Below are 40,981 nucleotides of genomic sequence, written 5' to 3'. Positions count from 1 at the left end.
CTTCGTTCGCTGTGATCAACTTACGGCGGGACTTCCACCCGCAGGAGGGCGCCCATGCTGGGCGCACAAGGAAAAAGCCGCCCGGAGGCGGCTTTGGCAAACGCTGAAAACCCGGGAATTACAGGTTTTCCAGGCGCAGGCGGATCACCTGGCTGGTCACCGAGTCGAGGCTCTCGATCTTGGCGATGGCGGTGTCCACGTTCTTCTCGATGGTCAGGTGGGTCAGGATGATGATGTCGGTCTGGGACTCACCCTCTTCCGGCTCACGCTGCAGCATGGCGTCGATGGAGATGGACTGGTCGGCCAGGATGCGGGTCACGTCGGCCAGCACGCCCGGCTTGTCGAGCACGCGCAGGCGCAGGTAGTAGCTGGTCTCCACCTCTTCGATGGGCAACACCGGCACGTCGGTGATCTGGTCGGGCTGGAAGGCCAGGTGGGGCACGCGGTGCTCGGGGTCGGCGGTGTGCAGGCGGGTCACGTCCACCAGGTCGGCGATCACGGCACTGGCGGTGGGCTCGGCGCCGGCGCCCTTGCCGTAGTAGAGGGTGGAGCCCACGGCGTCGCCCTGCACCAGCACGGCGTTCATGGCGCCTTCCACGTTGGCGATGAGACGCTTTTCGGGGATCAGGGTGGGGTGCACGCGCAGCTCGATGCCCTGCTGACGGCGGCGGGCGATGCCCAGCAGCTTGATGCGGTAGCCCAGTTGCTCGGCGTACTTGATGTCGGCAGCGTCGAGCTTGGTGATGCCCTCCACGTAGGCCTTGTCGAACTGCACGGGCACACCGAAGGCGATGGAGGCCATCAGGGTGGCCTTGTGGGCGGCGTCCACACCTTCGATGTCGAAGGTCGGGTCGGCTTCGGCATAGCCGAGGCGCTGGGCTTCCTTGAGCACTTCGGCGAAGGGCAGGCCCTTGTCACGCATCTCGGACAGGATGAAGTTGGTGGTGCCGTTGATGATGCCGGCGATCCACTGGATGCGGTTGGCGGAAAGGCCTTCGCGCAGGGCCTTGATGATGGGGATGCCACCGGCCACGGCGGCCTCGAAGGCCACCATCACGCCCTTCTTCTGGGCGGCGGCGAAGATCTCGTTGCCGTGCACGGCGAGCAGGGCCTTGTTGGCGGTGACCACGTGCTTGCCGTTCTCGATGGCCTTCAGCACCAGCTCCTTGGCCACACCATAGCCGCCGATCAGTTCGACGACGATGTCGATCTCGGGGTCGGTCACCACCGAGAAGGCGTCATCGGTCAGGCGCACGCCGCTGCCGGTCACGCTCTTCGCCAGTTCCAGGTTCTTGTCGGCCACCGCGGTGATGCGGATCGGCCGGCCGGCACGGCGGGTGATTTCTTCTTCGTTGCGCTTGAGGACGGTAAAGGTGCCACCGCCGACGGTGCCGATGCCCAGGAGGCCAACATTGATGGGTTTCATGGTCTTTTGGGAAATGAAAGGTTCAGGTGAGTGGTTCGGTGTTGAAAACGGAAAGGGCGCGACAACAGCCGCGCCCCCGGTATGCTCAGGTGCCGTGACGTTTGCGGTAGTTGGCCAGGAAGCGGGCGATGCGGCCGATGGCGTCACGCAGGTCGTCCTCGTGGGGCAGGAAGACCAGGCGGAAGTGATCGGGGCTGTGCCAGTTGAAGCCCGTGCCCTGCACCAGCAGCACCCGCTCCTCTTCCAACAGCTCGGCGATGAACTGCTGGTCGTCCTGGATGGGATAGATCTTGGGATCGAGCCGCGGGAACATGTACAGGGTGGCCTTGGGCTTGACGCAGCTGACACCGGGGATGGCGTTGATCAGCTCGTGGGCCAGATCGCGCTGGCGGCGCATGCGCCCGCCCGGCGCCACCAGATCGTCGATGCTCTGGTAGCCGCCGAGAGCGGTCTGGATGGCGTACTGGCCGGGTACGTTGGCGCACAGGCGCATGGAGGCCAGCATGTTGAGGCCTTCGATGTAGTCGGCCGCCGGGCGCTTGTCACCGGACACCACCATCCAGCCGGCGCGGTAGCCGCAGGAACGGTAGTTCTTGGACAGGCCGTTGAAGGTGATGGTGAGCACGTCTTCCGACAGGGAGCCGATGGAGGTGTGCACGACGCCGTCGTAGAGCACCTTGTCGTAGACCTCGTCGGCGTAGATGATCAGGCCGTGCTCGCGGGCGATCTGGACGATGGCCTTGAGGGTCTCGTCGGGGTAGAGGGCGCCGGTGGGGTTGTTGGGGTTGATGATGACGATGGCCCGGGTGCGCGGGCTGATCTTGGCGCGGATGTCGTCAAGGTCGGGCAGCCATTCGTTGGCTTCGTCACAGATGTAATGCCGCGGGGTGCCGCCGGACAGGCTCACGGCGGCGGTCCACAGGGGGTAGTCGGGGGCCGGCACCAGCACTTCGTCGCCGGTGTTGAGCAGCGCGTTCATGGCCATCACGATCAGCTCGGACACGCCGTTGCCCACGTAGATGTCTTCCAGCGTGACACCCTTGATGTGCTTCTGCTGGGTGTAGTGCATGATCGCCTTGCGGGCCGAGAAGATCCCCTTGGAGTCCGAGTAGCCGGCCGCATTGGGCAGGTTGCGGATCATGTCGAGCTGGATTTCTTCGGGCGAGTCGAAGCCGAACGCGGCCAGGTTGCCGATGTTCAGCTTGATGATCTTGTGGCCCTCGTCCTCCATCTGCTTCGCCTTTTGCAGCACGGGGCCACGGATGTCGTAACAGACGTTGGCGAGCTTGTCGGACTTGCGAATGGGTTGCACGGTACTTTCCGTTTCCTTGCTGGTGGGCGCGGGCTTCTCGGCGGCGGGCTTCGAAACGACGCGCAGTTTGGCGTGGCGGCTCATGATCGGGGCCTCAACCCCCTGCTGCCGGCAAAGACACGACCGGCAGGTGCGTGAAGACGCAAAGCTATAATGTTACCCAAGCCACCCGGACCGGGCAAATCAGCGTCCCGCCACCACAGAGATCCGCCCATGAAACTCCACCTCGACAAGAGCGACCAGTACAACACCATCGCCCGCTACGACGCCACCCACGTGATGGTCGGCGCCACCCGCCACGAATCCAGCGTCATCGTGATGCCTGACCGCATCGAACCCGACTGGCACCAGGGCGGCTTCGCCACCCTCGACGAGGCCGCCTTCGAGCACCTGGCCGGCCTCGGCTGCGAGATCCTGATCCTCGGCACCGGCATGAAGCAGCGCTTTCCCCACCCCAGGCTGCTGAAGAGCCTGATGGCCGCCCGGATCGGCCTGGAGGTGATGGACCTGGGCTCCGCCTGCCGCACCTACAACATCCTCGTCGCCGAGCACCGCACCGTGGCCGCCGCACTGCTCTTCGACCCGGCCTGAGCCAGCGGGGCGGCCATTCTTCACGCGGGACGGATTGCCAGCCCTGCGTCATCGGATTAGGCTGATGCCGGAACACTTTTCCGGAGACACCATGCTCGACCAGGCCGCCCCCGATTTCAGCCTCCCCGCCACCGGCAACCAGACGATCACCCTCTCCGCCCTTCAGGGCCACAAGGTGGTGCTGTACTTCTACCCCAAGGACAGCACCCCCGGCTGCACCACCGAAAGCCAGCAGTTCCGCGACCTGCACCCCGAGTTCCTCGCCGCCGGCACCATCGTGCTGGGCATCTCCCGCGACAGCCTCAAGTCCCACGACAACTTCCGCGCCAAGCAGGCCCTGCCTTTCGACCTGGTCTCCGACCCGGACGAAACCGCCTGCACCCTGTTCGGCGTGATGAAGATGAAGAACATGTACGGCAAGCAGGTTCGCGGCATCGAACGCAGCACCTTCGTCATCGACGCCGCCGGCGTCCTGCGCCGCGAATGGCGCGGCGTGAAGGTGCCCGGCCACGCCCAGGAAGTACTGGACTACATCAGGACCTTGTAACCCCCCTCCCACGACAGCCGAGAAGACCGACGACCATGGCCACCCGACGCCCCGCGAAGTCCAAGATTGCCTCCACCAAGCTGTTCGTCCTCGACACCAACGTGCTGATGCACGATCCGACGAGCCTTTTCCGCTTCGAAGAGCACGACATCTTCGTGCCGATGATGACCCTGGAGGAGCTCGACTCCAACAAGAAAGGCATGTCGGAAGTCGCCCGCAACGCCCGCCAGGCCAGCCGTACCCTGGACGAGATCGTGGGCACCTGCCCCGACGGCATCGACGACGGCATCAGCCTTGTCGGCCCTTCCAGCGAGCTGGCCAGCGGCCGCCTGTTCCTGCAGACCGAGGCCATCAACATCCAGCTGCCTGCCGCGCTGCCCACCGCCAAGGGTGACAACCAGATCCTCGCGGTGGTGATGCACCTGTTCGAGAAGTTCGACCGCAAGCGCTCGGTGATCCTGGTGTCGAAAGACATCAACATGCGCATCAAGGCCCGCGCCCTGGGCCTGGCCGCGCAGGACTACTTCAACGACAAGGTCCTCGAAGACACCGACCTGCTGTACACCGGCACCAAGGAGATCGACGCCGCCTTCTGGGAAGCCAATGGCAAGGACATCGAATCCTGGAAGCAGGACACCCACACCTATTACAAGCTCAAGGGCCCGGACACCGCCGACCTGCTGATCAACGAGTTCGTCTACCAGGAGGGCGAACAGCCCCTGCAGGCCTGGGTCAAGGAGAAAGCCGGGCGGGCGGTCACCCTCGAAACGCTGATCGACTACTCCCACCAGAAGAACAACGTGTGGGGCATCACCGCCCGCAACCGGGAGCAGAACTTCGCCCTCAACCTGCTGATGAACCCGGAGATCGACTTCGTCACCCTGCTCGGCCAGGCCGGCACCGGCAAGACCCTGCTGACCCTGGCCGCCAGCCTGACCCAGGTGCTCGAAGCCAAGCGCTACTCCGAGATCATCATGACCCGGGTCACCGTACCGGTGGGTGAGGACATCGGCTTCCTGCCCGGCACCGAAGAGGAAAAGATGGCCCCCTGGATGGGCGCCCTCGAAGACAACCTGGACGTGCTCAACGGCACCACCGGCGAGGGCGGCGAGTGGGGCCGCGCCGCCACCCGCGACCTGATCCGCAGCCGCATCAAGATCAAGTCCCTCAACTTCATGCGCGGGCGCACCTTCATCAACAAGTTCCTGATCATCGACGAAGCCCAGAACCTCACCCCCAAGCAGATGAAGACCCTCATCACCCGCGCCGGGCCGGGCACCAAGGTGGTGTGCATGGGCAACATCGCCCAGATCGACACGCCCTACCTCACCGAGGGTTCATCGGGTCTCACCTACGTGGTCGACCGCTTCAAGGGCTGGCCGCATTCGGGCCACATCACCCTGCAGCGGGGCGAGCGCTCGCGCCTCGCCGACCACGCGGCGGAAGTGCTGTGAGCGTGCTTAACCGCGGGTCGGAGGCGGCCCCCCGATGATCCGCCACGACGAACTGGCCGCCCGCTATGCCGGGCGGGCGGCCTTCATCGACAAGCTGCTGCGGATCTTCGAGAGCACCCAGGCCCCGGTATCGATCGAGCTCCGAAGAGCCGCGGAAGCCGGCGACACCGCGAGCGTGGCGCGCCTTGCCCATTCCCTGAAGAGTTCGGCGGGCAACATCATGGATCACGAGCTGATGGCCCTGGCTCAGGCCGCCGAGCAGTCGGCACGGGAAGGCCGGGCCGACTGCATGCCCCTGGCGGTGGACCTGTCCGATGCCCTCGAACAGACCCTGGCGTTGATCGCCGCAAGCCGGCCGAAGCCCTGATCAGATCGGCAGCGTTTCCACCGCCCGCGCCAGCATGAGCTCGTCCAGCGCTTCCAGCGGCAGCCGGCGGGCCGTGGCGAGCTGGCGATACAACCCTTCTCCCCCCTTGCGATAAGCCGGATCGTAATGATCGTTCACCAGTTCGGTCGCCAGCTGGTGCCACGCACCCGCCATCACCAGCGCTTTCCAGGCCTGGACACGCTCGTGCCCGTGCTGGGAGACAAGACGTTCGATCCGCGCACAGAAGGAGGCCGGGTCGGCAATCAGGTCGGAATAGCGCTCCAGCAGATGTGCCACCCGGGCCGCCACCGGCGCCTCCACCCGCGTACACGCCCCGTTGCGCAGGGCCTCGAAGAGCGCCCCCGGAACATGCAGACGCCCGATCCGCCGGCTTTCGGATTCCGACCACACCGGCCGGGCGGGGTCGAGCTGCCGCAGAGCCGCCCAGAGGGCCGTTTCAAAGGCTTTCTGCCCGGGCTGCAGGCCATCCGCTTCGCCCCCCAGCACCGAGCCGCGGTGGCGCGCCAGCCCCTCCAGGTCAAGCACCTGCCCGCCACGTGCAGCCAGCGCGGCCAGCAGGGCCGTCTTGGCGCTCCCGGTGGGGCCGCACAGGATGTTCAGCTGCAGGGCCGCGGGCAGCGCGTCCAGGTCGTCCATGACCCGCTGGCGGAAGGCCTTGTAGCCCCCCTCCAGACGCCGGGCCGCCCAGCCCACCTGGCCCAGGACGAGGGTCATCGCACCGCTGCGCTGCCCTCCGCGCCAACAATAGATCAGGGGTTTCCAGGACTTCGGCTTGCTGAAAAACGGGTTCTCGATATGCTTGGCAATGTTGCGGGACACCAGTGCCGCACCCACCTTGCGCGCCTCGAAGGGCGACACCTGCTTGTAGAGGGTCCCCACCCGGGCCCGCTCCTCGTCATCGAGGACGGGACAGTTGATGGCACCGGGCACATGATCTTCTGCGTATTCCGAGGGCGAACGCACATCGATGATGGTGTCGAAGTCGCCAAGCTGGTCGACGGAGGCAGAAAAGGGGGCAGGATGACTGGACACCTGAAGCACGGAAAAATTGACAGGAAAAAAAGATGACTGAAGCACCTTTGCGACTGACCGAATTGTCTCATGGTGGCGGATGCGGCTGCAAAATCGCCCCCGCCGTCCTCAGCGAGATGCTGGCCCACATGCCCGCGGCGCGGCCCTTTGCCGATCTGCTGGTGGGCACCGAGACCGCCGACGATGCCGCCGTGTGGCGCCTCAACGACCAGCAGGCCCTGATCGCCACCACCGACTTCTTCATGCCCATCGTCGACGACCCCTTCGACTTCGGGCGCATCGCCGCCACCAACGCCCTCTCCGACGTCTATGCCATGGGCGGCACCCCCATCATGGCCCTGGCCATTGTCGGCATGCCGATCAACACCCTGCCGGTGGCCACCATCGGGCGCATTCTCGAAGGCGGCGCCAGCATCTGCGCCGAGGCCGGCATCCCGGTGGCTGGCGGGCACAGCATCGACTCGCCGGAGCCGATCTACGGCCTTGTCGCCCTGGGGCTGGCCCATCCGGACGTGATCAAGCGCAACCGCGATGCCCGCGACGGCGACGTGCTGATCCTGGGCAAGCCCCTGGGGGTAGGGATTCTCGGCTCTGCCATGAAGAAAGGGCTGCTCGACGCCGATGGCTATGCCCAGATGATTGCCACCACCACCCGCCTCAACAAGGTAGGCCCCACTCTGGCGGTGCTGCCCGGGGTACATGCCCTCACCGACGTCACCGGCTTCGGCCTGCTCGGGCACCTGCTCGAGCTGTGCCGCGGCGCAGGCCTGGGCGCGACGATCCAGACCGGCGCCCTGCCGATCATGCCGGCAGCGATCCCGTTTGCGAAGCTGGGCATCGGCCCGGGCGCCATTGGACGAAACCTGGCAAGCTGCGGAGACGCCGTGCAGTTCGACGCCGACGTGGAAGAATGGCAACGCAGCCTGACGGCCGATGCCCAGACCAGCGGCGGCCTGCTGGTAGCCTGCGATTCCGGCAGCGTGGACGAGGTGCTGGCGTGTTTCCGGGCCGGTGGTTTTGGTGATGCCGCGGTGGTCGGCCGGATGCAACGGGGAGATGCACAGGTCAGGGTCTGCGCCTGAGGCCGGGACGGGACAGAGAAAACCAGCACCGCGCTCCGCCAAAACAGCAGGCGGAGCGCGGGTGGCCTCTTGGGAGAGAAGTGCAGGCGGTCTTGCAGGGCTCCGGATCGAAGGGCATTTCGACTGTCGCCGGGAGCGCGGCCTGCACGCGCTCCGTTCTTGATGGAGAGAGAGCCAGGCTCAGGCCGGCTCGAGCTGCTTCTCCGGTTGGTTTTCCAGCATCGATCCGTTCTGGGCATAACGCAGGTGCCAGGCAAAGGCCTCCTGCAGCAGGTGCGGGGTATGTCCGCCGCGGCGGCAGGCGCGCCGGAAGTAGTCCTTCAGAATGTCCCGATACAGCGGGTCAGTGCAGTTGTCGATGATCTGCAGCGCCCGCTCCCGGGGCGCCAGGCCACGCAGGTCAGCCAGCCCGTGCTCGGTGACGATGATGTCCGTGTCGTGCTCGGTGTGGTCCACGTGGGACACCATGGGCACGATGCTGGAGATGGCACCGCCCTTGGCGATCGACTTGGTGACGAACACCGACAGATGGGCATTGCGGGCAAAATCGCCCGAGCCGCCGATGCCGTTCATCATGTGGGTACCGCCCACGTGGGTGGAGTTCACGTTGCCGTAGATGTCACACTCCAGCGCCGTGTTGATGGTGATCAGGCCCAGGCGGCGGATCACCTCCGGGTGATTGCTGATCTCCTGCGGGCGCAGCACCAGGCGGTTTTTGTAGCGGGAGAGCTGGCTCAGCACCCGTTCGCTGGCGCTTTTCGACAGGGTGATGGACGAAGCCGAGGCGAAGCTCAGGCGCCCATCGTCGAGCAGCTCCACGGTGCTGTCCTGCAGCACCTCGGAGTACATCTTCAGGTCACGGAAGGGCGAGTCCAGCATGCCATGGAGCACCGCGTTGGCGATGGTGCCGATGCCGGCCTGAAGGGGCTGGAGCGATGCGGACAGACGCCCGGCCTTGACCTCGTGGTAGAGGAATTCGTTGAGATGGCCCGCAATCGCCTGGGTCTCCACGTCCGGCGGCAGCACGTTGGACGGGCTGTCGGACTTGGACGTAATGACGATGGCGACGATCTTCTCCGGGTCCACCGGGATGTAGGGCAGGCCGATGCGCTGCTCCGGCGCCATCAACGGGATGGGCAGGCGGTGCGGCCGGTAGGTCGGGATGTAGATGTCGTGCAGCCCCTCCAGCTCGGTGGGCATGCTCAGGTTGATCTCGACGATGATCTTCTTCGCCAGCACGGCGAAGCTCGCCGAGTTGCCCACCGAGGTGGTCGGCACAATGCCGCCGTTCTCGGTGATCGCCGTCGCCTCGACCACGGCAATGTCCACCGGCGCAATCTGGCCGGAGCGGAGCTGCTCGACGGTCTCGGACAGATGCTGATCGATGAACATCACCTCCCCGGCGTTGATCTTGCGGCGCAGGGTCGGGTCGGATTGGAAGGGGATGCGGCGGCTGATCACATTGGCGTCGGTCAGCACCTTGTCGATGTCGTTGCCCAGGGACGCGCCGGTCATCAGGGTGATGTGCAGGGGCTCGCGGGCGGCACGCTCGGCCAGCGCAAAGGGCACCGCCTTGCAATCACCGGCGCGGGTGAAGCCGCTCATGCCGACGGTCATGCCATCGGTGAAGAGCTCGGCGGCGGCCTCGGGGGACATGATGCGGTCCCGCAGGCGGGCCAGGCGGATGCGTTCCATGGGCATTGAAGTGTTCTCCGATTTTCAGATCGGGGAAAAGTATAGGGACACGCGAACAGTCACCGGATGACTTAATATCCTTTCATCCAGTCGTTTTATTCATGCACTCATGGACCTTCGCGCCCTCCGCTACTTCGTCGAGACCGTCCGCCACAACAGCTTCACCCTGGCCGCCGACAGCCTGTGCGTGACCCAATCCACCGTCAGCAAGATGATCCGCCAGCTGGAGGACGAAGTCGGGCAGCCCCTGCTGCTGCGTCATGGCCGCCAGCTGCAGCTGACCGATGCCGGCCGGATTGTGTTCGAGCGGGGCCAGCAGGCGCTGGGGCTGATGCGCGAGCTGACCCGCGAACTGGGTGACCTGACCACCCTGGCCCGCGGTGAGCTGACCATCGGCCTGCCGCCCATGGCCAACCTGCTGTTCTCGCCGGTGGTGAAGGCCTTCCGCGAACGCCACCCGGGCATCAGCCTGAGCCTGAAGGAAAGCGGCGGGCAGGTGATCGAACAGCAGGTGGCCAGTGGTGAACTGGAGATCGGCGTCACCTTGCTCCCTGCCGATCCCGCCCTGGGGCTTGCCGCGCGCAGCTTCGGGCGCTTTCCGATCCACGCCGTGGGCGCCCGTCAGGCCGCCTGGGCGGCCAGCCCGGCCGTCGAACTGGCGGCCCTGCAGGCTGAACCCCTGGTGTTGCTGCCAGACGACTTCTCCCTGACACGGCAACTGCGCGGCGCATTCAGAGCCATCGGGGTGGAGCCGCGCATCGTCGCCCAGAGCAGCCAGTGGGACTTTCTCGTGACGATGGCCGTTGCCGGCCTCGGCACCACCTTCATGCCGGCCCCGCTGCTGGCCCGCCTCCGGCTCGGCAGCGAACTGGCCGCGCGGCCGCTGGCCGATACCGGGATCGACTGGAACGTGGCCCTGATCCACATGCCCGGTCGCTACCTGTCCCATGCCGCCCGGGCCTGGCTGCAAGTCTGCGAGGACGTCCTCGGCCCGCCACCCGTGGGCTAAGATCGCCCCTCACACCACCCCACAGGAGACAACAACATGGATACCCGCTACCTGGACGACCTGATCGTCGGCGACCGTTTCACCAGCGGGGGCCTGACCCTCACTGAAGCGGAGATCATCGACTTCGCCTTCCGCTACGACCCCCAGCCCTTTCACCTGGATGTGAACGCCGCCGCCGAGTCGCCCTACGGCGGGCTGATCGCCAGTGGCTTCCAGTCCATCGCCATCTGCTTCCGGCTGTTCATCCAGACAGGCATCTTCAGCCAGTCGAGCATCGGCTCGCCGGGCCTGGACGAACTGCGCTGGCTGGCGCCGGTACGCCCCGGCGACACGCTGCGCAGCGTGGTCGAGGTGCTGGAAGTGCGCCCCTCCGCATCCAAACCGGACCGGGGAATCGCCCGCCTCCTCTACAAGGCCGTCAATCAGCGGGACGAGACGGTACTGAGCTTCATCGGCAACAACCTGCTCAAGCGCCGCCCGTCCTGATGTGCACGCCGTGATGTCAGCGTGACATCACGTGGGCCAGCCAGAGCTCGAGGTCCTGCACCTCCTCGAGACACAGGGAATGGTCCATCGGGTAGGTGCGCCACTCCAGCGGATAGCCGGCGGCTTTCAGGAGGTCGGCAGAGGCTTTGCCGAAATCGCAGGGAATCACCGGGTCCCCCAGGCCGTGGGCCATGAAGATGGGGGTCTTGGCGTTGGCGGCGGAAGCCTCCCCGGCCAGGGTGTCCGCCAGGGGCAGATAGGTGGACAGGGCCAGCACTCCGGCCAGCCGGTTCGGATGACGCAGCGCCGTGTGCAGCGCAATCGCCCCACCCTGGGAGAAGCCGGCCAGCACGATGCGGTTGTCGGGAATGCCGCGGGCGTTCTCCCGGGCGATGAGGGCCTCGATCAGCTCAGCCGACTCGCGCACGCCGGCCGGATCTTCCCGGCGGGTCGAGAAATCCGACGACACGATGTCGTACCACGCGCGCATCACGTAACCCCCGTTGATGGTCACCGGGCGGGTGGGCGCATGGGGAAACACGAAACGGGTGAAAGGGAGCCGGTCCTCCTCGAACTCGTCGATCACGGGCTCGAAATCATGGCCATCGGCCCCCAGGCCATGCATCCAGATCACGGCATGGGTGGGTGACGGGCCGGTCTCGATTTCGACGGCGGGCAGAATGGTTGCGGTCATGGCAATGGTCCAGTTAGGGGTCCGGACGATTGTAACGGAGCCGGCCCCGCGCACTACGCATCGGAAGAGTGTTGATTTCTTGCGCAAGATCATGACACCAGGGCAGCGCGGGAGTAGATTCGAAGGTTTGATCCAAGCCAATCGGTCTGCTTATGGACACCACCGCCTCCGACACCCTGATCCGTACCAATCTGGACTTCCTGCGGCGCCACGCCCCCTTCGACAGGATGGAGGCGGAAGCCCTGCGTTTTCTGGGCGAGCGCCTGGCAACGGCCTTCTATCCCGCCGAGTCCGAGATCCTGATGCCCGAAGACGGCCCGCCGCGCTTCTTCTACATCGTGTACCGCGGCAAGGTGCAGGCCCGTCAGGTGGGCGGTGTTGCAGTCACCGAATACTCCACCCTCACCCTGGGGCCGAGTGAAGGCTTCCCCATCGGCGCAATCTCCGCCGGGCGCCCTTCCACCAACGGCTACATCGCCGTCGAAGACAGCTACTGTTTCCAGCTACCCGCGGCAGATTTTCTCAAGCTGCAGGAACTGAGCCCGACCTTCCAGCTGTTCTGCACCCGCTACATCGCCAGCCTGCTCAACCAGTCACGGGAGCAGCTGCAGGTCCAGTTTTCCCAGCGGGCCGCCGAGCAGCAGACGATGACGACCTCCCTGTCGAACCTGGTCAAGAAAGACCCGGTCTTCGTGGCGCCGGGCATCGCCACCCGCGCGGCCCTCGAAAAGATGGTGGAAGCCGGTGTCGGCTGCCTGGCCGTGGCGGGGGACGATGAAAAGCCGGTGGGCGTGCTCACCCAGAGCGACATCCTCAAGCGCATCGTGCTACCGGGCTTCGACCTCACCCGGCCCATCGCCGACGTGATGACCACCCCGCCGCACACCCTCCACGCCAGCGCCAGCGCCTACGACGCCGCCCTCGAGATGGCCACCCACGGCGTGCGCCACATCCTGGTGGTGGACACTGAAGACAAGCTCAAGGGCGTGATCTCCGAACGCGACCTGTTCGCCCTGCAGCGCATCGGCCTGCGCCAGATCCGCTCGGGCATCGAGAGTGCCGCCGACGTCCAGGCCCTGCAGCGGGCCAGCCGCGACATCCGCCAACTGGCCCTCAACCTGCTGGCCCAGGGCATCGGCGCCGAGCAACTGACCCAGTTCATCTCGGCCCTCAACGACGCCCTGACCCGCCGCATCATCGAACTCAACCTCGATCGCCACGATCTCTACGGTGTCGAGTACGCCTGGCTGGCCTTCGGCTCCGAGGGCCGCCACGAACAGACCCTGTCCACCGACCAGGACAACGGGATCCTCTACGTGCTCCCCGAATGGGCCGACAAGGAACCCCTCAAGCTGCGCCTGCTGGCGTTTGCCAAAGACGTGAACAACGACCTGGCCGCCTGTGGCTTCCCCCTGTGCACCGGCAACATCATGGCCAGCAACCCCGACTTGTGCCTGACCTTCGAAGAATGGCGCGAGAAGTTCGGCACCTGGATCCGCGAACCACACCCGGAAGCCCTGCTCAACGCCACCATCTTCTTCGACTACCGGGTGCTCTACGGCGACGAAAAACTCGCCCACAAGCTGCGCCACTGGCTGCTGTCGATGACCGGCGGCAACCCGGCCTTCCTGAAGGCCATGGCCACCAACGCCCTCGACGTGTCGCCACCCCTGGGCAAGATCCGCGACTTCGTCACCGACGACGACCCCCGCCACCCCGGCACCATCGACCTGAAGAAATTCGGCGCCCGCCTGTTCGTGGACGCCGCCCGGGTCCTGTCCCTGCGCACCGGGGTGGACGCCACCAGCACGGTGCAGCGCCTGCGCCAGGGCGGCTCACGCATCGGCATGCCGGCCGAGGAGCTGTCCGCCATGGCCGACGGCTTTCACTTCATCCAGCTGCTGCGCCTGCGCCATCAACACCTGGATACGGACCACGGCTCATCGGGCGATAACCGAGTCAAACCCGACGACCTCAACGAGCTGGACCGGCGCATCCTCAAGGAAGCCTTCCGCCAGGCCCGCAAGATTCAACTGCGACTCAAGCTCGATTATCAAATATGAATTGGCTCTCCCGACTCCTGCCCGGCAGTGCGCCGGCCCTCACCCCCGAGCAGCAGAACGCAGTGGACAGCCTTGCCACCCTGCCGCCGCCCGACCCGGGCCGCTCCCACTACGAAACCCGCTACGTGGTGGTCAATACCGAAACCGGCCCCATGGAAGGCGGCGGTCAGCGGCTGCTGGCCGTCGGCGCCGTGGCCCTCAACCAGGGGCTGCTCCACCCCGGCGACGCCTATCGGGCCAGACTTGGCAGCGCGCCGGCAGATGCCCTGATCGGCCTGGTCCGGTTCATTGCCCGCGCCCCGGTCATCGTCTTCAATGCGCCCTTCAACCAGGGCACCCTCCAGCGCGCCTTCGAGCACAACCTGGGCTCCCTGCCCGAGCTCGACTGGATCGATCTGATGGTGCTGATGCCCAGCCTCTATCCGGAGCGGATTTCCGGCCAGGCGCGCATGGATGCCTGGCTGGGCGCCTTCGGCATTGACCGTCTGGATCGTCAGGACGCACTGCTCGAAGCCCTGAGCGTGGCCCAGTTGCTGCAGGTTGCCCTGGCGCGTGCCAATGCCCAGGGCCTTGCCACCCCGCGGGAGCTGCTCGACACCCAGAGCAGCCGCAAGTGGCTGCGGGGCAGCTGAACAGGTAAACGCAAGAGGGCGCCCAGGCGCCCTCTTCAATCATTGTGACCAGTCCTTGCAGACCGGCACCGGGAAGGCTCAGACCTTCAGGAAGTTGTCCCGGTAGTAACGCAGCTCGGCGATCGACTCATGGATGTCCGCCAGTGCCTGATGCGCCCCCTTCTTTTCCAGGCCCTTGTAGACATCCGGACGCCAGCGCCGGACCAGCTCCTTGAGGGTGGACACGTCCAGGTTGCGATAGTGGAACCAGTCTTCCAGCGCCGGCATATAGCGGGCCATGAAGCGGCGATCCTGGCCGATGGAGTTGCCGCACATGGGCGAGGTGCGCGACGGGATGTACTGCTTCATGAAGTCCAGGTAGAGCTGCTCCGCCTCAGCCTCGCCGATGGTGGATGCCTTGACCCGGTCGATCAGGCCGGAGCGGCCATGGGTGTTCTTGTTCCACTCGTCCATGGCGTCGAGCACGGCATCAGGCTGATGCACGGCGACCACCGGCCCCTCGGCCACCACATCCAGGTTGCTGTTGGTGACGACCATGGCGATCTCGATGATGCGGTCGCTGTCGGGATTGAGGCCGGTCATTTCCATGTCCAGCCAGATGAGGTGATTCTGGTCCTGTGCCATAATCGGTCCGCTTTTTGGTAAAGGCGCGATTCTACGCCCATGCCCGGCGCCGTGCCCGGCTCAAGCCACCCCTGCCCTGCCCCTCGCCGATGACCTCCAGCCAACTCTCCGCCGTTTTCCTGCTCGCCCTGTTTGCCGGCCTGATGGTCCGCTTCTGGCTGGCCATGCGCCAGATGCTGCACGTACGCCACCACCGGGGTGCCGTACCCGCCGCCTTTGCCGACAACATCTCCCTCGATGCCCACCAGAAGGCCGCCGACTACACCGTGGCACGGGTGCGGCTGGGCATGATCGACCTGTTCATCTCGGCCTGCCTGTTGCTGATCCTGACCCTGGGCGGTGGCCTGCAGGCCCTCCATGAACTGGCGAGCCGCTTCCTCGATACCGGCAGCCTGGCCCAGGGGGTGGCTTTCATCGCCCTGGTGGCCAGTGTTTCGTGGCTCGTGGATCTCCCCCTCGGCCTCTACCGCAGCTTCAACCTGGAAGCCCGCTTCGGCTTCAACCGCCTGACGCCGGGCCTGTTCATCGCCGACACCCTGAAAGGTATCGCCCTGGCCGCCCTCATCGGCCTGCCGCTGATCGCTTTCGTGCTGTGGCTGATGGGCGCCATGGGAGAACGCTGGTGGCTGTATGTGTGGGCCTTCTGGCTGACCTTTAACCTGCTGGTGCTGCTGGTCTATCCGACCTTCATCGCCCCGCTGTTCAACAAGTTCAAACCCCTCGAGGACGGCCCCCTCAAGGCCCGCATCGAAGGCCTGATGACCCGCTGCGGCTTTCGACTGTCGGGTCTGTTCGTAATGGATGGCTCGAAACGTTCCGCCCACGGCAACGCCTACTTCACCGGTTTTGGCGCCGCCAAGCGCATCGTGTTTTTTGACACCCTGCTCGACAAGCTGGCCCCCACCGAAGTCGAGGCCGTGCTGGCCCATGAACTGGGCCACTACCACCATCACCATCTCTGGAAACGCCTGGCCGTGATCGGCGCCGGCAGCCTGGCCTTCTTTGCCCTGCTGGGGCATCTGTCCAGCCAGCCATGGTTTTTTGAAGGGCTGGGCATGCAGGCCACCGGCACGGCACCCACGCTGGTGCTGTTCGCCCTGGTGTTACCGGTGTTCACTTTCCCCCTGACTCCCCTGATGAGCATGTGGTCGCGCAAGCACGAATTCCAGGCGGATGCCTATGCCGCCAGCCAGGCACCGGCCACCGAGCTGGTCAACGCCCTGGTCAAGCTGTACCGGGACAACGCCTCCACCCTCACCCCCGACCCGCTCTACTCCAGCGTCTACGACTCCCATCCCCCGGCGGCGATCCGCATCGCCCGACTGCAGGCGGCCCGCCAGTGAAGACCTTCGGTACCCTGATCGCCGCCTTTGGCCGGCAGTATGAAGTCCGCAGCGACGCCGGCGAGATCCTGCTGTGCGTCCCCCGTGGCAAGAAAAGCCTGTTTGCCTGCGGCGACCGGGTGCAGATCGCGCCTACCGGCCCCGGCCAGGGCGTCATCGACAAGCTGGTGGAACGCAGCAGCCTGCTATACCGCTCCGATGCTTGGCGCCAGAAGCTGATCGCCGCCAACGCCACCCAGGTGGTGATGGTGGTGGCCACCGAACCGAGCTTCAGCGACGAGTTCATCTCCCGCTGTCTGTGTGCGGCCGAGGATCAGAAGCTCAAGGTGCTGATCGTGTTGAACAAGACCGACATCGTGGCCGGCCTGGCCGATGCCCGCAGCCGCCTCGCAGCCTTTGCGGCCCTCGGCTACCCGGTGCTCGAAATGTCAGCCCTGGATAATGTGGACACCCTGCGGGCACGCCTGATCGGCGAAACCAGCCTGCTCGTCGGGCAATCAGGGATGGGGAAATCGACGCTGACCAACGCGCTGATTCCGGAGGCGCGGGCCGAGACCCGCGAGATTTCCGAGGTGCTGGACACCGGCAAGCACACCACGACCTTCGCCCGACTCTACCCCCTGCCGGAGGGCGGCGGCATCATCGACAGCCCGGGCATGCAGACCTTCGGGCTGGTGCACCTGGATGGAGAGGATCTGGAAGCGAGCTTCCGGGAATTTCGCCCCTACGCCGGCCAGTGTCGTTTCCGCGACTGCCGGCACGACTCGGAACCCGGCTGCGCCCTGCGGGAAGCCGCCGAGCGTGGCGAGATCGAAATGAAGCGCCTGCGCCAGTTCCTGCAGTTTCGCGCCGAATGCGAGCAGGGACGACGGCAGGCCCAGGGCTGGTAAGGCCCCGCCGGGCCTTCAGGCTCAGGGCAGCTCGTCGCCCCTGCCCAACCAGTCCGGATTGGGCAGCTCGTCGAAAGCGTGGCCCAGGGCCTCGCTCCAGCGATTGCGGATCATCGCGAAGTATTCGTTCTTGGCATCAATGCTGAGGTGCGACGAGATCTGCAGCTCATTGGTCTTGATGATGGCCAGATCCAGGGGTACGCCCACCGACAGATTGGAACGGATGGTCGAGTCCATGGAGATCAGGGCCAACTTGGCCGCCTCATCCAGGCTGGTATGACGCTTCACCACCCGGTCGATGATCGGCTTGCCATACTTCGACTCGCCGATCTGAAAGTACGGCGTATCGGGCGTGGCCTCGATGAAATTGCCGGCAGCGTAAATATGGAACAGGCGAGACTGCTCCTTGCCGATCTGACCTCCGAGAATCAGCGCGGCGGTGAAATCGATGCCGAAATTCTGCAGCGCCTCCGCATCCCGGCGGAACACCTCCCGCAGAGTCTCCCCCACGTGGCGGGCCGCCTCGAACATGTTGGGTACCGACCACAGGCTTTCCCGCCCATCCTGGGCCGCCATGGCCTCCCGCAGCATCGATACGAGTTGCTGGGTGATCGCCAGGTTGCCGGAGCTCATCAACACCAGCACACGCTCTCCCGGGCGCTGGAAGATGCTCATCTTACGGAAGGTGTTGATATGGTCGACACCGGCATTGGTACGGGAGTCCGACAGGAACACCATACCGGCATCAAGCAGCATGCTCACACAATAGGTCATGGGAAAGGGCTCGAAGAAAAGGGGCGGCGCCAGACCAGCGTCGCCCCGGATTGGGGAAAGTACAGCCCGCCGGGCTGCACTGTTCAGCTTTGCAGCTCGTTAAGCAGAGACTTGATCTCGGCCCGGATGGATGCGAGCTGCTCACGCAGGCCCACCGACTCTTCCGCATCCTCGCGCTTGCGGGAAGCCATCTCGTCGAGCCGATTGCGTGCGCCGGAAATGGTGAAACCGTCCTGATACAGCAACTCGCGGATACGACGGATCAACAGCACCTCATGGTGCTGGTAGTAGCGTCGGTTCCCTCCCCGCTTGACCGGCCGCAGCTGGGTGAACTCCTGCTCCCAATAGCGCAGCACGTGGGGTTTGACCCCACACAATTCACTTACTTCACCGATGGTGAAATACCGTTTGAGGGGGATCGGCGGCAGGTCGGCTGCCGCCGGAAGGTCACTTTGCGACATCGCTCAGTTGCTCCACATTGGCCTTGAGCTTCTGGCTGGCGTGGAAAGTCACCACACGCCGGGCAGTAATTGGAATTTCCTCACCGGTCTTGGGGTTGCGACCGGGACGCTGGGGTTTCTCACGCAGCTGGAAATTGCCGAAGCCAGACAGCTTGACGCAGTCGCCCCGTTCAAGAGCCATGCGGATTTCCTCAAAAAAACACTCCACCATGTCCTTGGCTTCACGCTTGTTGAGGCCGACCTGCTCAAAGAGCATGTCGGCGAGCTCCGCCTTCGTCAAAGTCATGCTCATGTGATCAGGCCCTCAACTTCGCGCCGAGATTTTCTTCGGCGTGGCGGGTCAGGGCAGTCATCACGGCATCCACTTCGGCATCCTCCAGAGTTTTCTGAGTTTCTTGCATAACTACGCGGAAAGCAAGGCTTTTCCGGTTTTGCTCGATACCCTTGCCCTGATACTGATCGAACAGCTCGATGCGCTGAACAATGCCTGGAGCCACACTCTGCAGGCCCTTCAGGAGCTGTGCCGCCGCTGCATCCTGATCCACCACGAGAGCCAGATCACGGGTCACCGCGGGGAAGCGGGACACCTCCCGGTAAGCCGGCGTTACGGTCTCCAGCAGGGCGTCGAGTTCAATCTCGAAGACCACCGGCGCATTGCCAAGCTCATAACGCTGCACCCAGACCGGATGCAGCTCACCGATGAAGCCGATGCACTTGCCGTCGAGGATGACCCGGGCGGAACGCCCCGGGTGCAGCGCCGGATGCACCACCCGCTCGAACTCGGCAACCCGCGGGAACAGCAGCGCCTCGAGATCGGCCTTCAGATCGAAGAAATCCACATTCCGGCCAGCCTCACCCCACTGCTCGGGGCGGGCCAGACCACCGGCCAGGGCGGCCAGGCGGATCGGCTGATGGAAACCATCGACGGGCTGCCCCGAGACGCTGCGAGTGAAACAGCGCCCAATCTCGAAGACACGCACCCGGTTGGTCTGACGCTTGCGGTTGGCGGCCAGGTTGGCGACGAGACCACCGATCAGCGTCGAACGCATCACGCTCATCTGACTGGCAATCGGGTTGGCCAGGCGCACCGGGTCGGTGTTGCCGGCAAAGTCCTTTTCCCAGGCTTCCTCGACGAAGGCGAAGTTGATGACCTCCTGGAATTCACGACCGGCAACCAGACGGCGGACGAACATGGCGTCCCGCCGGGCTTCCGGTCGGGGCAGCATGCTGATCGGCCCCCGCGGCGCCAGCACCGGGATGTTGTCGTAGCCATGGAGACGGGCGATCTCTTCGATGAGATCTTCCTCAATCTCCAGGTCGAAACGATAAGAGGGCGGCGTGACGACGAAGTCTTCACCATCCCTGACCACGTCCAGGTTGAGGCGCACGAACATCTCGGCCACGGCATCAGCGCTCAGCGCAATCCCGAGCACACGACGCACACGGGCCGCACGCAGGCGGATCGGTGCGCGGGCCGGCAGCTTGGCTGGCTCCACGGACTCCACAACAGGGCCAGGCTGGCCGCCGCAGATGTCGAGGATCAGGCGCGTGGCACGCTCGATGGCCTGACCAGCCAGGGCGAAGTCCACCCCGCGCTCGAAGCGGTAGGAGGCGTCGGAGGAGAAACCATGGGCCCGGGCGCGTCCGGCAATCGCATCGGGTGCGAAGAAGGCGCTCTCCAGGAACAGGTCTGTGGTGTCGAGGGTGATCCCGCTGTCTTCACCGCCCATCACACCCGCCATGGCGAGGGCGCGGGACTCATCAGCGATCAGGAGGGTGTCGGCTGCCGGTGTCACAGTCTGGCCATTGAGGAGCAGAACCTGCTCGCCCGCCGCCGGAAAGCGGACATGGATGGCGCCGTTCAGTTTGGCCTCGTCAAAGGCGTGGAGGGGCTGCCCCAGCTCCAGCATGACGTAGTTGGTCACATCCACCAGGGCGCTGATGGAGCGGATGCCGCTGCGCGCGAGGCGCTGCTTCATCCATTCCGGCGTCGCCGCCCTGGCGTCCACACCCCGGACGATCCGACCGCAATAGCGCGGGCAGGCTTCCGGTGCATCGAGCACGATGGCCCGGGTCGCGTCATGGGTCGCAGCCACCGGATCACAGGCCGGCAGACTCAGGGGGCTGCCGGTCAGCGCGGCAACTTCCCGTGCGATGCCGGTCAGGCTGAGGCAATCGGCGCGGTTGGGCGTGAGCTTGATGGTGAACAGCGTGTCATTGAGCGCCAGGTACTCGCGCAGATCGGTGCCGATCGGAGCGTCTTCCGGCAGGATCAGCAGGCCACTGCTTTCCTCGGAGATGCCCAGCTCCTTGGCCGAGCACAGCATGCCAAAGGATTCCACGCCACGCAGTTTGGCCGCCTTGATGCCGAAACCGGCCAGATCGGCGCCGACGAGGGCGCAGGGGATCCGGATTCCGACCGCCGCGTTGGGGGCGCCACAGACGATCTGCAGCAACTCGCCCTGCCCGGCGTCCACCTTGCAGACACGCAACTTGTCGGCATTCGGGTGCTTCTCTGCCTCGACGATCTGCGCGACGACAACCTTGGAGAACACGGCGGCCACGCCGTCCTGCTCTTCCACTTCCAGCCCCGCCATGGTGAGCAAATGGCCCAGCGCGTCCGAATCGAGATCCGGGCTGACGAAACTGCGCAACCAGAGTTCTGAGAATTGCATGGCTTACCTGAATTGACCGAGGAAACGAAGATCGCCTTCAAAGAAAAGGCGCAGGTCGTTGACGCCATAGCGCAACATGGTGAGGCGGTCCGGCCCCATGCCGAAGGCAAAACCGGTGTAACGCTCGGGGTCGATGCCGCCAAAACGCAGCACATTGGGATGCACCATCCCGCAACCGGCGATTTCCAGCCAGCGGCCCTTCAGGGCGCCGCTCATGAAGGCCACATCGATCTCGGCCGACGGCTCGGTGAACGGGAAGAAGGACGGACGGAAGCGCACCTGCAGATCGTTGCTCTCGAAGAAGCTGCGCAGAAAATCGGCGACAACGCCCTTCAGGTCGGCAAAGCTGACCGACTCGCCCACCCACAGGCCTTCGACCTGATGGAACATGGGAGAGTGGGTGGCATCGGAGTCCACCCGATACACCCGCCCCGGCGCGATTACGCGCAGCTCGGGCATGGTGTCGCAGTCCTTGTAGGCCTCCACGTGGGCCTGCATGGCACGGATCTGGACCGGGCTGGTGTGGGTGCGCAGCATCACCCCCTCGCCGTTCTCCAGATAGAAGGTGTCGTGCATCGAACGGGCCGGGTGATTGGCCGGCGTGTTCAATGCCGTGAAATTGTAGAAATCGGTCTCGATCTCGGGGCCTTCGGCCACATCGAAGCCGATGGAGCGGAACAATTGTTCGACACGCTCCAGGGTACGCACCACCGGGTGCAGGCCACCGACACCGGCGCCACGGCCCGGCAGGGTCACGTCCAGCGCTTCGGCGGCCAGCTGGGCTTCGAGCGCAGCCTGCTGCAGGGCATCGCGCCGCGCATTGAGCAGGGCTTCGATGGCAGCTTTGGCCTTGTTGATCTCCGCACCGGCGCTCTTGCGGGCCTCCGGATCGAGCTTGCCAAGGCCCTTCAACAGTTCAGTGAGAGAGCCCGCCTTGCCCAGGTAACGGGCCTTGGCCGTTTCAAGGGCGGCACCGTCGACTGCAGCGGCAAAATCGGTTTCAGCCTGCGCGACGAGTTGATCGAGTTGATCCATTTTTCTGTCTTATCCCGGGTTCAGGACAAAAAAAAGGAGGCCAGGCCTCCTTTTTTCGTGCTGCGTTGGATTACGCAGCGAGCTGGGCCTTGGCTTGTTCGGCGAGCGCCGCAAAAGCGGGCTTGTCGAAAACGGCCAGATCAGCCAGCACCTTGCGGTCCACTTCGATGGAAGCCTTCTTCAGGCCATTCATGAAGCGGCTGTAGGTCAGACCGACTTCACGCGCAGCGGCGTTGATACGGGCGATCCACAGGGCGCGGAACTGACGCTTGCGTTGACGACGGTCGCGGTAGGCATATTGCCCCGCCTTCATCACCGCCTGCTTGGCGATCCGGTATACGTTCTTGCGACGGCCACGGTAACCCTTGGCTTGGTCGAGGACTTTCTTGTGACGTGCACGTGCGGTTACACCGCGCTTAACTCTGGGCATTGCGTTCTCCTAAATCAGGCGTAGGGCATCATGGCGCGGATGGACTTTTCGTCCGCAGCATGCACGGCAGTCATGCCGCGAAGCTGGCGCTTGCTCTTGGTCGTCTTCTTGGTCAGGATGTGGCGCTTGAACGCCTGCGAACGCTTGATGCTACCGCTAGCGCGGACCTTGAACCGTTTGGCGGCCCCGCTCTTGGTCTTCATCTTGGGCATGAAGTACTCCAGCTTATGACATGGCCCCGGGTGGCTTCCGACTTCCGGAAACGCTTCAACAACCCGTCACCACTTGTTTCCGGCGCGCTATGCTGCGCGCCGTGCCCCGGCACCTTGCGGTGCCGGAATTTTCTTAATGCTTTTTCTTCGGCGCGATGACCATGATCATCTGGCGCCCTTCCATCTTCGGCATCTGTTCGACCTGGCCGATCTCTTCCAGGTCGGCCTTGACGCGCTCCAGCTGGCGCATGCCGAATTCCTGGTGGGCCATTTCACGACCACGAAAACGGAGGGTCACCTTCGCCTTGTCACCTTCGTTCAGGAATTTGATCAGGTTGCGCAGCTTGATCTGGTAGTCGTTCTCGTCCGTACCCGGACGGAGCTTGACTTCCTTGACCTGAATCTGCTTCTGCTTCTGCTTGGCTTCGTGGGCCCGCTTGGCTTCTTCGTACTTGTACTTGCCGAAGTCCATCAGGCGGCACACGGGGGGCTTGGCCATGGGCGCGATCTCGACGAGATCCACACCAGCTTCTTCCGCCGCTTCCAATGCAGCACGCAGAGTGACGATGCCGATCTGCTCACCGTCCTCACCCGTCAAGCGCACTTCCGGCACACTGATTTCGCCGTTTATGCGCAGCTTCTTATCCTGAGCGATGGTTCAATTCTCCATGAAAACAAAAATATCAGGCCGTGCCGGCAAACGAAGTCACTTCGCTTTGCCAACGCTCGACAATCTCATCGAGGGACATTTGACCGAGGTCTTGATTACCCCGGGCGCGGACGGCCACTACATTTGCTGCCTTTTCCTTGTCGCCGACAACCAGCAGATAAGGCAGCTTACGAACGCTATGTTCGCGTATTTTATAAGTAATCTTCTCGTTGCGCAAATCGGCCTCGACCCGGAATCCGCGCGAACGCAAGGTTTTGACGACTTCCGTGACGTAATCCGCCTGCGCTTCAGAGATGTTCAGCACCACTGCCTGCACCGGCGCCAGCCACAGGGGCAATGCACCGGCGTGGTTTTCGATCAGGATACCGATGAAGCGCTCCAGCGAACCGAGGATTGCCCGGTGCAACATCACGGGCGTGTGGCGGCCGTTGTCCTCGCCAACATATTCGGCCCCAAGGCGAGCCGGCATGGAGAAATCCACCTGAACGGTGCCGCACTGCCAGGACCGGCCAATCGCATCCTTGATGTGGAATTCGATCTTCGGGCCATAGAAGGCGCCTTCACCGGGCAACTCGGTCCACTCCAGACCACTGGCCCGCAGCGCAGCGCGCAGCGCGCCCTCCGCCTTGTCCCATACATCATCCGACCCCACCCGGCTATCCGGGCGCAAGGCCAGCTTGACCGCCACATCCCTGAAACCGAAGTCCGCATACACCTTGCGCACCAAGGCATTGAAGGCGGTCACCTCGGCCTCGATCTGATCTTCCGTGCAGAACACATGACCGTCGTCCTGAGTAAACCCGCGCACCCGCATGATGCCGTGCAGCGCCCCGGACGGTTCATTGCGGTGACAGGCACCAAACTCGCCATAGCGCAGAGGCAACTCACGGTAGGAGCGCAGATCGGAATTGAAGATCTGGATATGGCCCGGACAGTTCATGGGCTTCACCGCATAGTCGCGACTTTCCGACTCAGTGGTGAACATGTTGGCCTTGTAGTGCTCCCAGTGCCCGGATTTCTCCCACAGGGAACGATCCAGGATCTGCGGGCAGCGCACTTCCTGGTAGCCGTTGTCGCGATAGACAGCACGCATGTACTGCTCAACGGCCTGCCAGACCGTCCACCCGTTGGGATGCCAGAACACCAAGCCCGGCGCCTCTTCCTGCAGATGAAAGAGGCCCAGCTGCTTGCCAAGACGGCGATGGTCGCGCTTCTCGGCTTCCTCCAGCATGTGCAGATAGGCTTCCTGCTCTTCCTTTTTGGCCCAGGCCGTGCCGTAGATGCGCTGCAGCATCTCGTTCTTCGAGTCGCCACGCCAGTAGGCGCCCGCCACCTTCATGAGCTTGAAGACCTTCAGCTTGCCGGTGGAAGGCACATGAGGGCCGCGACACAGATCGGTGAAATCCCCCTCCCGATACAGGGACACATCCTCCCCCTGGGGGATGGAGGCGATGATCTCCGCCTTGTAATGCTCACCGATCGACTTGAAGTAGGCCACGGCCTCGTCCCGCGGCAGCACACGGCGCTCAACGGGCACATCGCGCTTGGCCAGTTCGGTCATGCGCGCTTCAATCTTCTCAAGATCTTCGGGCGTAAACGGGCGCTTGTATGCGAAGTCGTAGTAAAAGCCGTTCTCGATCACCGGCCCGATGGTGACCTGGGCCTCGGGAAACAGCTCCTTCACCGCATAGGCCAGCAGGTGGGCCGTCGAGTGGCGAATGACTTCTAGACCATCAGCATCCTTGTCGGTCACGATAGCCAGCGCCACATCACGCTCGATGAGGAAAGAGGTATCGACCAGCTTGCCATCAACCTTGCCGGCCAGCGCAGCCTTTGCCAGGCCGGCACCGATGGACGCGGCGACCTGGGCGATCGTCACGGGTTGCTCGAAACTGCGCACGGAACCGTCGGGCAAGGTGATATTGGGCATGATGACTCGCTCGGGAAAATTTTGGGCAAAAAAAAAGCGCGGACGAGCCGCACTTTTTCTTTTTCTGGAAAACGCCTTACAGCAGACTCATCAAAGCTTGTCTTGGCTGCTGCAAGTTCGAGACATTCGTTTTCCTTCTTAGGTGTTTGGTAGGCGCGATTGGACTCGAACCAACGACCCCCACCATGTCAAGGTGGTGCTCTAACCAGCTGAGCTACGCGCCTAAGAAGCCCGCATTATAGACGAGCCTTGAAAGTTGTCAACGATTACTTGGATTTATTTTACTGGGGGTCCGCAGGCCACGCGGACAGGAAACGCTTCCAGTGAGGCGCCTCAAGCCGGCCCAGGGCTTCACGGACAAAACGGACCTCAGCCTGATACGCTGCCTTGTCGAGCGCACCCCGCATGCACTGGAAGCGCAGGAACACCAGATAAGTGTTCACGACGTCCGTTTCACAGTAATCGCGGATCTCGTCGATTCGCCCCTCGCAGTAACCCTTCCAGACCGCCGAACCATCCATGCCCAACTTGCCGGGGAAACCCATCAGTTTGGCCAGATCATCGAGCGGTGCGTTGGCACGGGGTTGATAGAGGGCCAGCAGATCCATCAGATCCAGATGTCGAGTGTGATAGCGCCCGATGTAGTTGTTCCACTTGAAATCGCGGGAGTCGTGGTAATCCCCATCTCCCAGATCCCAGTAGCGCGGGGCCGAGACGCCGTGCAGCATGCCCCGATAGTGCAGGACCGGCAGATCGAAACCACCCCCGTTCCAGGAAATCAGCTGGGGCGTAAAGCGCTCGATGCCGTCAAAGAAACGCTGGATGATCTCCCCTTCGGCACAGTCAGGCTCCGACAGGGAGAAGACCCGAAACTGGCTCGCGTCCCGCAGCACACAGGAAATCGTCACCACCTTCTGGAGATGATGAGGCAGGAAATCGCTCCCGTTTGATGCCCGCCGCAGCTGGAAGGCGTACTCAGCCACCTCCTCCGCACCAAGTTCGTCAGGCAGTCCGTGCAGGGAACGAATGCCCTGCACATCGGGGATCGTCTCGATATCGAAGACGAGGGTGGTGGCCATCGTCATGCTCAGGCAGGAAAAACGCCGGTGGACAGGTAGCGGTCACCCCGGTCGCACACAATGGAAACGATCACGGCATTCTCGACCGTCTCGGCCAGACGCAGGGCCACATGCAGGGCGCCACCCGACGAGATCCCCGCGAAAATCCCCTCCTCCCGGGCCAGGCGGCGGGTCATTTCTTCGGCATCGGCCTGGGCGACATACTCCAGTTGGTCAACCCGGGCCTTGTCGTAGATCCGCGGTAGGTAGGCCTCCGGCCATTTGCGGATACCGGGAATCTGCGCCCCCTCAGTGGGCTGGCAGCCAATGATGCAGATGCCGGGATTCTTCTCCTTCAGGTAGCGGGACACCCCCATGATGGTGCCGGTCGTGCCCATGCTGCTGATGAAGTGGGTGATGGTGCCGCCGGTCTGCTCCCAGATCTCGGGGCCGGTGCCGTCCACGTGAGCCTGCGGATTATCCGGATTGGCGAACTGGTCGAGGATGACGCCGCGACCCTCGTCGCGCATGCGCTCAGCCACATCGCGGGCCAGCTCCATACCCCCTTCCTTGGGCGTCAGCACCAGCTCGGCACCGAAGGCCCGCATGGTCTGCCGGCGTTCGATGCTCTGGTTCTCGGGCATCACCAGGATCATCCCGTAACCGCGTATCGCCGCGGCCATGGCGAGTGCGATCCCCGTATTGCCACTGGTCGCCTCGATCAAGGTCTGTCCGGGCTGGATGTCTCCTCGCGCTTCACCGCGCAGGATCATGGACATGGCCGGACGGTCCTTCACCGACCCCGCCGGGTTGTTGCCTTCGAGTTTGGCCAGGATTACGTTGTTGTGACCTGCCGTGATGCGCTTCAGCCTGACCAGAGGGGTCTGGCCCACGTAGTCTTCGAGAGTCTTGAATTCCATGTTTCGGTCCACCGGATATCGGATTGGAGAATGGTTCGATCATACCGAATGCGGCGATCGAGGGTTGGGGCCACGGGCGGCGCCCCGCAAGATCGGATTGAGGCTGCACAAGGCCGAAAAAAGGGGCTTCCACCGGAAGCCCCTCTTCCACACCTGATGCGACGCCGTCTCAGGGTCGGCCGATGCTCAGGTAGGTCAGACCAGCCTCCCGGGGAAGCTGCGGATCAAACACGTTGCGGCCATCAAAGATGACCGGGCTCTTGAGCTTGGCCTTGATGACCCCGAAATCCGGGCTGCGGAACTCCTTCCACTCGGTCACGATGAGCAGGGCATCGGCACCATCGAGGGCCTGCATGGGGCGTTCAGCGTAGCGCAGACGCGGTTCATCACCAAAAATCCGCCGGGTTTCATCCATGGCCACCGGATCATAGGCTGTCACCGTGGCGCCACGCCGGAACAGCTCGGCGATGATCACCCGGCTCGGCGCTTCACGCATGTCATCGGTGTTCGGCTTGAAGGCCAGCCCCCAAAGAGCGAAATGCTTGCCGCTGAGGTCTTCGCCAAAGTGCGCCACGACCTTATCCACCAGCACCAGCTTCTGGGCATCGTTGGCATCCTCGACAGCGTTGAGCACACGCAGGGCATGCCCCGCATCGGCCCCGGTCTTGATCAGCGCCTTGACGTCCTTCGGGAAGCACGAGCCGCCGTAACCACAGCCCGCATACAGGAAGTGGTAGCCGATGCGCGGATCGCTGCCGATCCCCTGACGCACCAGTTCGATGTCGGCCCCCAGGGATTCCGACAGCAAGGCCAGTTCGTTCATGAAACTGATCCGCGTGGCCAGCATGGCATTGGCCGCATACTTGGTGAGCTCGGCGCTGCGCAGGTCCATGATCAGCAGCTTTTCGTGATTACGCTGGAAGGGCGCGTAGAGGGCCTTCATGAGGAAAATGGCCTGATCGTCCTCCGCCCCCACCACGATCCGGTCGGGGCGCATGAAGTCGTCCACCGCGGCGCCTTCCTTGAGGAACTCCGGATTGGACACCACGCTGTAGGGAATCGCCTCGCCGCGGGCATCAAGCTCGGCCTGAACAGCGGCCTTGACCTTGTCGGCCGTTCCAACAGGCACGGTACTCTTGTCAACGACCACCTTGTAGTCAGTCATGTGACGACCAATCGCCCGCGCAGCCGACAGCACATACTGGAGATCGGCAGACCCATCCTCATCCGGCGGCGTACCCACGGCGATGAACTGGATGGTTCCGAACTGGACCGCCTCCTGAACATTGGTGGTGAAGTGCAGGCGTCCTGCTGCCACGTTGCGGGCAACGACCTGATCGAGCCCCGGCTCATGGATGGGAATGCCACCCTCCTTGAGCACCCGGATCTTCTCGGGGTCCAGGTCCAGGCACAACACGTCATTGCCCATTTCGGCAAGACAGGCGCCGGACACCAGCCCCACATAGCCCGTACCAACCACCGTAATTTTCATATGCCAGCTCCCGAGACCAATCCTGATAATGTGTTCACAAACCCGGCGGGCGTCGCCCAAGCCGGAAAGCCATGACCGCCAGGTCAGACTAAGGCGTCAGATCGAACTCTTCGGTGCGCTTGGGCGGATAGGTCTCCCACCCACCACAGGCCGGGCAGCGCCAGTAAAACTGACGTGCCTTGAAACCACAGGCATCGCAGCGGTAGCGGGCCACCCGACGGGTATGGCCGTGCACCAGCCCCTTGACCAGTTCGATATCCGTGCGCTGCTCGACGGGGGCCGTCAACAAGGCCGCCTCGAGGAGCTTGTCCAGCCCGAGCAAAGTCGGATTGCGCCTCAGCTCGTCGCGCACCAGCTGGTAGGCGGCAGCCGGCCCTTCCTTCTGCAGCTCCCACTGGAACAGGGCATCCAGCAGATCCAGGGATGCATACTGCTCGAGATAACTGCGCAGCAACTGCATGCCCTGCTCAAGCTCTCCGAGCCGGCGATAAGCATCCATCAGGCGCTCCGCCACCAGGGCCAGGTAGACCGGATTCTGGCTTTCAACCCGCTTCCAGGCCTCGAGCGCCGCCCGGTCGTCGCCCTGGGCAACATGCAGATCCCCCAGCAGCATGCTCGCACGCACACATTTCCGGTTTGTCTCCAGGGCGCGCAGCAAGGCGCTCCGGGCCTCATCAAAGCGGGAGTTGGCCATGTCGGCGGAAGCCAGCTCGCAGTGGAAATTGGCCATTTCCTTTTCCCAGAGGGCACTCTCATGCCCCGGAAGCGCATCCGCCGTTTCGATGGCCTTACGCCAATCCTTTTCCTGCTGGTAGATGTCGAGCAGGTTCTTGAGCGCAAAATCATTCAGGCGGCTACCGCGCAACTGGACGAAAACCGCTTCTGCACGATCCAGCAGACCGGCCTTCAGGAAATCCAGCCCCAGCTCAGACAGGGCCTGCAGCCTCTGATCGTTGGACAGATCGTCCCGATCAATCAGGTTCTGGTGCATGCGGATCGCACGATCCGTCTCGCCCCTTCGCCGGAAGAGGCTCCCCAGAGCGAAGTGCAGTTCGACCGTCTGGTTGTCGATCTTCACCGCCTCGATGAAGGCATCGATGGCCTTGTCTGGCTGTTCGTTGAGGAGGAAGTTCAGACCTGTCAGGTAGGTCCGCGGCAAGGCCCGCGATTCCTTGACCAGGTGTTTGATGTCAATTCGGGCCGCCAGCCAGCCCAGCACGAAAAACAGGGGGAAGGCCAGCAACCACCACAGCTCGAATTCCATGGATTCAGTAGGTCTCAGGCAGGTCGGGGCCGTGGGCGATCGGAGCTCTTCCCCGCCCATCGACAGGAGCGGCGGCCCCCTGATCGCGGAGATGACCGATCTCGCGATGCTGACGGTAAAGCGTGGTGAGCGTCGCGGTGACTCCAATCAACACGCCGATGGTGACGAACAGCAGGATGACCAGCACCAGCGGCACCTGCCACTGGGCACCAAAGAAGAAACGCAGGACGACAACATCGTCATTCTTGACGGCGAAGCCGAAAAGCAGCAGAAACAGGAAGAGCCTGAAGACCCAGATGAGAGCGCGCATGCGCGAAATTATCCCCGACGCGGACAAAAAAAAGAAGGCGGCTTTCGCCGCCTTCAGGATCGAGCCTTCGGCCTCCGGATGGGGAAGCGTCAACCATGGGTCACCCCATCATGTCGACACGTTCCCTCAACTCCTTGCCAGCCTTGAAGTGCGGAACATACTTTTCCGGCACCTGCACCTTCTCCCCCGACTTGGGATTTCTACCGACACGGGGAGGACGGTAATTCAAGGCAAAGCTGCCAAAGCCGCGGATCTCGATGCGATCACCCCGCGACAGGGCATCGGTCATCGCATCGAGGATCATCTTTACCGCGAACTCGGCGTCCTTCGCGACCAGCTGGGGAAAACGCTCCGCCAGCCGGGCGATGAGCTCCGACTTGGTCATGCCCGAACCGCTTACTTCTGCTCGTTGAGCTTGGCCTTCAGCAGCGCACCGAGGTTGGTGGTGCCGCTGGCAGCAGACGCGCTGTCAGACGCCAGCTTGCTCATTGCTTCAGTTTGTTCAACTTGATCCTTGGCACGGATGGACAGGTTGATGCCACGGGTCTTGCGATCAACGTTAACGATCATCGCTTCGACGGTGTCGCCAACCTTCAGCAGCAGGGACAGATCATCAACGCGATCACGGGAGAACTCGGACGCACGCAGGTAACCTTCGACGTCATTGTTCAGGCCGATCACCGCACCACGGGCATCCACGCTGCGAACGGTACCGTTCACCAGAGTGTTCTTGTCGTGGGTGGCGATGAAGTTGGTGAAGGGGTCGCCATCGAGCTGCTTGATGCCGAGGGAGATACGCTCCTTCTCGACGTCGATGTTCAGCACCACGGCCTCGACCTCGTCGCCCTTCTTGTACTGGCGCACAGCCTCTTCGCCGGTCAGGGACCAGGACAGGTCGGACAGGTGAACCAGGCCGTCGATGCCGCCTTCCAGGCCGATGAACACGCCGAAGTCGGTCAGGGACTTGATCTGGCCACGGACCTTGTCGCCCTTCTTGTGGTTGATGGCGAAATCGTCCCACGGGTTGGACATGCACTGCTTCATGCCCAGGGAGATGCGGCGACGGTCTTCGTCGATCTCGAGAATCATCACTTCGACTTCGTCGCCCAGTTGGACAACCTTGGTCGGGTGGATGTTCTTGTTGGTCCAGTCCATTTCGGACACGTGGACCAGACCTTCGATACCCTGCTCGACTTCAACGAATGCGCCGTAGTCGGTGATGTTGGTCACCTTGCCGAACAGGCGGGTGCCCTGCGGGTAGCGGCGGGAGATGCCGACCCACGGATCTTCGCCCAGCTGCTTGAGCCCCAGGGAGACGCGGTTCTTCTCCTGGTCGAACTTGAGGACCTTGGCTTCCAGCTCGTCGCCCACGGCCAGAACTTCGGACGGGTGACGGACGCGGCGCCATGCCAGGTCGGTGATGTGCAGCAGGCCGTCGATACCACCCAGATCCACGAATGCGCCGTAGTCGGTGATGTTCTTGACGATACCCTTGACGACGGTGCCTTCCTTGAGGGTTTCGAGGAGCTTCTGACGCTCTTCACCCATGGAGGCCTCAAGCACGGCGCGGCGGGAAACCACCACGTTGTTGCGCTTGCGGTCGAGCTTGATGACGCGGAATTCGAATTCCTTGCCTTCGAAGGGGGTGGTGTCCTTGACAGGACGCATATCCACCAGGGAACCCGGCAGGAACGCACGGATGCCGTTGACCATGACGGTCAGGCCGCCCTTCACCTTGCCGGTGATCATGCCCTTGACGAGGATGGCGTCGTTGAGCGCCTTGTCGAGGTCGTTCCAGGCAGCGATGCGCTTGGCCTTGTCGCGGGACAGGCGGGTTTCACCGTAGCCGTCTTCGAGCTGCTCGATGGCGACTTGAACGTAATCACCGATTTCGGTGGTCAGTTCGCCGCGATCGCTGCGGAATTCCTCGATGGGAATGTAACTCTCGGACTTGAGGCCGGCGTTGACGACCACAAAGTTCTGGTCGATCCGCACGACTTCGGCGGTGATGACTTCACCGGCGCGCATTTCCTGGCGATTGAGGGACTCCTCAAACAGGGCGGCAAAGCTTTCCTCGAGGGAAATAGGGGTGGCAGTGGACATATGTGAAAAAGAACCTTACAACCGTCGTGAGACGGCTCCTGGTTAAACAACCTTCCGCGCCCGGGCGGGCACGGAAGACCTCAAGTGCGAAGCACCGCGGCCCGTTCGACCACGAAATCAACCGCCTGCTGGACGGTCATTCCGGAGGTATCGAGCAGCACGGCATCCTCGCTTCTCTTCAGAGGCGCCACGGTGCGCTGGGAATCCCGCGCATCCCGTTCATGCAGGTCTCTGAGGAGATCGTCCATACTAGCAGCCATTCCTTTACCGATCAACTGCTTATACCGACGCTCCCCCCGTGCCTCGACGGACGCGGTGAGGAATATCTTGAGAGCGGCATCCGGAAACACCACGGAGCCCATGTCCCGGCCTTCGGCTACCAGGCCCGCGCCGCGCCGATAGGCACGCTGCCGGGCAAACAGCGCATCGCGGACAGCCGGAAGGGCCGCCACGCGGGAAGCCCCAGCCGAACAGGCTTCACTACGGATCTCGTCAGTGACGTCATCACCGGCCAGGAAGACACGCTCATCCTCGAAACGCGCGGGAAGCCCGGCCGCCAGCGTCGCCAGCTCAGCCTCCGCATCCAGCGCCAGCCCCTGACGCAGGGCCGCCAGGGCAACGATCCGGTACAGCGCGCCGCTATCGAGGTGATCGAAGCCGAGCACCCGGGCCACCTGGGCCGCGACGGTTCCCTTGCCCGATGCCGAAGGCCCGTCGATGGCCAGCACCGGAACGGGCGTGGCAATGCCGGAAAAGGTCTGGAAGTACTCCGGGAAAGTCTTGTTCACGCACTTCGGATCATTGATGCGCACATAAGGCCCACCCAGGGTCGCCAGGGAGAAGCACATGGCAACGCGGTGATCGTCGTAGGTATCGATGACGGCCGGCTGCAGACAGGCAGGCGGCGTGACACGGAGGCTTTCAGGAAACTCCTCGACCGTCGCTCCCAGCTTGCGCAACTCGGCCGCCATGGCGGCAATGCGATCAGTCTCCTTGACCCGCCAGCTGCCGATATTGCGCAGGGTGCTCGGACCGTCGGCAAACAGCGCAGCCACCGACAGGGTCATGGCCGCATCGGGAATGTGGTTGAGATCCAGGTCGAAAGCCTTGAGGCGCCCGGACGCCGGGGCCCGGGCTTCGATCCAGTCCTCGCCCCAGGTGATTTCCGCCCCCATCGTGGCCAGGGCATCGGCAAACTTCACGTCCCCCTGGATGCTGCGCCGCCCGGCACCGACGACGCGCACCGGCCCACCGCCGAGTGCCCCTGCAGCCAGGAAATAGCTGGCGGTGGACGCATCCCCTTCCACGGAGATCCGGCCTGGCGAAACATAGCGCTGACCGGCCGGCACCACGAAGCGGCTCCAGCCATCACGCTGCACCACCACGCCAAACCGCTCCATGAGGTTGAGGGTGATCTCGACGTAGGGGCGGCTGATCAGCTCCCCCTCCACATCGATGGTGAGGGGCTTGTCCCGGGCCACCAGCGGCGCGGCCTGCAGCAGGCCGGTGAGAAACTGGCTGGACACATTGCCGCGCACGCTGACCCGCTCGGCAGCCAGCTCGGCCGGCTGGAGCGCCAGGGGCGGATAGCCCTCCTGCCCCAGCCAGGCGACCTGAGCACCGAGCTGCTTGAGCCCGTCCACCAGGTCGCCGATGGGGCGCTCGTGCATGCGCGGCACGCCGGACAACCGCACCTCGGCCTGAGCATCACCGCAACCGGAGAGCGACGTGACGATGGCCGGCACCAGGGTGCGGATGCTGAGCCCGGAATTACCCACGAAAAGATCAGCCTGGAGCTGGGGGAAGCGTCCGTTACAGCCCACCACGCGCAGGGCGGCGCCCTCCTCCCTCACGTCCACGCCCAGGGCGACGATGGCGTTGCGCATCACCCGGGTATCGTCGGAGTCCAGCAGATCTTCGACCAAGGTTTCGCCCTCGGCCAGGGCAGCAAGCAGCAGCACACGATTGGAAATGCTCTTGGAGCCGGGCAGACGTACGGTGCCGGCAGCCCTGCGCATCGGCGGCAGATCGATGAATTCCATGGAAAATCCTTGTATCACTCGCCCGAAGGCGTCGCTGGGAAAGCCTTGTCGGCCCATTCGTTGCGAGCCCGGCTGGCATCGTCGAAGACAGCTTCGAGCGCCGGCCCGTCGCCGGCCAGAAGCAGCGCGCGCAGATAGGCCAGCTCGGACAGGTAGGCATCGAGCTCGGCGAGCAGGGAGTGGCGATTGGCCACGCAGATGTCACGCCACATCTCCGGGTGACTCCCGGCCACCCGGGTAAAATCCCGGAAGCCGCTTGCCGCATAGCTGAATAATTGCTCAGCATTGGCCCGCCCGGCCAGATCGTGCACCAGGCCAAAGGCCAGCAGATGAGGCAGATGACTGACCGCGGCGAACACGCGGTCATGCTCCTGCGGACTCATTTCGTGCAACACCGCCCCACAGGCAGCCCACAGCTCGCGTACCCGCAGCACGGCGTCGGGTGCATTTTCGGGCAGCGGGGTCACCACCACCTTGCGCCCGCGATACAAATCGGCACGGGCGGCGGAAGGGCCGCTCTTTTCGGCACCGGCGATCGGATGCGCAGGTACGACGTGGGCCAGGTGGGCGCCCAGATGACGATAGATCGCCTCAATCACATCCCGCTTGGTACTGCCCGCATCGGTGACGATGGTGTCCGGCCCCAAGTGGGGCGCCATGGCCTGCGCGACCGCCTCCATCTGGCCGACGGGCATGGCCAGCAGCACCATGTCCGCCCCGTCCAGGGCCTCGGCCCAGTCGGTGGATATCTCGTCGATCACACCCAGCTGCCGCGCCTGGGCGAGAGGCTCCGGCCGTCGGCCGACCCCCACCACGCGCTCAACCAGCCTGGCCTGACGCAGGGCCAGCGCCACCGACCCGCCGATCAGGCCGACGCCGCACACCACAAGCTTCTCGATCTTGCGCACGGCGGGCCTCACTCAGCCAAGGGCTGCGGGCAGGGCCTCGAGGAAGCGGGCATTCTCGCTCTCCAGGCCGATGGACACACGCAGCCATTCGGGCATGCCGTAACCGCCGATGGGACGCACGATGACCCCCTGACGCAGCAAGCCCTGATTGACCCTGGCTCCGTCACCCACCTTGAAGGTGACAAAATTGCCCGCGGAGGGAATCCACTCCAGGCCAAGGGCCGCAAAACCCGCGGTCAGCTGCGCCATGCCGGCCCGGTTCAACTCAAAGCTGCGCGCCAGGAAATCGTCGTCGAACAGCGCCGCCGCCGCCGCCGCGAGGCCGACGCTGGTGACATTGAAGGGCTGCCGGACACGGTTCAGCAGATCGATGACTGCCGCATTGCCCAGACCGTAACCCACGCGCAGCCCCGCCAGGCCGTAGGCCTTGGAGAAGGTGCGGCTGATAAGCAGATTGGGGAAGCGTGACAGCCAGGCGATGGCGTCGTAACGCTGCTCCGGGCCGAGATATTCGGTATACGCCTCATCCAGCACCACCAGCACCTCGCCGGGAACCTTCGCCAGGAAGGCTTCGATCCGGTCTCCGGGCAGGAAAGTACCGGTCGGGTTGTTGGGGTTGGCAATGAAGATCACCCGGGTGGCGGGGGTGATCGCCGCCAGCATGGCATCCAGGTCGTGGCCGAAGTCCTGCGCCGGCACCTCGACACCCCGGGCACCGGTCGCCTGGGTGGCCAGGGGATAGACGGCAAAGGCGTGGCGGGCATAGATGGCCTCGCGATCCGGACCGAGAAAGGCCCGGGCAGCCAGTTCGAGGATGTCGTTGGAACCATTGCCCAGAACGATCTGTTCCATGGCCACGCCGTAGCGCCGGCGCAAGGCGTCCTTCAGCTCGAAGCCATTCCCGTCGGGGTAGCGGGCGATGTCAGCCAGCGCCGCCTCGATGGCCGCCCGGGTCTTCTCGCCAATCCCGAGGGGATTCTCGTTGGACGCCAGCTTGACGATGGAGGCCTCCGCCAGCCCCATCTCCCGGGCCAGTTCGGAAATCGGCTTGCCGGGCTGATAGGGAGAGATCGCCCGGATGTAGGCGGGCGCCAGATCACACAAACTCATGGACAACTCCAGAGGGATATCAGTACACAGCCTGGGGGTAGGAGCCCAGGATCTTGAGGTAGGCCGCCCGGCTGGTCAGTGCGTCCAGCGCGACCTTGACGGCCGGATCATCCCGGTGGCCTTCGATATCCACGTAGAAGACGTATTCCCACAGCGCTGCACGCGCAGGCCGGGATTCGAGACGATTCATGGACACGCCGGCCTCGGCCAACGGGGCAAGGAGTTCGTGCACGGCACCAGGACGATTGGTGGCGGACATGATCAGGGAAGTCTTGTCCGCGCCGGTCCGGCCCGCATCATGGCGCCCCAGCACCAGGAAGCGAGTGGTGTTGTTGGGTTCGTCTTCGATGCTCTCCACCAGGCGGGGCAAATCGTATCGGGCCGATGCGGCCTCGCCGGCGATGGCAGCCGCGCCCGGCTCCAGGGAGGCCAGGCGTGCCGCCTCGGCGTTGCTGCCCACGGAGATGCGCGGCACACCGGGGAGCGAGCGGTTCAGCCACTCATGGCACTGGGCCAGGGATTGGGCGTGGGAGTACACCTTGGTGATCCGGCCCAGCTCGGTCTCGCGGGTCATGAGGTGCTGATGGATGCGCAGCACGACTTCGCCACAGATCTTGAGGGACGAGCCCAGCAGCAGATCGAGGGTACGGCCGACCGCGCCTTCCGTGGAGTTCTCGACCGGTGCCACGCCGTAGTGGGCATGACCGGCTTCCACCTCCCGAAAGACATCATCGATAGTGCCCTGCGGCGCCAGGCGGGCCGCATGGCCGAAATGCTTGACCGCGGCACTTTCGGAGAAGGTGCCCAACGGGCCGAGGAAGGCGATGCCGAGCGGCGTTTCGAGAGACAGGCAGGCCGACATCACCTCCCGGAAGAAGAAGGTGACGCTCTCGTTGGGCAGCGGACCGGCGTTGAGATCCTGGATCCGACGCAGTACTTGCGCCTCCCTCTCGGGGCGATAGATATAACCCGCATCGCCGTACTTCGCCTTGATCTCGCCGACGTGCTGGGCACAGCGGGCACGCTGGTTGAGCAGCGCCAGCATCTGCGCGTCGATGGCGTCGATCTGTTCGCGGACGACGCCAAGTTCCTGCAGCATCCCTTCGTTCATGCCTTCTCCTGAAACCGCTGAAAACTGCGCCACTTAGGCCTTGCGTGCTGCGAAATCCTGCATCAGATCCACCAGCGCACCCACGCCGTCGAGGGACATGGCGTTGTATATGGAGGCCCGCATCCCGCCCACCGACTTGTGCCCCTTGAGGCCGGCCAGCCTGCGCTCGGCGGCCTCCGCCAGAAACTCGGCATCGAGGGCCGGATTGGACAGCGTGAACGGAACGTTCATGCGCGAACGGCAATCCGCTGCCACCGGGTTGCGATAGAAGCCGCCACTGCCTTCGATGGCGTCGTAGACGCGCTTTGCCTTGGCGATGTTGGCCTGTTCGACCACCGCCAGACCACCCTGGGCCTTCAGGTTCTTGAAGATCAGGCCGGCAAGGTAGATACCGAAAGTGGGTGGCGTGTTGAGCATGGAACCGTTGTCGGCCATGGTGGCGTAATTCATCACGCTGGGCGTGCTCGCCGAGGCCTTGCCCAGCAGATCCTCACGGACGATCACCAGCACCAGACCCGCCGGCCCGATGTTCTTCTGGGCTCCGGCATAGATCAGCCCGTAACGCGACACATCCATCGGGCGCGACAGGATATGGGAGCTCATGTCCGCCACCAGGGGAACGCCCGCCGGCACCTCGGGCAGATCGAACATCTCGACGCCGTGGATGGTCTCGTTGGTGCAGATGTGCAGGTAAGCCGCCGTGGGATCGAGCTTCAGCTCAGCCGCGCCCGGCAGGCGGGTGAAGCCGTCGCCCTCGGTGGAGCCGGCCAGTCGGACGGAACCGGTGTGCTGCGCTTCCTTATAGGCTTTCTTTGACCAGGAGCCGGTGACGATGTAATCGGCAGAACGCCCGTCGAGCAGATTCATGGGGATCTGGGCGAACTGCTGGGTAGCACCACCTTGCAGGAACAGCACCCGGTAGTTGGACGGGATGCCCATCAGCTCCCGCAGATCGGCTTCGGCCTCGTTGATGACCCCGGTGAAGTCCTTGCCCCGGTGGCTCATCTCCATGATGCCCATGCCGGTACCGTGCCAGTCGAGCAGCTCGTCACGCACCTGCTCCAGAACAGCCGTCGGCAATGCCGCCGGCCCCGCCGAGAAATTGAAAATCCGCATCGTCTGAATCCTTGCTCTGTCAGTCCGCTCAGGCCTCGGGCTGGGCGCTTTCGTCACCCGCATCACCCAGGACATCCTGCTCTTCCTCTTCCCCTTCGAGAATCTTCTGCACGCCGGACAGGACACTGCCCTCATCCACGGCAATGAGCGTCACACCCTGAGTGGCACGCCCCATCTCCCGGATCTCGGCCACACGGGTACGCACCAGCACCCCACCGGTAGTGATGAGCATGATCTGATCCTTCTCGGTGACCAGCGTCGCCGCCACCACGCGACCGTTCCGGTCGGAGGTCTGGATGGCGATCATGCCCTTGGTGCCACGACCGTGGCGAGTGTACTCACCGATCGGGGTGCGCTTGCCGAAACCGTTCTCGGTGGCAGTGAGCACGCTCTGCTCCTCGTCACCCGCCACCAGCATGGCGATCACGGTCTGGCCATCTTCGAGCATCATGCCGCGGACACCGCGCGCCTGGCGCCCCATCGGGCGGACATCGTTCTCGCTGAAGCGCACAGCCTTACCGGCGTCAGAGAACATCATCACGTCATGCTGACCATCAGTGATGGCCACGCCCACCAGGTAATCGCCTTCATCCAGACCCACCGCGATGATGCCGGCCTTGCGCGGGTTGGAGAAGTCGGTAAGCGGCGTCTTCTTGACTGTACCCTGGGCGGTGGCCATGAAGATGAAATGACCTTCGTCGAACTCCTTGACCGGCAGCACGGCAGTGATCTTCTCTCCCTCAAGCAGCGGGAAGAGATTGACGATGGGTTTGCCGCGGGAGTTGCGGGTCCCTTCGGGCACCTCGTAGACCTTGAGCCAATAGAGACGACCACGGTTGGAGAAGCACAGGATGTGGTCGTGGGTATTGGCCACGAAGAGCTGGTCGACAAAGTCGTCGTCCTTGACCGCCGCCGCCTGCTTGCCCCGGCCACCGCGCTTCTGGGCCCGGTAGTCGGTGAGCGGCTGACGCTTGAAGTAGCCGGTGTGGGACAGGGTCACGACCATGTCCTGGGGCGCGATCAGGTCTTCTATATTGATGTCGGCGGTATTCATCACCAGTTCGGAGCGACGCGGGTCGCCGAACTGCTGTTTGATGAGGTTCAGCTCATCCACGATGATCGCGGTGATGCGCTCCGGGCGTGCCAGGATGTCGAGCAGATCGGCGATGGTCGCCATCACATCCCGGTATTCGGCAACGATCTTGTCCTGCTCGAGGCCGGTGAGGCGCTGCAGGCGCAATTCCAGGATGGCCTGGGCCTGGGCATCGGACAGGCGATAGCCCTGGGCCGACAGGCCGAACTCGGCGGCCAGGCCCTCCGGACGGTAGCTGTCGGACGCCGCCCGGGAGAGCATCTCCTCCACCAGAGCCGAACGCCACTGACGCGCCATCAGGGCCTTCTTGGCCTCGGGCGGCGTCGGTGCCGCCTTGATCAGGGCGATGATCTCGTCCACGTTGGACAGGGCCACCGCCAGGCCTTCAAGAATGTGGCCACGCTCGCGGGCCTTGCGCAGTTCGAAGATGGTGCGGCGGGTGACCACCTCGCGCCGGTGGGCGAGGAAGCAGTCCAGCATCTGATAAAGATTGAGCAGGCGTGGCTTGCCATCCACCAGCGCCACCATGTTCATGCCGAAGGTGTCCTGCAGCTGGGTCTGCTTGAACAGGTTGTTCAGCACCACGTCCGGCATCTCGTTGCGCTTCAGCTCCACCACCACGCGCATGCCCGACTTGTCGGATTCGTCGCGGATCTCGCTGATGCCTTCGATTTTCTTGTCGTTGACCAGCTCGGCAATCTTCTCGAGCAGGGTCTTCTTGTTAACCTGGTAGGGCAGCTCATCGACGATGATCGCCTGACGGTCACCCTTGCCGATGTCCTCAAAGTGGGTGCGGGCCCGCATCACCACCCGGCCACGGCCGGTGCGATAGCCCTCGTGGACGCCGGCAAGGCCATAGATCAGGCCGGCGGTCGGGAAGTCGGGAGCGGGGATGATCTTGATCAGATCCTCGATCGTGGTCTCGGGCTCCTGCAGCAGCTTGAGGCAGCCATCGACGATTTCGGTCAGGTTGTGGGGCGGGATGTTGGTCGCCATACC

The 40,981-nt window shown here is 63.9% G+C and carries 39 protein-coding genes and 1 tRNA gene (1 of these 40 running past the window's edge); 11 read left to right on the top strand and 29 right to left on the bottom strand.

Translation table 11 applies throughout. The features are described from left to right. Window positions 1–118: 118 nt before the first annotated feature. Both L6Q67_RS12600 and L6Q67_RS12595 read right to left on the bottom strand, forming a co-directional pair. A complete protein-coding gene (locus tag L6Q67_RS12600) occupies window positions 119–1,426 on the bottom strand; it encodes a homoserine dehydrogenase (RefSeq protein ID WP_296569800.1) in 1,308 nt (435 codons plus the stop codon). Window positions 1,427–1,511: 85 nt separating this feature from the next. Further along, the gene (locus L6Q67_RS12595; RefSeq protein ID WP_296569811.1) at window positions 1,512–2,738 is read right to left on the bottom strand and encodes a pyridoxal phosphate-dependent aminotransferase; all 1,227 of its coding nucleotides are present in this window, start codon (window positions 2,736–2,738) and stop codon (window positions 1,512–1,514) included. Between the two features lie 213 nt (window positions 2,739–2,951). Here L6Q67_RS12595 and L6Q67_RS12590 point away from each other — a divergent pair, with 213 nt between their 5' ends. The 4 genes from L6Q67_RS12590 (at window position 2,952) to L6Q67_RS12575 (ending at window position 5,697) form a co-directional block, all read left to right on the top strand. Next, entirely contained in the window at window positions 2,952–3,329 is a 378-nt protein-coding gene (locus L6Q67_RS12590; protein WP_296569798.1) for an Mth938-like domain-containing protein, read from the top strand. A gap of 91 nt (window positions 3,330–3,420) precedes the next feature. Continuing rightward, window positions 3,421–3,876, top strand: a complete 456-nt coding sequence (locus L6Q67_RS12585) for a peroxiredoxin (protein ID WP_296569810.1) — start codon at window positions 3,421–3,423, stop codon at window positions 3,874–3,876. Between the two features lie 35 nt (window positions 3,877–3,911). Further along, complete coding sequence (locus L6Q67_RS12580) at window positions 3,912–5,330, top strand: PhoH family protein (RefSeq protein ID WP_296569796.1); 1,419 nt, start codon at window positions 3,912–3,914, stop codon at window positions 5,328–5,330. Window positions 5,331–5,364: 34 nt separating this feature from the next. Further along, window positions 5,365–5,697 (top strand): Hpt domain-containing protein, encoded by a 333-nt coding sequence (locus tag L6Q67_RS12575; RefSeq protein ID WP_296569795.1) that lies wholly within the window; start codon window positions 5,365–5,367, stop codon window positions 5,695–5,697. Here the strand turns inward: L6Q67_RS12575 and mnmH are convergent, their stop codons facing one another. Beyond that, window positions 5,698–6,750, bottom strand: coding sequence for a tRNA 2-selenouridine(34) synthase MnmH (mnmH, locus tag L6Q67_RS12570; protein ID WP_296569793.1), 1,053 nt, complete (start codon window positions 6,748–6,750; stop codon window positions 5,698–5,700). A 32-nt stretch (window positions 6,751–6,782) separates the two neighbouring features. Between mnmH and selD the strand changes: the two genes are divergently transcribed. Next, window positions 6,783–7,832, top strand: a complete 1,050-nt coding sequence (gene selD, locus L6Q67_RS12565) for a selenide, water dikinase SelD (protein WP_296569792.1) — start codon at window positions 6,783–6,785, stop codon at window positions 7,830–7,832. 180 nt (window positions 7,833–8,012) lie between these two features. On the opposite strand, the gene L6Q67_RS12560 is transcribed toward selD, so the two are convergent. Continuing rightward, window positions 8,013–9,533 carry an acetyl-CoA hydrolase/transferase family protein gene (locus L6Q67_RS12560; RefSeq protein ID WP_296569790.1) on the bottom strand — a complete coding sequence of 507 codons (1,521 nt, stop codon included), beginning with the start codon at window positions 9,531–9,533 and terminating at the stop codon, window positions 8,013–8,015. A gap of 103 nt (window positions 9,534–9,636) precedes the next feature. Between L6Q67_RS12560 and L6Q67_RS12555 the strand changes: the two genes are divergently transcribed. Beyond that, window positions 9,637–10,536, top strand: coding sequence for a LysR substrate-binding domain-containing protein (locus tag L6Q67_RS12555; protein WP_296569789.1), 900 nt, complete (start codon window positions 9,637–9,639; stop codon window positions 10,534–10,536). Window positions 10,537–10,572: 36 nt separating this feature from the next. Next, a complete protein-coding gene (locus tag L6Q67_RS12550) occupies window positions 10,573–11,022 on the top strand; it encodes a MaoC family dehydratase (protein WP_296569783.1) in 450 nt (149 codons plus the stop codon). A gap of 16 nt (window positions 11,023–11,038) precedes the next feature. On the opposite strand, the gene L6Q67_RS12545 is transcribed toward L6Q67_RS12550, so the two are convergent. After that, complete coding sequence (locus L6Q67_RS12545) at window positions 11,039–11,716, bottom strand: alpha/beta fold hydrolase (RefSeq protein WP_296569781.1); 678 nt, start codon at window positions 11,714–11,716, stop codon at window positions 11,039–11,041. Between the two features lie 152 nt (window positions 11,717–11,868). Between L6Q67_RS12545 and L6Q67_RS12540 the strand changes: the two genes are divergently transcribed. After that, a complete protein-coding gene (locus tag L6Q67_RS12540; protein ID WP_296569779.1) occupies window positions 11,869–13,779 on the top strand; it encodes a DUF294 nucleotidyltransferase-like domain-containing protein in 1,911 nt (636 codons plus the stop codon). Beyond that, entirely contained in the window at window positions 13,776–14,411 is a 636-nt protein-coding gene (locus L6Q67_RS12535) for a 3'-5' exonuclease (RefSeq protein ID WP_296569778.1), read from the top strand. The genes L6Q67_RS12540 and L6Q67_RS12535 overlap by 4 nt, the downstream gene beginning before the upstream one ends. Window positions 14,412–14,489: 78 nt before the next feature. Here L6Q67_RS12535 and orn read toward each other — a convergent pair whose 3' ends face one another. Continuing rightward, window positions 14,490–15,035: an oligoribonuclease gene (gene orn, locus L6Q67_RS12530; RefSeq protein ID WP_296569776.1), complete on the bottom strand. Its 546-nt coding sequence runs from the start codon at window positions 15,033–15,035 to the stop codon at window positions 14,490–14,492. An 89-nt stretch (window positions 15,036–15,124) separates the two neighbouring features. Between orn and L6Q67_RS12525 the strand changes: the two genes are divergently transcribed. Together L6Q67_RS12525 and rsgA are read left to right on the top strand one after the other, a co-directional pair. Then, on the top strand, window positions 15,125–16,378 hold the full coding sequence (locus tag L6Q67_RS12525) for a M48 family metallopeptidase (protein WP_296569774.1): 1,254 nt from the start codon (window positions 15,125–15,127) through the stop codon (window positions 16,376–16,378). Continuing rightward, on the top strand, window positions 16,375–17,268 hold the full coding sequence (gene rsgA, locus L6Q67_RS12520; protein ID WP_296569772.1) for a ribosome small subunit-dependent GTPase A: 894 nt from the start codon (window positions 16,375–16,377) through the stop codon (window positions 17,266–17,268). Before L6Q67_RS12525 ends, rsgA begins: the two co-directional genes overlap by 4 nt. 21 nt (window positions 17,269–17,289) lie before the next feature. Here the strand turns inward: rsgA and L6Q67_RS12515 are convergent, their stop codons facing one another. The 23 genes from L6Q67_RS12515 to gyrA all read right to left on the bottom strand — a co-directional run. Then, on the bottom strand, window positions 17,290–18,042 hold the full coding sequence (locus L6Q67_RS12515; protein WP_296569770.1) for a proteasome-type protease: 753 nt from the start codon (window positions 18,040–18,042) through the stop codon (window positions 17,290–17,292). Window positions 18,043–18,125: 83 nt separating this feature from the next. Further along, window positions 18,126–18,503, bottom strand: a complete 378-nt coding sequence (locus tag L6Q67_RS12510; RefSeq protein ID WP_296569768.1) for a MerR family transcriptional regulator — start codon at window positions 18,501–18,503, stop codon at window positions 18,126–18,128. Further along, on the bottom strand, window positions 18,490–18,795 hold the full coding sequence (locus L6Q67_RS12505) for an integration host factor subunit alpha (RefSeq protein WP_296569767.1): 306 nt from the start codon (window positions 18,793–18,795) through the stop codon (window positions 18,490–18,492). Before L6Q67_RS12505 ends, L6Q67_RS12510 begins: the two co-directional genes overlap by 14 nt. Window positions 18,796–18,799: 4 nt before the next feature. Beyond that, window positions 18,800–21,178 carry a phenylalanine--tRNA ligase subunit beta gene (gene pheT / locus L6Q67_RS12500; protein WP_296569765.1) on the bottom strand — a complete coding sequence of 793 codons (2,379 nt, stop codon included), beginning with the start codon at window positions 21,176–21,178 and terminating at the stop codon, window positions 18,800–18,802. A gap of 3 nt (window positions 21,179–21,181) precedes the next feature. Next, the gene (gene pheS, locus L6Q67_RS12495; protein WP_296569762.1) at window positions 21,182–22,213 is read right to left on the bottom strand and encodes a phenylalanine--tRNA ligase subunit alpha; all 1,032 of its coding nucleotides are present in this window, start codon (window positions 22,211–22,213) and stop codon (window positions 21,182–21,184) included. Between the two features lie 70 nt (window positions 22,214–22,283). After that, a complete protein-coding gene (gene rplT, locus L6Q67_RS12490; RefSeq protein ID WP_141349527.1) occupies window positions 22,284–22,643 on the bottom strand; it encodes a 50S ribosomal protein L20 in 360 nt (119 codons plus the stop codon). A gap of 14 nt (window positions 22,644–22,657) precedes the next feature. Next, window positions 22,658–22,855 (bottom strand): 50S ribosomal protein L35, encoded by a 198-nt coding sequence (gene rpmI, locus L6Q67_RS12485; RefSeq protein WP_169145625.1) that lies wholly within the window; start codon window positions 22,853–22,855, stop codon window positions 22,658–22,660. A 133-nt stretch (window positions 22,856–22,988) separates the two neighbouring features. Continuing rightward, window positions 22,989–23,510: a translation initiation factor IF-3 gene (gene infC / locus L6Q67_RS12480; protein ID WP_367171642.1), complete on the bottom strand. Its 522-nt coding sequence runs from the start codon at window positions 23,508–23,510 to the stop codon at window positions 22,989–22,991. 28 nt (window positions 23,511–23,538) lie between these two features. Further along, window positions 23,539–25,455 (bottom strand): threonine--tRNA ligase, encoded by a 1,917-nt coding sequence (thrS, locus tag L6Q67_RS12475; protein WP_296569760.1) that lies wholly within the window; start codon window positions 25,453–25,455, stop codon window positions 23,539–23,541. A gap of 147 nt (window positions 25,456–25,602) precedes the next feature. Beyond that, window positions 25,603–25,679: transfer RNA gene (locus L6Q67_RS12470), tRNA-Val, on the bottom strand. 57 nt (window positions 25,680–25,736) lie between these two features. Continuing rightward, the gene (locus L6Q67_RS12465; protein ID WP_296569758.1) at window positions 25,737–26,534 is read right to left on the bottom strand and encodes a 3'-5' exonuclease; all 798 of its coding nucleotides are present in this window, start codon (window positions 26,532–26,534) and stop codon (window positions 25,737–25,739) included. Window positions 26,535–26,542: 8 nt separating this feature from the next. After that, complete coding sequence (cysM, locus tag L6Q67_RS12460) at window positions 26,543–27,433, bottom strand: cysteine synthase CysM (RefSeq protein ID WP_296569757.1); 891 nt, start codon at window positions 27,431–27,433, stop codon at window positions 26,543–26,545. Window positions 27,434–27,602: 169 nt separating this feature from the next. Further along, on the bottom strand, window positions 27,603–28,925 hold the full coding sequence (locus L6Q67_RS12455; protein WP_296569755.1) for a UDP-glucose/GDP-mannose dehydrogenase family protein: 1,323 nt from the start codon (window positions 28,923–28,925) through the stop codon (window positions 27,603–27,605). An 88-nt stretch (window positions 28,926–29,013) separates the two neighbouring features. Beyond that, on the bottom strand, window positions 29,014–30,189 hold the full coding sequence (lapB, locus tag L6Q67_RS12450) for a lipopolysaccharide assembly protein LapB (RefSeq protein WP_296569753.1): 1,176 nt from the start codon (window positions 30,187–30,189) through the stop codon (window positions 29,014–29,016). A gap of 4 nt (window positions 30,190–30,193) precedes the next feature. Continuing rightward, window positions 30,194–30,592, bottom strand: coding sequence for a lipopolysaccharide assembly LapA domain-containing protein (locus tag L6Q67_RS12445; protein ID WP_296569752.1), 399 nt, complete (start codon window positions 30,590–30,592; stop codon window positions 30,194–30,196). A 7-nt stretch (window positions 30,593–30,599) separates the two neighbouring features. After that, complete coding sequence (locus tag L6Q67_RS12440) at window positions 30,600–30,884, bottom strand: integration host factor subunit beta (RefSeq protein ID WP_079434022.1); 285 nt, start codon at window positions 30,882–30,884, stop codon at window positions 30,600–30,602. An 11-nt stretch (window positions 30,885–30,895) separates the two neighbouring features. Next, the gene (rpsA, locus tag L6Q67_RS12435) at window positions 30,896–32,602 is read right to left on the bottom strand and encodes a 30S ribosomal protein S1 (RefSeq protein WP_296569749.1); all 1,707 of its coding nucleotides are present in this window, start codon (window positions 32,600–32,602) and stop codon (window positions 30,896–30,898) included. A gap of 80 nt (window positions 32,603–32,682) precedes the next feature. Then, a complete protein-coding gene (locus L6Q67_RS12430) occupies window positions 32,683–34,644 on the bottom strand; it encodes a bifunctional 3-phosphoshikimate 1-carboxyvinyltransferase/cytidylate kinase (protein WP_296569747.1) in 1,962 nt (653 codons plus the stop codon). Between the two features lie 14 nt (window positions 34,645–34,658). Then, window positions 34,659–35,552: a prephenate dehydrogenase/arogenate dehydrogenase family protein gene (locus tag L6Q67_RS12425; protein WP_296569746.1), complete on the bottom strand. Its 894-nt coding sequence runs from the start codon at window positions 35,550–35,552 to the stop codon at window positions 34,659–34,661. A 12-nt stretch (window positions 35,553–35,564) separates the two neighbouring features. Continuing rightward, window positions 35,565–36,662: a histidinol-phosphate transaminase gene (gene hisC, locus L6Q67_RS12420; protein ID WP_296569744.1), complete on the bottom strand. Its 1,098-nt coding sequence runs from the start codon at window positions 36,660–36,662 to the stop codon at window positions 35,565–35,567. A 19-nt stretch (window positions 36,663–36,681) separates the two neighbouring features. Beyond that, a complete protein-coding gene (gene pheA / locus L6Q67_RS12415; protein WP_367171641.1) occupies window positions 36,682–37,773 on the bottom strand; it encodes a prephenate dehydratase in 1,092 nt (363 codons plus the stop codon). Between the two features lie 33 nt (window positions 37,774–37,806). Next, window positions 37,807–38,889: a 3-phosphoserine/phosphohydroxythreonine transaminase gene (gene serC / locus L6Q67_RS12410; protein WP_296569743.1), complete on the bottom strand. Its 1,083-nt coding sequence runs from the start codon at window positions 38,887–38,889 to the stop codon at window positions 37,807–37,809. A gap of 28 nt (window positions 38,890–38,917) precedes the next feature. Further along, window positions 38,918–40,981, bottom strand: partial view of a DNA gyrase subunit A gene (gene gyrA / locus L6Q67_RS12405; protein ID WP_296569741.1) — the 3' portion only. 528 nt of this gene lie beyond the right edge of the window; 2,064 of the gene's 2,592 nt are visible here — the last part of the coding sequence; its start codon lies beyond the right edge, outside the window; it ends in the stop codon at window positions 38,918–38,920.

Source organism: Zoogloea sp. (assembly GCF_023150065.1).
Classification (GTDB): domain Bacteria; phylum Pseudomonadota; class Gammaproteobacteria; order Burkholderiales; family Rhodocyclaceae; genus Zoogloea.
The sequence above is the reverse complement of the archived record's forward strand: the minus strand, read 5'-3'. Positions and strand labels throughout refer to the sequence as shown.

Coding starts and splice junctions, on each gene's coding strand:
- L6Q67_RS12455 (WP_296569755.1), bottom strand. CDS start 28,925: ATGAAAATTACGGTGGTTGGTACGGGCTATGTGGGGCTGGTGTCCGGC.
- L6Q67_RS12465 (WP_296569758.1), bottom strand. CDS start 26,534: ATGGCCACCACCCTCGTCTTCGATATCGAGACGATCCCCGATGTGCAG.
- pheS (WP_296569762.1), bottom strand. CDS start 22,213: ATGGATCAACTCGATCAACTCGTCGCGCAGGCTGAAACCGATTTTGCC.
- L6Q67_RS12580 (WP_296569796.1), top strand. CDS start 3,912: ATGGCCACCCGACGCCCCGCGAAGTCCAAGATTGCCTCCACCAAGCTG.
- orn (WP_296569776.1), bottom strand. CDS start 15,035: ATGGCACAGGACCAGAATCACCTCATCTGGCTGGACATGGAAATGACC.
- selD (WP_296569792.1), top strand. CDS start 6,783: ATGACTGAAGCACCTTTGCGACTGACCGAATTGTCTCATGGTGGCGGA.
- L6Q67_RS12440 (WP_079434022.1), bottom strand. CDS start 30,884: ATGACCAAGTCGGAGCTCATCGCCCGGCTGGCGGAGCGTTTTCCCCAG.
- L6Q67_RS12535 (WP_296569778.1), top strand. CDS start 13,776: ATGAATTGGCTCTCCCGACTCCTGCCCGGCAGTGCGCCGGCCCTCACC.
- L6Q67_RS12600 (WP_296569800.1), bottom strand. CDS start 1,426: ATGAAACCCATCAATGTTGGCCTCCTGGGCATCGGCACCGTCGGCGGT.
- L6Q67_RS12560 (WP_296569790.1), bottom strand. CDS start 9,533: ATGCCCATGGAACGCATCCGCCTGGCCCGCCTGCGGGACCGCATCATG.
- L6Q67_RS12585 (WP_296569810.1), top strand. CDS start 3,421: ATGCTCGACCAGGCCGCCCCCGATTTCAGCCTCCCCGCCACCGGCAAC.
- serC (WP_296569743.1), bottom strand. CDS start 38,889: ATGCGGATTTTCAATTTCTCGGCGGGGCCGGCGGCATTGCCGACGGCT.
- cysM (WP_296569757.1), bottom strand. CDS start 27,433: ATGGAATTCAAGACTCTCGAAGACTACGTGGGCCAGACCCCTCTGGTC.
- L6Q67_RS12510 (WP_296569768.1), bottom strand. CDS start 18,503: ATGTCGCAAAGTGACCTTCCGGCGGCAGCCGACCTGCCGCCGATCCCC.
- rpmI (WP_169145625.1), bottom strand. CDS start 22,855: ATGCCCAAGATGAAGACCAAGAGCGGGGCCGCCAAACGGTTCAAGGTC.
- L6Q67_RS12525 (WP_296569774.1), top strand. CDS start 15,125: ATGACCTCCAGCCAACTCTCCGCCGTTTTCCTGCTCGCCCTGTTTGCC.
- L6Q67_RS12540 (WP_296569779.1), top strand. CDS start 11,869: ATGGACACCACCGCCTCCGACACCCTGATCCGTACCAATCTGGACTTC.
- rplT (WP_141349527.1), bottom strand. CDS start 22,643: ATGCCCAGAGTTAAGCGCGGTGTAACCGCACGTGCACGTCACAAGAAA.
- lapB (WP_296569753.1), bottom strand. CDS start 30,189: ATGGAATTCGAGCTGTGGTGGTTGCTGGCCTTCCCCCTGTTTTTCGTG.
- thrS (WP_296569760.1), bottom strand. CDS start 25,455: ATGCCCAATATCACCTTGCCCGACGGTTCCGTGCGCAGTTTCGAGCAA.
- L6Q67_RS12545 (WP_296569781.1), bottom strand. CDS start 11,716: ATGACCGCAACCATTCTGCCCGCCGTCGAAATCGAGACCGGCCCGTCA.
- L6Q67_RS12555 (WP_296569789.1), top strand. CDS start 9,637: ATGGACCTTCGCGCCCTCCGCTACTTCGTCGAGACCGTCCGCCACAAC.
- L6Q67_RS12515 (WP_296569770.1), bottom strand. CDS start 18,042: ATGACCTATTGTGTGAGCATGCTGCTTGATGCCGGTATGGTGTTCCTG.
- L6Q67_RS12550 (WP_296569783.1), top strand. CDS start 10,573: ATGGATACCCGCTACCTGGACGACCTGATCGTCGGCGACCGTTTCACC.
- hisC (WP_296569744.1), bottom strand. CDS start 36,662: ATGAGTTTGTGTGATCTGGCGCCCGCCTACATCCGGGCGATCTCTCCC.
- L6Q67_RS12430 (WP_296569747.1), bottom strand. CDS start 34,644: ATGGAATTCATCGATCTGCCGCCGATGCGCAGGGCTGCCGGCACCGTA.
- L6Q67_RS12505 (WP_296569767.1), bottom strand. CDS start 18,795: ATGAGCATGACTTTGACGAAGGCGGAGCTCGCCGACATGCTCTTTGAG.
- L6Q67_RS12575 (WP_296569795.1), top strand. CDS start 5,365: ATGATCCGCCACGACGAACTGGCCGCCCGCTATGCCGGGCGGGCGGCC.
- pheA (WP_367171641.1), bottom strand. CDS start 37,773: ATGAACGAAGGGATGCTGCAGGAACTTGGCGTCGTCCGCGAACAGATC.
- L6Q67_RS12590 (WP_296569798.1), top strand. CDS start 2,952: ATGAAACTCCACCTCGACAAGAGCGACCAGTACAACACCATCGCCCGC.
- pheT (WP_296569765.1), bottom strand. CDS start 21,178: ATGCAATTCTCAGAACTCTGGTTGCGCAGTTTCGTCAGCCCGGATCTC.
- rpsA (WP_296569749.1), bottom strand. CDS start 32,602: ATGTCCACTGCCACCCCTATTTCCCTCGAGGAAAGCTTTGCCGCCCTG.